This is a genomic window from Blastomonas sp. 34TW, from assembly GCF_059803595.1.
The window spans coordinates 1-56,507 of the sequence record NZ_JAPFGW010000001.1 but is presented as its reverse complement, the minus strand read 5'-3'; the positions used below and the strand labels follow the sequence as shown (position 1 = coordinate 56,507).

At 65.0% G+C, this 56,507-nt stretch carries 55 protein-coding genes (1 of these 55 running past the window's edge); 26 read left to right on the top strand and 29 right to left on the bottom strand.

Annotated elements, in window-relative coordinates; genetic code table 11:
- The 4 genes in view from OPU69_RS00275 to OPU69_RS00260 are tightly spaced (at most 18 nt apart) and all read left to right on the top strand, a layout consistent with a single transcriptional unit that may run on beyond the window.
- Nucleotides 1-9: the final stretch of a DUF1843 domain-containing protein gene (locus OPU69_RS00275; protein ID WP_498508862.1), read on the top strand. The gene continues 189 nt to the left of window position 1, outside the view; only the last 9 of its 198 coding nucleotides appear in the window; the start codon falls outside the window, past its left edge; its stop codon occupies nt 7-9.
- 2 nt (nt 10-11) lie between these two features.
- Nucleotides 12-1,226, top strand: a complete 1,215-nt coding sequence (locus OPU69_RS00270; RefSeq protein WP_498508861.1) for a radical SAM protein — start codon at nt 12-14, stop codon at nt 1,224-1,226.
- Nucleotides 1,223-1,483, top strand: coding sequence for a hypothetical protein (locus OPU69_RS00265; RefSeq protein WP_498508860.1), 261 nt, complete (start codon nt 1,223-1,225; stop codon nt 1,481-1,483). Before OPU69_RS00270 ends, OPU69_RS00265 begins: the two co-directional genes overlap by 4 nt.
- An 18-nt stretch (nt 1,484-1,501) precedes the next feature.
- Entirely contained in the window at nt 1,502-2,851 is a 1,350-nt protein-coding gene (locus OPU69_RS00260; protein WP_196490395.1) for an LLM class flavin-dependent oxidoreductase, read from the top strand.
- A 37-nt stretch (nt 2,852-2,888) separates the two neighbouring features.
- Here OPU69_RS00260 and OPU69_RS00255 read toward each other — a convergent pair whose 3' ends face one another.
- From OPU69_RS00255 to OPU69_RS00220, 8 genes are all read right to left on the bottom strand, one after another.
- Nucleotides 2,889-3,692, bottom strand: a complete 804-nt coding sequence (locus OPU69_RS00255) for a class I SAM-dependent methyltransferase (RefSeq protein ID WP_060979388.1) — start codon at nt 3,690-3,692, stop codon at nt 2,889-2,891.
- Entirely contained in the window at nt 3,685-4,860 is a 1,176-nt protein-coding gene (locus OPU69_RS00250; RefSeq protein ID WP_498508858.1) for a hypothetical protein, read from the bottom strand. The genes OPU69_RS00255 and OPU69_RS00250 overlap by 8 nt, the downstream gene beginning before the upstream one ends.
- A complete protein-coding gene (gene aepX / locus OPU69_RS00245; RefSeq protein ID WP_067512271.1) occupies nt 4,857-5,765 on the bottom strand; it encodes a phosphoenolpyruvate mutase in 909 nt (302 codons plus the stop codon). The genes OPU69_RS00250 and aepX overlap by 4 nt, the downstream gene beginning before the upstream one ends.
- Nucleotides 5,766-5,770: 5 nt before the next feature.
- Complete coding sequence (locus OPU69_RS00240; protein ID WP_269454098.1) at nt 5,771-6,283, bottom strand: LeuD/DmdB family oxidoreductase small subunit; 513 nt, start codon at nt 6,281-6,283, stop codon at nt 5,771-5,773.
- Nucleotides 6,283-7,569: a 3-isopropylmalate dehydratase large subunit gene (locus OPU69_RS00235; RefSeq protein ID WP_498508857.1), complete on the bottom strand. Its 1,287-nt coding sequence runs from the start codon at nt 7,567-7,569 to the stop codon at nt 6,283-6,285. The genes OPU69_RS00240 and OPU69_RS00235 overlap by 1 nt, the downstream gene beginning before the upstream one ends.
- Nucleotides 7,566-8,702: a hydroxymethylglutaryl-CoA lyase-like TIM-barrel protein gene (locus tag OPU69_RS00230; protein ID WP_067512263.1), complete on the bottom strand. Its 1,137-nt coding sequence runs from the start codon at nt 8,700-8,702 to the stop codon at nt 7,566-7,568. Before OPU69_RS00230 ends, OPU69_RS00235 begins: the two co-directional genes overlap by 4 nt.
- A gap of 327 nt (nt 8,703-9,029) precedes the next feature.
- Complete coding sequence (locus OPU69_RS00225) at nt 9,030-10,373, bottom strand: methyl-accepting chemotaxis protein (protein ID WP_197428164.1); 1,344 nt, start codon at nt 10,371-10,373, stop codon at nt 9,030-9,032.
- Between the two features lie 271 nt (nt 10,374-10,644).
- Nucleotides 10,645-11,607 carry a YeeE/YedE thiosulfate transporter family protein gene (locus OPU69_RS00220; protein WP_060979393.1) on the bottom strand — a complete coding sequence of 321 codons (963 nt, stop codon included), beginning with the start codon at nt 11,605-11,607 and terminating at the stop codon, nt 10,645-10,647.
- Nucleotides 11,608-11,828: 221 nt separating this feature from the next.
- Here OPU69_RS00220 and OPU69_RS00215 point away from each other — a divergent pair, with 221 nt between their 5' ends.
- Entirely contained in the window at nt 11,829-12,491 is a 663-nt protein-coding gene (locus tag OPU69_RS00215) for a nitroreductase (protein ID WP_498508856.1), read from the top strand.
- A gap of 31 nt (nt 12,492-12,522) precedes the next feature.
- Here OPU69_RS00215 and OPU69_RS00210 read toward each other — a convergent pair whose 3' ends face one another.
- The 6 genes from OPU69_RS00210 to OPU69_RS00185 all read right to left on the bottom strand — a co-directional run bounded on the left by OPU69_RS00210 (nt 12,523) and on the right by OPU69_RS00185 (nt 19,858).
- Nucleotides 12,523-13,773: an ABC transporter permease gene (locus tag OPU69_RS00210; RefSeq protein WP_060979395.1), complete on the bottom strand. Its 1,251-nt coding sequence runs from the start codon at nt 13,771-13,773 to the stop codon at nt 12,523-12,525.
- Entirely contained in the window at nt 13,770-14,483 is a 714-nt protein-coding gene (locus tag OPU69_RS00205) for an ABC transporter ATP-binding protein (protein ID WP_498508855.1), read from the bottom strand. Before OPU69_RS00205 ends, OPU69_RS00210 begins: the two co-directional genes overlap by 4 nt.
- The gene (locus OPU69_RS00200; protein ID WP_498508854.1) at nt 14,464-15,738 is read right to left on the bottom strand and encodes an efflux RND transporter periplasmic adaptor subunit; all 1,275 of its coding nucleotides are present in this window, start codon (nt 15,736-15,738) and stop codon (nt 14,464-14,466) included. Before OPU69_RS00200 ends, OPU69_RS00205 begins: the two co-directional genes overlap by 20 nt.
- 131 nt (nt 15,739-15,869) lie before the next feature.
- Entirely contained in the window at nt 15,870-16,568 is a 699-nt protein-coding gene (locus OPU69_RS00195) for a TetR/AcrR family transcriptional regulator (RefSeq protein ID WP_498508852.1), read from the bottom strand.
- A 196-nt stretch (nt 16,569-16,764) separates the two neighbouring features.
- Entirely contained in the window at nt 16,765-18,435 is a 1,671-nt protein-coding gene (locus OPU69_RS00190; protein ID WP_498508851.1) for an MFS transporter, read from the bottom strand.
- A 25-nt stretch (nt 18,436-18,460) separates the two neighbouring features.
- Nucleotides 18,461-19,858, bottom strand: coding sequence for a DcaP family trimeric outer membrane transporter (locus tag OPU69_RS00185; RefSeq protein ID WP_498508850.1), 1,398 nt, complete (start codon nt 19,856-19,858; stop codon nt 18,461-18,463).
- A gap of 187 nt (nt 19,859-20,045) precedes the next feature.
- Between OPU69_RS00185 and acs the strand changes: the two genes are divergently transcribed.
- Nucleotides 20,046-22,001 carry an acetate--CoA ligase gene (acs, locus tag OPU69_RS00180; protein WP_498508849.1) on the top strand — a complete coding sequence of 652 codons (1,956 nt, stop codon included), beginning with the start codon at nt 20,046-20,048 and terminating at the stop codon, nt 21,999-22,001.
- Entirely contained in the window at nt 21,998-22,621 is a 624-nt protein-coding gene (locus OPU69_RS00175) for a LuxR C-terminal-related transcriptional regulator (RefSeq protein WP_498509307.1), read from the top strand. Before acs ends, OPU69_RS00175 begins: the two co-directional genes overlap by 4 nt.
- On the opposite strand, the gene OPU69_RS00170 is transcribed toward OPU69_RS00175, so the two are convergent.
- From OPU69_RS00170 to OPU69_RS00160, 3 genes are all read right to left on the bottom strand, one after another.
- Complete coding sequence (locus OPU69_RS00170; protein WP_498508848.1) at nt 22,618-25,965, bottom strand: ATP-binding protein; 3,348 nt, start codon at nt 25,963-25,965, stop codon at nt 22,618-22,620. The genes OPU69_RS00175 and OPU69_RS00170 overlap by 4 nt on opposite strands.
- A gap of 86 nt (nt 25,966-26,051) precedes the next feature.
- Nucleotides 26,052-27,062, bottom strand: coding sequence for a hypothetical protein (locus OPU69_RS00165; RefSeq protein ID WP_498508847.1), 1,011 nt, complete (start codon nt 27,060-27,062; stop codon nt 26,052-26,054).
- Nucleotides 27,063-27,158: 96 nt separating this feature from the next.
- On the bottom strand, nt 27,159-29,504 hold the full coding sequence (locus tag OPU69_RS00160) for a thiamine pyrophosphate-binding protein (RefSeq protein ID WP_498508846.1): 2,346 nt from the start codon (nt 29,502-29,504) through the stop codon (nt 27,159-27,161).
- Between the two features lie 204 nt (nt 29,505-29,708).
- Here OPU69_RS00160 and purB point away from each other — a divergent pair, with 204 nt between their 5' ends.
- The 10 genes from purB (at nt 29,709) to OPU69_RS00110 (ending at nt 38,396) form a co-directional block, all read left to right on the top strand.
- The gene (purB, locus tag OPU69_RS00155) at nt 29,709-31,019 is read left to right on the top strand and encodes an adenylosuccinate lyase (protein ID WP_498508845.1); all 1,311 of its coding nucleotides are present in this window, start codon (nt 29,709-29,711) and stop codon (nt 31,017-31,019) included.
- Nucleotides 31,020-31,100: 81 nt separating this feature from the next.
- A complete protein-coding gene (locus OPU69_RS00150) occupies nt 31,101-31,664 on the top strand; it encodes a chlorite dismutase family protein (protein WP_066119137.1) in 564 nt (187 codons plus the stop codon).
- Nucleotides 31,665-31,788: 124 nt separating this feature from the next.
- The gene (locus OPU69_RS00145) at nt 31,789-32,127 is read left to right on the top strand and encodes a lipopolysaccharide assembly protein LapA domain-containing protein (protein WP_060979404.1); all 339 of its coding nucleotides are present in this window, start codon (nt 31,789-31,791) and stop codon (nt 32,125-32,127) included.
- Nucleotides 32,128-32,156: 29 nt separating this feature from the next.
- Complete coding sequence (pyrF, locus tag OPU69_RS00140; protein ID WP_060979405.1) at nt 32,157-32,831, top strand: orotidine-5'-phosphate decarboxylase; 675 nt, start codon at nt 32,157-32,159, stop codon at nt 32,829-32,831.
- 136 nt (nt 32,832-32,967) lie between these two features.
- Nucleotides 32,968-33,621: a phosphoribosylanthranilate isomerase gene (locus tag OPU69_RS00135; RefSeq protein ID WP_498508844.1), complete on the top strand. Its 654-nt coding sequence runs from the start codon at nt 32,968-32,970 to the stop codon at nt 33,619-33,621.
- Nucleotides 33,596-34,837 carry a tryptophan synthase subunit beta gene (trpB, locus tag OPU69_RS00130; protein WP_498508843.1) on the top strand — a complete coding sequence of 414 codons (1,242 nt, stop codon included), beginning with the start codon at nt 33,596-33,598 and terminating at the stop codon, nt 34,835-34,837. Before OPU69_RS00135 ends, trpB begins: the two co-directional genes overlap by 26 nt.
- A gap of 49 nt (nt 34,838-34,886) precedes the next feature.
- Entirely contained in the window at nt 34,887-35,267 is a 381-nt protein-coding gene (locus tag OPU69_RS00125) for an endonuclease domain-containing protein (RefSeq protein WP_498508842.1), read from the top strand.
- Complete coding sequence (gene trpA, locus OPU69_RS00120; RefSeq protein ID WP_060979216.1) at nt 35,264-36,070, top strand: tryptophan synthase subunit alpha; 807 nt, start codon at nt 35,264-35,266, stop codon at nt 36,068-36,070. Before OPU69_RS00125 ends, trpA begins: the two co-directional genes overlap by 4 nt.
- A 14-nt stretch (nt 36,071-36,084) precedes the next feature.
- A complete protein-coding gene (accD, locus tag OPU69_RS00115; RefSeq protein WP_060979217.1) occupies nt 36,085-36,942 on the top strand; it encodes an acetyl-CoA carboxylase, carboxyltransferase subunit beta in 858 nt (285 codons plus the stop codon).
- A 125-nt stretch (nt 36,943-37,067) separates the two neighbouring features.
- Complete coding sequence (locus tag OPU69_RS00110) at nt 37,068-38,396, top strand: bifunctional folylpolyglutamate synthase/dihydrofolate synthase (protein WP_498508841.1); 1,329 nt, start codon at nt 37,068-37,070, stop codon at nt 38,394-38,396.
- Nucleotides 38,397-38,496: 100 nt separating this feature from the next.
- Here the strand turns inward: OPU69_RS00110 and OPU69_RS00105 are convergent, their stop codons facing one another.
- The 3 genes from OPU69_RS00105 to OPU69_RS00095 all read right to left on the bottom strand — a co-directional run bounded on the left by OPU69_RS00105 (nt 38,497) and on the right by OPU69_RS00095 (nt 41,198).
- Entirely contained in the window at nt 38,497-39,837 is a 1,341-nt protein-coding gene (locus OPU69_RS00105; RefSeq protein ID WP_498508840.1) for an AmpG family muropeptide MFS transporter, read from the bottom strand.
- Between the two features lie 83 nt (nt 39,838-39,920).
- Nucleotides 39,921-40,703 (bottom strand): DUF1223 domain-containing protein, encoded by a 783-nt coding sequence (locus OPU69_RS00100; protein WP_498508839.1) that lies wholly within the window; start codon nt 40,701-40,703, stop codon nt 39,921-39,923.
- Between the two features lie 66 nt (nt 40,704-40,769).
- On the bottom strand, nt 40,770-41,198 hold the full coding sequence (locus OPU69_RS00095; protein ID WP_060978517.1) for a response regulator: 429 nt from the start codon (nt 41,196-41,198) through the stop codon (nt 40,770-40,772).
- Between the two features lie 97 nt (nt 41,199-41,295).
- Between OPU69_RS00095 and OPU69_RS00090 the strand changes: the two genes are divergently transcribed.
- The 4 genes from OPU69_RS00090 to OPU69_RS00075 all read left to right on the top strand — a co-directional run bounded on the left by OPU69_RS00090 (nt 41,296) and on the right by OPU69_RS00075 (nt 43,323).
- Nucleotides 41,296-42,111 (top strand): pseudouridine synthase, encoded by an 816-nt coding sequence (locus OPU69_RS00090; RefSeq protein ID WP_060978516.1) that lies wholly within the window; start codon nt 41,296-41,298, stop codon nt 42,109-42,111.
- A gap of 205 nt (nt 42,112-42,316) precedes the next feature.
- Nucleotides 42,317-42,874: a 16S rRNA (guanine(966)-N(2))-methyltransferase RsmD gene (gene rsmD / locus OPU69_RS00085; RefSeq protein WP_498509306.1), complete on the top strand. Its 558-nt coding sequence runs from the start codon at nt 42,317-42,319 to the stop codon at nt 42,872-42,874.
- 4 nt (nt 42,875-42,878) lie between these two features.
- The gene (relB, locus tag OPU69_RS00080) at nt 42,879-43,073 is read left to right on the top strand and encodes a type II toxin-antitoxin system RelB family antitoxin (protein WP_498508837.1); all 195 of its coding nucleotides are present in this window, start codon (nt 42,879-42,881) and stop codon (nt 43,071-43,073) included.
- The gene (locus tag OPU69_RS00075) at nt 43,051-43,323 is read left to right on the top strand and encodes a type II toxin-antitoxin system RelE/ParE family toxin (RefSeq protein ID WP_498508836.1); all 273 of its coding nucleotides are present in this window, start codon (nt 43,051-43,053) and stop codon (nt 43,321-43,323) included. The genes relB and OPU69_RS00075 overlap by 23 nt, the downstream gene beginning before the upstream one ends.
- Here the strand turns inward: OPU69_RS00075 and OPU69_RS00070 are convergent.
- The 3 genes from OPU69_RS00070 to OPU69_RS00060 all read right to left on the bottom strand — a co-directional run bounded on the left by OPU69_RS00070 (nt 43,286) and on the right by OPU69_RS00060 (nt 46,619).
- On the bottom strand, nt 43,286-44,593 hold the full coding sequence (locus OPU69_RS00070) for an MFS transporter (protein WP_498508835.1): 1,308 nt from the start codon (nt 44,591-44,593) through the stop codon (nt 43,286-43,288). The genes OPU69_RS00075 and OPU69_RS00070 overlap by 38 nt on opposite strands.
- 155 nt (nt 44,594-44,748) lie before the next feature.
- Nucleotides 44,749-45,450, bottom strand: coding sequence for a response regulator transcription factor CtrA (gene ctrA, locus OPU69_RS00065; RefSeq protein WP_023839689.1), 702 nt, complete (start codon nt 45,448-45,450; stop codon nt 44,749-44,751).
- Between the two features lie 272 nt (nt 45,451-45,722).
- Complete coding sequence (locus OPU69_RS00060) at nt 45,723-46,619, bottom strand: LysR family transcriptional regulator (protein WP_498508834.1); 897 nt, start codon at nt 46,617-46,619, stop codon at nt 45,723-45,725.
- A gap of 113 nt (nt 46,620-46,732) precedes the next feature.
- Between OPU69_RS00060 and OPU69_RS00055 the strand changes: the two genes are divergently transcribed.
- The 3 genes from OPU69_RS00055 to OPU69_RS00045 all read left to right on the top strand — a co-directional run bounded on the left by OPU69_RS00055 (nt 46,733) and on the right by OPU69_RS00045 (nt 49,750).
- Complete coding sequence (locus OPU69_RS00055; protein ID WP_060978513.1) at nt 46,733-47,443, top strand: pirin family protein; 711 nt, start codon at nt 46,733-46,735, stop codon at nt 47,441-47,443.
- Between the two features lie 80 nt (nt 47,444-47,523).
- Nucleotides 47,524-48,123: an NAD(P)H:quinone oxidoreductase gene (wrbA, locus tag OPU69_RS00050; RefSeq protein ID WP_060977568.1), complete on the top strand. Its 600-nt coding sequence runs from the start codon at nt 47,524-47,526 to the stop codon at nt 48,121-48,123.
- Nucleotides 48,124-48,229: 106 nt separating this feature from the next.
- On the top strand, nt 48,230-49,750 hold the full coding sequence (locus OPU69_RS00045; protein WP_060979809.1) for a tetratricopeptide repeat protein: 1,521 nt from the start codon (nt 48,230-48,232) through the stop codon (nt 49,748-49,750).
- A 4-nt stretch (nt 49,751-49,754) separates the two neighbouring features.
- On the opposite strand, the gene OPU69_RS00040 is transcribed toward OPU69_RS00045, so the two are convergent.
- The 3 genes from OPU69_RS00040 to OPU69_RS00030 are packed head-to-tail and all read right to left on the bottom strand — an operon-like array spanning nt 49,755 to nt 51,395.
- On the bottom strand, nt 49,755-50,525 hold the full coding sequence (locus OPU69_RS00040; RefSeq protein WP_498508833.1) for a sulfite exporter TauE/SafE family protein: 771 nt from the start codon (nt 50,523-50,525) through the stop codon (nt 49,755-49,757).
- A gap of 4 nt (nt 50,526-50,529) precedes the next feature.
- Entirely contained in the window at nt 50,530-51,057 is a 528-nt protein-coding gene (locus tag OPU69_RS00035; protein WP_498508831.1) for a rhodanese family protein, read from the bottom strand.
- Nucleotides 51,058-51,068: 11 nt separating this feature from the next.
- Nucleotides 51,069-51,395: an ArsR/SmtB family transcription factor gene (locus OPU69_RS00030; RefSeq protein WP_230962380.1), complete on the bottom strand. Its 327-nt coding sequence runs from the start codon at nt 51,393-51,395 to the stop codon at nt 51,069-51,071.
- Between the two features lie 69 nt (nt 51,396-51,464).
- Between OPU69_RS00030 and OPU69_RS00025 the strand changes: the two genes are divergently transcribed.
- Nucleotides 51,465-52,358, top strand: coding sequence for an MBL fold metallo-hydrolase (locus OPU69_RS00025; protein WP_060979805.1), 894 nt, complete (start codon nt 51,465-51,467; stop codon nt 52,356-52,358).
- 61 nt (nt 52,359-52,419) lie between these two features.
- Nucleotides 52,420-52,989: a DsrE family protein gene (locus OPU69_RS00020; protein WP_067512510.1), complete on the top strand. Its 570-nt coding sequence runs from the start codon at nt 52,420-52,422 to the stop codon at nt 52,987-52,989.
- A 9-nt stretch (nt 52,990-52,998) separates the two neighbouring features.
- Here OPU69_RS00020 and OPU69_RS00015 read toward each other — a convergent pair whose 3' ends face one another.
- From OPU69_RS00015 to OPU69_RS00005, 3 genes are all read right to left on the bottom strand, one after another.
- Nucleotides 52,999-54,168: a PepSY-associated TM helix domain-containing protein gene (locus OPU69_RS00015; protein WP_498508829.1), complete on the bottom strand. Its 1,170-nt coding sequence runs from the start codon at nt 54,166-54,168 to the stop codon at nt 52,999-53,001.
- Between the two features lie 26 nt (nt 54,169-54,194).
- Entirely contained in the window at nt 54,195-56,303 is a 2,109-nt protein-coding gene (locus OPU69_RS00010; protein ID WP_498508828.1) for a TonB-dependent siderophore receptor, read from the bottom strand.
- A 10-nt stretch (nt 56,304-56,313) separates the two neighbouring features.
- On the bottom strand, nt 56,314-56,507 hold a 194-nt coding region (locus OPU69_RS00005; protein ID WP_498508827.1), incomplete at its 5' end, for a hypothetical protein.

Genomic DNA, 56,507 nt, shown 5'->3' with positions numbered 1-56,507 from the left:
AAAGGCTGACAATGGTCCCGCAGGCGGAGCTGCCGCATGCGCGCTTCTTCGGTTCGGCGGATCAGCGCAGGCGCGTACCCGTCAGCGTCGTCTGGGAACTGACCCGAGCCTGCGACCTGTCCTGCTGTCATTGCGGCTCGCGGGCCGGACGGCGCGCGCGTGAGGAACTGTCCAGCGTCGAATGCCTCGATCTTGTCGATCAGCTTGCCGAACTCGGAGCGCGGGACATCGGCCTGATCGGCGGCGAAGTCTATCTGCGGCGCGACTGGCTGGAGATTGTTCGGCGCATTCGCCAAGCGGGCATGGATTGCTCGGTCCAGACCGGCGGGCGGTTCTTCACTCCGGCCACGCTCGATGCTGCCATCGCGGCCGGCGTCATGAGCATCGGGGTGTCGCTCGACGGCGTCGGCCAGACCCACGACCTGCAGCGCGGGGTGCCGGGCAGCTTCGAAGCGGCGCTGGCGCTGCTGCACCTTGTGGCGAACCGGCCCATCATGGCGAGCGTGAACACGCAGATCAACCGTCACACGATGCAGCAGCTTCCCGAGCTGCTCGATGTCCTGATCGCAGCGAAGGTCTCGAACTGGCAGCTGGCGCTGACCGTCGCGATGGGCAACGCCGCCGACAATGACGACCTGCTGCTGCAGCCTTATGACCTGCTCGCATTGTTTCCCCTGCTTGCCAGCCTTCATGACCGTGCTGCCGAAAACGGCATCGTGCTGCAGCCATCGAACAATATCGGCTATTTCGGCCCCTATGAGGAAAAGCTGCGCCTGATCGGCGATATCGCGGCGCACTGGACCGGCTGCAGCGCTGGCGACAATGTCCTGGGCATCGAGGCGGACGGCAATATAAAGGGCTGTCCGGGGCTGTCGCGCGACTATGTCGGCGGGAATGTGCGCGACGAACCGTTGCGGGTGATCTGGGACCGCGCCGAGCGACTGGCCTTCACCCATCGCGCGACGAAGAGCGACCTGTGGGGCTATTGCGCGCAATGCTATTATGCCGAAATCTGCATGGCCGGATGCACATGGACAGCGCATTCGCTGATGGGGCGGCCGGGCAACAATCCGATGTGCCATTACCGCGCGCTCGAGTTCGCGCGCCGCGGCAAGCGCGAAAGGCTGGTCAAGGTGGCCGATGCGCCCGGCCATGCCTTTGACTATGGGCGCCATGCGCTGGTGGTGGAGGATAGGCCGCTATCCGGCCGGGCGGTGCTGTCGTGACCGCCGGAAGGGTCGCCGCCACGCTGCTATTGTGCCGGTCGTGCCGGCAGTTCGTATGGCCCGAAGAGAAGGTCTGCAGCCACTGCCAGAGCGATCTGGCCAAGGCCGAACGCGATTATCTGTCGGCGCTCGATATGGCCCGCGCCGCGGCAGAGCGGCTCGAGGCTGCCCTCAACGCCGACCATCGGCTCCAACCCGACCGGCAAACCGGAGCCGCTGCAGCCATGGGCCACAGCGCATCCGGCTCGTTTTCATGAACCCAGAAAGGGCGTGCCGTGTCCGTTCATCAACCACGCGAGATGATCCTCGGAGCCTATATTTCCTATGGGACGGGGCATCACCCGGCCGCCTGGCGCATGGACAGCAGCCGCGCCGATGGGGCGCAGAACATCGAACATTATACAAGTCTGGTGCAACACGCCGAAGACAATCTCTTCGACTTCATCTTCCTGAGCGACACCCCCTCGGTGTTTGCGGACGACCATCTGGGTTATGGCAGCAGGGTTGTTGTCTTCGAGCCGCTGACATTTCTCGCCGCCATGGCAGTCCAAACCCGCCATATCGGGCTGATCGCGACCTCGTCGACGTCCTACAAGGAACCGTTCAACCTCGCGCGCGAATATGCTTCTCTCGACTGGATTTCGGGGGGGCGCGCGGGCTGGAACCTGGTGACCTCGTCCAAGGCGGGTGCGGCACTCAATTTCGGCCACGCCCCGCATGCCGAGCACGAGGCCCGATACGATCGTGCCGAGGAGTTTTTCGATCTGACCTGCCGCTTCTGGGACAGCTGGGAAGATGACGCCTTCCCACGGGACAAGGCGAGCGGCCTTTTCTACGATCCGGCCAAGCGCCACCCCGTTCATTTCGATGGGCAGCATTTCCGCATTGCAGGTGGCTTGCTCAACATCGCGCGTCCGGTGCAGGGGCGGCCTGTCATCGTCCAGGCGGGAGCATCCGCGACGGGGCGCGACTTTGCCGCACGGCATGCCGAGCTCGTGTTCACCGCTTCGGGCAGCATCGAGGATGCCCGCGAATTCTATCGCGATGTCAAGGCACGGGCCGCGCGCCATGGCCGCGATCCGGATCAGCTGAAGATCCTGCCCGGATGCAGCCCCTATTGTGGCCCGACCGCAGACCATGGCCGACGCAAGCTGCAGGACCTGCAGGACAAGGTGGCGCCGGGCCTCGCCCTGTCGATGCTGTCCGACCTGCTGGGAGGATTCGACCTCTCGCCCCATGACATCGACGGCCCGTTGCCCCCACTGCCCCCGTCGAATGGGAACCAGAGCCGCCGGGCGATGATCGAAAAGCTCGCCGCACAGCGAGGCGCCACCATTCGCAGCCTGTACGAACGGCTGGTCGTCGCGCGGGGCCATTTCATGGCGATCGGGTCGTACCAGGACATCGCGGACGAACTGGTCGAATGGGTGGCGACGGGCGCCGCCGACGGATTCAACATCATGCCGCCACAGATGCCCGATTTCCTCCATGATTTCTCGCAAGGGGTGATACCCCTGCTGCAACGCGCTGGCTGGTTCAAGCAGGCGTACCGCGCCGGCACGCTGCGCGACAAGCTGGGCCTGGACCGCCCCCGGCATCCCCGGGCACGCGCTTCAGTGGAGTAGCGACCGGCCGGTTTCGCTTCGATCGAACCGGGCCGTGTCAGCCCGCATGCGCTCTGGTTGCGGGGACTTCGCCCAGAAACAGTTCGGTGACATACGGGATCTCGATCGTGCCGTCGCGGCCGAACGTGGCGAGCAGATCCCAGATCGCCTGATCGACCAGCGCACGTCCCCTGGCCCTGACCGCCGCGGCGACCTTGCTCGACGAATGCGCCATCCCGAGAAAGGCTTCGCCCGTCATCTCCCGGATCCACTCGGCATGGTGGACGCGGATGCGCGTGAAACCCTGGTCCTCAAGCTCCTGGCGATAATCGAACGCGCGATAGTTGCGGCTATAGCCAGGGCTGCTGCCTTCCAGCAGCGCTTCATAGGCGCTGAGGAATTCCGATGTCTGCCAGTTGCGGTTGTTCTGGATCAGGGCGATCGCCCCACGAGGCTGAAGCACGCGCCTTGCCTCGGCATAGAATGCCGGTCGGTCAAACCACTGCGCCGCCTGTGCCGCCATAATGAGGGCCGCCGCGCCATCATTGACTGGCAGGTGCTCGGCTTGGCCACGGACGAATGCGATGCGCGGATCGTCCAGGGCCTGCGCCTGTTCGAGCATGCCGGATCCCGGCTCCACCCCCAGAATGCGCCAGCGCTGATCGAGGACATGCGCCAGCTGCTGCGTGGCGATGCCGGTACCAGCGCCAACATCCAGCGCCAGCAGAGGGCCATCGCCCTCAGGTTCGATCGGCGAGACATAGCGCGCCAGTTCATCGAACAGGGACGCAGGGTAGCTCGGCCGAAACTGCCGATAGCCGCCGGCAATCTCGTCAAAGGCCTCAAGTCTTTCCTTATCCATTTTGTCGGTCCGGCATGAGGGCGAGCGCCTTGCCAAGCAGGCGCGTCGCATCGTCCAGTTGATTTACCGGCACGGCCAGCGAGATCACCTTCCCGCCGGCGGCGCTCAACCTGTCGAGGAGATGGCCGAGCTCGGGAGCATTTCGAGGGGTCGGAAGGCCGTGCCAGGACAGGAACGACGGTTCATGATCGTCGAATGCCGATGCGCGCAGGCAGCTCAGAGCCTGTTCCCGGTCTGCGCCGTCAAGGTCCAGTTCGCGAAAGACAGTCCGCTCGATATCGGGTGAAACCTGGCACAACACGATAGCCCCCAGCTGCCCTGCGTTGCGATACGGGCGTCCATAGACCTCTCGCAGCCAGCGCATGGGGTAGGTTCGCTTTCCGGCCTTGTCGAACCGATCGCTGAGCTCAATCCCCCAGCGCCGCGTACGATAGGTACAATCCTCCGCTTCATAGCGGCGCGCGGCGGTCGCCAGCGACGCATCGCCCAGCAGGTGGCCCTCGCAGAAGCTCGCATAGGAAGGCCAGGAAAGCGTTTCCAGCGATGCATCCGGCAGGACGAGGAAGCGATCATTGGCAAAGGGATGGCAGCCCGTGTTCGCCAGCATTCGCGTCATCAGCGTCGTCTTGCCCGCCATCGAAGGGCCGACAAAGGCGATCAGCCGATCGCCGCAAGCCACCGCGCTACCATGCAGCATGTTGCCGGGCGGGCGATGATAGAGCGCCAGGCTGCGAATGGCGTGGAATATGCCCTCGGCGGCAAATCGCGCATTCACATCCTGTCGCACGCCGATGCGCCAGCTGCGGGGGCCCATCCGTTCGATCGAGAGGCCTCGGGTCGGCCAGACATGCATCACGCGCGCCGCATCGGTCAGCCCGCCGAAATTCCAATAAGGATGTCTGGTGCGGTGCACGGCGACCTTCTCGGTTGGTGATGCCGGAAGCGTCGCAACCCGGCGGACATGAAAGGCAAGGCCCTCGCCCGCAACCATCGCCGCTGCCTCGCCAGGCGCATAGGCCCCCATGAAGGCGTGCGTGATGCTGGCAAATTCCGGTTCCTCCACATCAAGGCGGATCGGGATATCGAGGATCGCAAAATGCACGCTGTCGCCTCGGCCCGGGTCCGCTGCGCTGCCGTGGGCAAGCAGGGCCATTTCGTCGCGGATCATGCCCCGGCTGCCCGGTCGGGACAGTAGCGCCGCTCCGCCGCCGTCACCTCTGCATAGTCGAACAGGTCGAACACCTCTTCCATCGCCACGATCTTGTTGGAGATGCCCTGCACAGACCGTTGCGAAGAGACCTGGTTGCACACTTCGGACATGGCAGCGACGCTGGCCCTGATCATGTGATTGGCCCAGATGACAAGGCCGAAGCCGGACGCTTCGAAGAGCTCGCAGGGCGTTTCGCTATAGGTCGTCGGGACAGCGATGAGCGGGGTGCGCCCAGCCCAGTGCAGCGCAAATTCAAGCACCTGATCGGCCGTCTTCTCTTTCGAATGGATCAGGATCGCATCGGCCCCGGCGAGCCGGTAGCGTTCCGCCCGCTCCAGCGCCTCGTGCATGCCGGCACCGACGACAAGCGCTTCGGTCCGCGCGACAATGCAGAATTCGTTCGCCAGCTGGCTGTCCTTTGCAGCCCGGATCTTGCCGCAGAATTCCTCGGCATCGATCAGGACCTGCCGACCGTTCACGAAGGAGTTCAGCTTCGGAAAGGTCTTGTCCTCGATACATGCGCCGCCGACGCCCATCGCACTCAGCCGGCGGACAAGCAGGCGAAAATTGTTGAAATCGCCAAATCCCGTATCGGCATCGACCAGGATCGGCGTGTCGGTGACCTCGCGCATTCCCTGGAGCACATCGATGAGCTGCGTCGAGGAGACTTCGTTGCGATCGCGCTTGCCCAGCGCCGTCGATATCGAGAAGCCCGAGGCCCAGACGACATCGAACCCGGCATTGCCGACAATTCTGGCCGCCAGCGGATTATGGGCTTCCATTGCAAATGCCAGCCGATCCCGGGCAAGTAGCCGCTTCAACGCCGCGCCAGCATCCGGAACAGCGTTACCATTGCAGAGCATGCCATTCACGATCCTTCTCCCTGACTTGGAAGGCTTTGGCGAGAGAGCTTTTTCGCCGCGACATGGCGCAGCAGGCCTCCGGCCCGGTAGACGTCGAGAAGCAAGGGCGGAGGAGGCGCAAACGCGACGGTTGCGCCCTTGCAGACGATCTGTCCTGCGGCGAGGTCGATCTGGACAGGATCGCCCTCGCGACAATCGCCCAGGTCGGCCTCGATCGCCGGAAGCGCCAGGTTCCAGCAGTTGCGATAGAATATCCGCCCGAATGCCGGGCCGATCAGGGCACCGACACCTGCGGCCATCAGCGCGCTGACCGCCTGTTCGCGCGAACTTCCGATGCCGAAGACAGAATCGGCAATGATGCAGTCGCCAGGGGCGAAGGGCGCAAAACCCGGTGGCAGGAAATATTCGAAGACGTGTTTTGCGAGTTCATCCGGATTGGTGGAGGCGTGCTTGTAGCGCGCCGGAAGAATATCGTCCGTCGACACGGCGCCCGAAATCCGTCTTGCCCGCAATTGCATCATGAGGCGTGCTCCGGTTGGTCGGCACGGTCATGATCCAGTGAGACATCGTCTGTCAGTGTCAGACCTTCGAGTTCGGCGAGCGAGGGGATATGCCCCAGCAGCGCCGTTGCCGCAGCAACCAAGGGAGACACCAGCACGATCCGGGCATGCGGATTGCCCATGCGACCCAGGAAGTTCCGATTCATCGTCGAGACCACCAGATCCCCATCCGCAGGCACATGCCCCTGCGTTCCGACGCAGGGCCCGCAGCCCGCAGGGGTTACCAGCGCACCGGCGGCTATCAGCGTTTCGACATAGCCGTGTTGCAGCGCCTGAAGATGGATGTTGCGCGTGCCCGGCGTCACCACCAGCCGCAAGCCCGGTGCTATGCTGCGACCGCGCAGCAGGCGAGCGACTGTGCCTATGTCTTCCAGCCTGGAATTGGCGCAGCTGCCAACGAAGACACAGTCGACAGGCTCGCGGTCGGCCTCGTCTATCGATCGTCCGGTCGAGATTGCATGCCCGTCTGCAAACTGGGGCTCGAGCCCGTCGAGCTGGATGACCATCTTCCGGGCGCCGTCCTCGGCATCGGGGTCGATCCGCATCATTCCGGCCGGGCAGCCCAGCCAGGCCGAGACGAAACAGCATTTCGCACCCAGTTCGACGGACATGTTGGCCACCGTGGCCGCGCCTTCGGCGTCGAGCGACTCGATCCATTCGCCGCACCATTCGATCGAGCGATACAGGAATGCCTCGGGCGTGTTCGTCGCCAGCATATGCAGCATGACGTCCTTTGGCGTTGCATGGCGCGAAGGGAGACCGCGCAATTCGATCCGAACGGTTTCGGGCACCCGCAGCCAGGTCCTGCCTTCGGCCATCGCGCACGCGATATCGGTCGCGCCCATCCCCAGCGCCAGGGACTGGAAGGCTCCGCCGGTACAGGTATGCGAGTCTGCGCCCAGAACCAGCCGCCCCGGCCTGAACCATTGCTGCTCAGCGGCAAGCAGATGGCTGATTCCCGAGCCGACCGGCACCATCTCGATGCCCTGTTGCGCGGCGAAGCGCTCGGCATCCTTGACTCTGGAGGCCATGAGACGGTCGGGCGCGAGTACCGAATGGTCGCAGACGAACCGGATCCGCGATGCATCGCCGACATTCAGGCCGTGCAGTTCGAACAGGCGGGCGATGGTGGGCACATTGCCGTCCTGCGCATAGATCCAGTCGACCTCGACCTCGACGATGCTGCCGACTTCGGCCCTTGGCAGCTGGGCGTGATGCGCAATGATCTGCTGCACCAGCGTCATGCCACCGCGGCCTCGCTCGCAATCCTGCGATGAATGGCGACCAACTCTCCAGCTGACAGCGCCCGCTCCTTCTCCATCGCGAATTCACGAACCGCGCCGAGGCACTGGCGGAGTTCGCCCGCATCGGCCTCGATCCCCTGCTCGCCCAGCACATATCGAATCGCTTCGGTCCCCGAATGCTTGCCGATGACGATCTTTCTGGTGCCGCCGACCTCGGCCGGGTCGAATGGCTCGAAGGTATTCGCGTTGCGGACCACGCCCTTGACGTGAATTCCGGATTCATGAGCGAACACGTTGTCCCCGACAACCGGATGCCATGGCGGCGGCGCATGGCCAGTCGCCTGCGCCAGCAAGTCGCTCAGAGCCTTGAGCTGGGTGAGGTCCAGCCCCAGATCCACGTCGTGAAAGTCGCGCAGGCACAGGGCGACCTGGGCAATGTCGGCCATTCCGGCACGTTCGCCGATCGCATTGACCGTGGCATGGAAATAGCGAGCCCCCGCCTCGAGACCGGCCAGCGTGTTGGCTGTGGCTAGACCGTAATCGTTATGGGCGTGGCATTGCAGGTCGATCGGCACCGCCTTGGCGATGCTCGCCACCACCGCCGCGTACCGGCTTGGCGAAAGGATGCCGATCGTGTCGGAAAGCCGAAGCCGGTCCGCACCCGCTTCCTTCACCGCGCCGGCATAGTCGATCAGAAACGACGGGTCGGCCCGCCCGACATCCTCTGCGCTGATCGACACAAAGGCCCCGCGGTCCTTCGCGACGCCGATCAGTGTCCTGGCCTGCTCGACCAGCCAGCCGCGGTCACGCCCGACGCTGTGCTTCAAATGCATGTCCGAGGCCGGCAGGCCGATGTGAATCGCGCGAAAACCCAGGTCCAGCGACTGCACCACATCGTCCAGCTTTCCCCGGTTCCAGCCGATCAGCATCAGGTCGGAGCCGCGTTCGAGCAATTCCCGGATGACGGCAAGCTCGCTGCCCCCCATGGCGGGAATGCCGACTTCCATCCAGCGCACGCCCAGCGCACGCAGAGCCGTGAAGATGGCGATCTTGGTATCACGACCGAATGCAATGCCAGGGGATTGCTCTCCGTCCCGAAGCGTCGTGTCCTCATATACAATATCGTTGTTCACCAGCCATTGCTCCCGCCAGGACGGTCAGCCACGTTGCCTACTATGGATCGAATGTTTTTGAGAAATATACTGTTGATTCGAGTAACTCTACAAGTTTCCTTCAAATCCTACAATTTGTCAAACGAATGACATGAAGCAAATGCTGGGTTTAATACAGTTTAATGATTGAACGTACTTGACAACGCTCGAAATATGCCAAGTTAAGGTGGAAACGGTTCTGAAATGATGTGAAGCCTTTTGCGCGATGGCTGGCCATGCGATTTGTCGGCACAGGGCTGGTTTGCTCGGCCCTGCTGCGGAGAGACAGCGCGTCGCCGCGATACAGGTTCAGGTGGCGCGGATCTGCTCGACGAAATGGCCGCTTTCGGCGGCCAGCTGGCGGGCCCCGTCGAACACGCGCTTGGCAATGCCGAGCATAGCTTCCGCCCTTTCCGCGGCGCTCTGGGCAATGCCGTTGATCGCATCGGCATCCACGCCTGTCGCCCGGCTAGCGTCATGGGTTTGCGCGGCATTGAAGGCGATCAGCTGCGTCGCCGATCGTTGCAGGGCAACCGCGCCCTGAATTTCGGCCGAGTTCAAGGCGATACGCGCAATCGCGGTTTCGACGCGAGCATGGCCGCAAGACACTTCGTCGACCGCATTCCCGATTTCATCGATATAGGCACGGATGCGATTGGCGGCGATAGCGGTCTGATGCGACAGTTGCTTGATTTCACCGGCGACTACGGCAAAGCCACGCCCAGCGTCACCTGCGCGTGCAGCTTCGATCGTCGCGTTGAGTGCCAGCAGGTTCACCTGACGCGAGATTTCGCCAATCAGGTCGATCACCGATTCGATCGATGCTGCAGAGACGCGCAGATCGGCAGTACGGGCGCTGCCTGCCGTCACGAGCGTGACCGCATCAATTCCGGCCTCGCGCGCCTCGTCCGTCCGGGCGGCAATGGAGTCAAGCGCAGCTGCGAGTTCGCGGCCCCTGCCAGCAATTTCCTCCATATGCGTACTGGTCTGCACGGCCGCAGTGGCAACGGCGGCAGCGCGGGTGCTGACCTGGGTCGACCTCTCCGCCACCTGGGCAGCGTCGTTTTCCAGCATGCTCGACAGCTTGTCCATCATCTGGCCCAGAGCCGCAACTTCGCGCTCGAAACGCTCTGCGGCAGCCTCGATCTGGTCGGCGCGGGCAACCCTGTGGCGGGCTCTATGACCCTCCCATTCACCCGCGAGCAGCGCCAGTCGGCGGTTGGTCAGCACGCCGAACAATCGGTGATCCTGCAGGATCATCATGCCTTCGGTTCCTCGTCCGACCCGATATTGCTCCAGGGCCGCACCGATCGACTGCGCGACATCGGCCCTCGGGCAATCGCGAATGTGCGACCTCAGGTCGCCCCCATAAGCCGGATTGCGCAGCAGGGCGTGGCCATAGGGGTTAAGCAGCAGCCGACGCATATCACGCTCGAAAATTGCACCGCACGGTCGACCCTCTGCGTCGAGCACCGGCAGCAATCGCAAGTCTGGATTGGCCTGAAAGCGGTCGATCACGCTGACCAGCGTGTCGCCGTGCAGGATATGGGGCGGCTCGCGATCTGCCGCCGACAGCCAGTCGCCGATCCTATCCGATCGCGCATCTGCCCCGGATGACCCGGCGGAGAAAGAAAAGGCGGATGGCGACTGCATCATACCCGAACAAATTATCGGAATCGTAGTAAACAAGCGCTTAAATATTTGTTACACTTTGAAGACATGACAAAAATGTTCGTCCACCATGTTCGAAGTCAAGCCGAACCGCCAACCGGAACTTTGCCCATAGATGGATCCGGCAACATCCTGCCCGCCGAGACGCTGATCGTCGTGGGGTCAGGCATCCAGCGCTCGCAACCCTGCATGCCTGGCTCTTCCCCTGGCGCGCGGCATGCCCGATGGAACCATGGGGTCGAGGATCGCTGCTTCAGGCGGCCAGTTTCATGTGCGCGCGAGCGCCGAGCCACGCTGCGGATTGCAGCGCCACCAGAACCGTTAGCGACATCACCAGATAGGCGACCAGTCCGCTCAGCGTGCCGGATGGAATCGCCGCGAGCAGCAGCGTGTCATTGCCCCCGGGGATGAGCGAAGCGCCGAGCGCCATCACCGCACCGCCGGCCAGTGACCGGGCGAGATCCGCCGGGCGGGGCGGCGTGTACACGAACGAGCGCGCAAGGAGGCCCGAGACCAGCGCGCCGCCCAGCAGCGCGATGGCTGGTGCAAAGGCACGGGCATCGCTGTGCATCTCCATCTGCCCGCGCCGCACGATGGCGCGCACCGCATCCGAATAGGCCCAGTTCGGCTCCAGCGCGAAGAGCAGCGCCCCGCACAGACCCATGGCGAGCATCATCGCGCGCGGCCAAGCAGGCCTTGCCCGCCCGGGTTCGATGGATCGGCCACGTTCGCGCCAGCCCCAGGCAGCCAGCAGCGCAAAGCCGATGACAAGCGCGATACCGGGCCACATTGGCGTCGCATGGACATTGCCCAGCGCCGGACCAGCGGTCAGCAATGGTTGCCGATCGGCCAGGGCAAAGCCCAGCGCCAGACCGAAGGGCAAGGCCAGGAAGCGGACCTCGCCCTGGCCAATCCGCGCCAGCGTGCCCAGCAGGCAGGCATCGTTGATCACCGCGCCCAGCCCTATCAGCACGGCGCCGGACACCAGTGTACCCGAAATCGGCACTTCGGACGAGAGACGGGCTGTGGGACCAAGCAGCCAGTGCAGCGGCAGCGTCATTGTGCCCGCGACGCCCATCGCGATGACGAAACCGAGCAGCATGGTGCCGCGCCGCTGCAGCAGGATCTCGCGCGAGGCCGTCACCGCGCAAGTGCTGCTGCCGCTGATCGCCATGCCGACAAGGAAGGCGCATGGCAGGACGAGGATCAGCAGCATGCTGGCTTGCTCGCCGCGACATCGTCACCACTGGACGGTCCATCCACACTGGCACCGCCAGATCGCATCGCATCAGCCTCCTTCTACGGCACTGAGCGGGTTCGCCGGAAAGGCGCGTGCGGTTTCAGTCACGCGCGATTGCAGCCGCTCTCCTGCTCTGGCAAGGCAGGCGCGCGGCCGGTAAACGTCCGGCTGCTGTTGCCAAACAGGAGGGATGTTTGATGAATGTAGCCGAAGCAGTCGCCACGCGCCGGTCGATCCGGGCTTTCAAGGACACGCCGGTTCCGTTCGAGACGGTGCGGCGAGTGCTCGAACAGGCGCGGATGACGCCTTCGGGTTGCAACTATCAGCCCTGGGAGGCAACGGTGCTGACCGGTGCGCCGCTCGCCGCGCTGCAGCAGCGACTGCTCGCCAGCCAGCCGGATGATCCCCAGGAATATGACTTCGCTGCCCCGGGCCAGGTGCCCAAATATCAGGAGCGGCTCTCGAACCTGGGCAAGGCGATGTACGGGGCGATGGCCGTGGCGCGCGACAATTCGGAACAGCGTGCCGATTTCGTCAAGATGAACATGGTCTCGTTCGGCGCGCCGGTGCTGCTGCTGTGCCATTTCCCCAAGCTGATGAAGGAACCGCAATGGTCCGATTGCGGCATGTGGCTGCAGACGATCATGCTGCTGCTGCGCGGCGAGGGCCTCGATAGCTGCCCGCAGGAATATATGGGCGTCTATGGTCGCACGATCAAAGACCATCTCGGTCTGGGCGACGACATCCTGCTGTTCTGCGGCATCGCGATCGGCTGGCGCGACGAGCAGGCGCCGGTCAACAATTTCGAGCGCGAGCGGGTGCCACTCGACGAGCAGGTCACCTTCCTCGGTTTCGACTGATCGGGATGGGGCGGATCGACGGCGCTGCCGGCTATTCGCTGCGCAGCGCCTCGATCGGCGAAAGGCGCGACGCGCGGATGGCGGGATAGCCGCCGAACACCAGCCCTATCACGCCCGAAAAGGCAATGGCAAGCAGAGCCGTATCCAAGCCGATCGGCGCTGGAAAATCGGCGACCTGCTGGAAGATCGCCGCTGCGACCATCGCCAGCAGGAGGCCGATGCCGCCGCCGATGATGCACAGCACCGCCGCCTCGACCAGGAACTGGTTGCGGATATCGCTGCGCTTGGCCCCCAGCGCCATGCGCAGCCCGATCTCGCGGGTGCGTTCGGTGACGCTGACCAGCATGATGTTCATGATGCCGATACCGCCGACCAGCAGCGAGATCGAGGCGATCGCCACCAGCACCGCCTGGAAGATTTGCGTCACCTGACCCGAGGTCTCCGCGATTTCCTTGGTGGTGCGCACCGTGAACGGCGTGATCTTGCCCTTGGAGACGCGATAGCGCGCGCGCAACAGGCTCTTGATCTCGCGGTCGCCGGCGACCAGCGTGTCCTCGTCCTCGAAGCCGACGAACAGCAAGGTGACATCGTCAGGCCCCTGCGCGGTGGCGGTGGAAAGGCGCTGGCGCAACGTGGTGATCGGCACGACGATCTGGTCGTCATTGTCGTTGCCGAGGTTGCTGCCCTTGCTTTCGAGCAGGCCGATCACGGTGAACGGCACGCGGTTGATCCGCACCTTCTCCCCGATCGGATTGACATCGACGAACAGCTTGTCGGCCACGGTCTGGCCAATCACCACCACCCGCGCCGCCGATCCGACATCGCTCTTGGTGATGAAGCGGCCGTCCGACGTGCCTAGGTTGGAAATGCTGCCAAAGGCCTCGGTCGAACCGACCGCCTGGGTCGAGGCGCTGCGCCCGCCGGTGACCAGCTGCACGCTGGTGCGGATCTGCGGGGCCACCGCCACCACGCCCGGAACCTGGCGCGCGATCGCCTCCCCGTCGCGCTCGGTCAGACGGCCGCGGTCGCCGGGACGCGGCGGACCATTGGCGCGCTCGGGCTCGGGCACCACGATCGCCATGTTCGAGCCCAATGTCGCGATCTGCTCGGTCACCGAAACTTGCGCGCCATTGCCGACGGCGACCGCCAGGATCACCGAGAACACGCCGATCATCACGCCCAAAGTGGTGAGAATCGAGCGCATGAGGTTGGTGCGCAGCGCCGTGAAGGCGATCGCGACATTGACGCCCCAACCCGCCAGCGTGCCCAGCAACCCGCTCATGCCGGCTCGGCCCGGCGGCGCGATGTTACAGCAGCGTCCTCGATGACCTTGCCGTCGCGGAACACGATCCGCCGCGCGGCATATTCGGCGATATCGGGCTCGTGCGTCACCACGACCAGGGTGATGCCCTCGTCATTGAGCTTCTGGAAGATGCCCATGATGTCGAGCGAGGTCTGCGTGTCGAGCGCGCCGGTCGGTTCGTCGGCGAGCAGGATCAGCGGGTTGGTGACCAGCGCGCGCGCGATCGCCACGCGCTGCTGCTGCCCGCCCGAAAGCTTGGCGGGGGTGTTGAGCAGCCGGTTGCCCAGCCCCATCGCTTCGAGCCGCGCCTGCGCGCGCTGGCGGCGTTCGGCAGGCCCGACCCCGGCATAGATCAGCGGCACCGCGACATTGTCCAGTGCGCTGGTCCGCGCGAGAAGGTTGAACTGCTGGAAGACGAAGCCGATCTTGCGGTTGCGGATCTCGGCGAGCTCATCGCTGTTCAGCGTACGCGTATCGATGCCGTCGAGCATGAGCACGCCCGATGTCGGCACGTCGAGACAGCCGATCATGTTCATGAAGGTCGACTTGCCCGATCCGCTCGCGCCCATGATTGCGACGAATTCGCCCTGGTCGATGCGCAGCGACACGCCGTTGACGGCGTGCACCATCTCGCCACCGATCACATAGTTCTTGATGAGATCCTGGGTCTCAAGAAGCGGCGCTGTCATCTTCGTCCGCATCTTCGCTCGGGGTCCTGGGCTTCAGCGACTTGGTACGCACCAGCACCTTGTCGCCCGTCTTGGTGCCCGACAGGATTTCCGTATAGTCGTCGCCCTCGAGCCCGATCTTCACCTGCTTGCGGACCGGACGATAGGGGTCCGTTCCCGCCAGATAGACGAAATGCCGCGGTGCCTGCTTGCGATCCGGATCGCCCGGCTGCGGCTCCTCCTGCGCCTGACGGTCGGCCGCCTTGGGTCGGAAGCGCAGCGCGCTGGTCGGCACCCGCACGACATTGGCCCTCGCGCCGGTGATGATCTCGACATTCGCGGTCATGCCGGGCAGCAGCTTGCCATCGAGATTGTCGACATCGATGATGACGAGATAGCTCACCACATTCTGCGTTTCGACCGGAGCCTTGCGGATCTGGCGGACGCGAGCGCGGAAAATGTCATCGGGATAGCTGTCGACCGTGAAGGTCACGTCCTGGCCTTCGCGGATCTGGCCGATATCGGCCTCGTCGACCGAAGCCTCGACTTGCATCTTGGTGATGTCGGCGGCAATCTCGAACAGGTTCGGCGTCTGGAAACTCGCCGCCACGGTCGTCCCCGGCTCGACCAGCTTGTTGATGATGACGCCGCTTGCAGGCGCGATGATGACGGTGCGGTTGAGGTCGAGCCGCGCCGAGGAAAGCTCGGCATTGGCCTGACGGATCTGCGCATCGCCGCTCTCGGTCTGCGCGGTGGCAACCTCGAGCGCATTGCGCGCGCTGTTGAGCCGGGTCTGCGCGGCGTCGAGATTGGCCTTGGACACGAAGCCGCGCTCGGCCAGCGATTTCTGCCGCGCGTAATCACGTTCCTGGATCTGCAACTCGGCCCTGGCGCGCGCCACATTGGCGGCGGTCTGCTGCAATCCGGCGCGGGCCAGCGCCACCTGCGCCTCGATCTGCTGCACCCGCGCGCGCACCCGGGTGGGATCGATCTCCGCCAGCACCTGGCCCTTGGTCACCGGCGAGTTGAAATCGACATAGACCTTGGTGATCTGGCCCGATACTTCGGTGCCGACCTTGATCGTATTGAGCGCGCGCACCTTGCCGCTGGCCGAGACCACTCGCTCGACCGATCCGCGCGCCACGGTCTCGCCGAGATATTCGTAATCATGCTGGACCGGGCGCAGGGCCAGATAAGCAAGATAGAGGAGGACAAGCGCGATCAGGGCGGACCAGATCTTGTGGCGCCCTATCCAGGAACGCAATTTGCTCAGCATCTATATTGGCCCCATCCTGCCCTGTACCTGCGAACATAGATGCTCGTCACGGGCATGGCCAGCGATGATGCGTTGAGATTGGACGAAGATTAGAAACGGTCGCGACGGCCAGCAATGAGTTGAACATGCGATCAGTCGCACGGATCGATCACCATGGGTGCGATACGGGGCCGGTTTCCCAGGTTGAGGAAATACATCGCGGTCATCCACGAGACTTCCTCGACAATCCTGTCCTCGTCGAGCAGCGGGTCCTCAAGCAGCATTTCGATCGCCGTGTATGTCATCTGTTCGGACAGCCGCACGGCAGCCTTCAACGTTTCGATCGGCACTTCGGGATAGATGGTCGCGACATGGCCGACATGCAGGTCGAGCACCTTGTCGCGCGAGTCGTTACGGACTTCCTGCAGCACCGGCACCGAGCGGATCGCGCGCAGAATCCACAGCCCGCCCGGCTGCGCGCGGGTGACCCGGATCAGTTCCTTGCGCAGCGCGATGTTCCACGCCACGACCTCGTCGAGCGAACGCGAGCCATAGGCCTCGTTGCGCATGAACCTGTCGACAACGGCATCCTGCGCGGCCATCAGCCGCTTGGCGAGCTCGGTCAGCAGCGCATATTTGTTGGGGAAGTACCGGTAGAGCGCGGGCGGCGTCATCCCGGCGCGTTCGCACACCAGATTGGTGGTCAGCTTTTCGAACCCGACTTCGGACAGGAGCTCGCCCGCCGTTGCCAGGATCATCTCGAACGTGTCCTTGCCCCGCTGGCGCTGGGGCGTCTTGGTGTCGAGATCGGGCCGCGCGGCCAGCCTTGTCGAAGATCCTTGGGTGACCATCCAGCGTCCATTTGGTTCAACGATGTCAATGTCATAACACCGTGCGATCGGCTCGCAAGCCAAAGCTGGATGGGCCGCCCCCTGGGTCGGCCGGATGCCAGCCCCATCGCTATGCGGCTCTCCTGCCAAGGCAAGACCAGCGTGCCAGGCGGACCTGACACGCTGGTTTGCCGGGGTGCGACCCTTCAGGGCTATATCAATCGTCGATATTGCGGCGGAAGGTTTCGGGCAGGAAGATCAGGCCGATCACCACCGTCGCCGCTGCCACCACCACCGGATACCACAGGCCGTAATAGATGTTGCCGGTGGCCGCGACCATCGCGAAGGCCGTGGTGGGCAGGAAGCCGCCGAACCAGCCGTTGCCGATATGATAGGGCAGCGACATAGAGGTGTAGCGGATGCGGCTGGGGAACAGCTCGACCAGCATCGCGGCGATGGGTCCATAGACCATGGTCACCAGCATCGCCAGCGCCCAGAGGATCGCGACCACGGCGAGCTTGTTGATCTTCGCCGTATCCGCCTTTTCGGGATAGCCCGCCGCGATCAGGCCAGCCTTGAGCTCGTCCTGGAAGCTCTTGATCGCCGCCTTCTTGTCCTCGCCCGACAGCTTGCCGGCATCGGGCGCAGTGAAGGTCTTGTCGCCGATCCTCACCATCGCCACCGTTCCGGCTGCTGCCTCGGCATTGGCATAGCTGATGCCCGCCTTGGCGAGATAGGTCTTGGCGATGTCGCAGCTCGTCGTGTCGAAGCTGTTCTTGCCGACCGGATCGAACTGGAACGAGCACTCGTCCTGATGGGCACTGATCGTGACCGGGGACGACGCCTGGGCCGCGGCGAGCGCGGGGTTGGCGGCCTGGGTCAGCGCGCCGAACAGCGGGAAGTAGAGCATCGCCGCCAGCGCGCAGCCGCCCAGGATGATCGGCTTGCGGCCGATCTTGTCCGACAGCCAGCCGAAGAAGACGAAGAACGGCGTGGCAAGCGCAAGGGCGATCGCAATCAGGATATTGGCGGTGGCGCCATCGACCCGCAGCGTCTTTTCGAGGAAGAACAGCGCGTAGAACTGGCCAGCATACCAGACCACCGCCTGGCCTGCGACCGCACCCAGCAGCGCGACCAGCACCCAGCGCAGGTTGCCCCATTGGCCGAATGCCTCGGTCAGCGGTGCTTTCGAGGTCGTGCCCTCTTCCTTCATCTTCTGGAAGACCGGGCTTTCGTTGAGCTGCAGCCGGATCCACATCGACACCGCGAGCAGCACGATCGAGATCAGGAACGGCAGACGCCAGCCCCAGGCGGCGAACGCCTCTTCACCCAGCGCGAAGCGGAAGCCGATGACCACCAGCAGCGCCGCGAACAGCCCGAAGGTCGCGGTGGTCTGAATCCAGCTGGTATAGAGCCCGCGCTTTCCTCCGGGCGCGTGTTCGGCGACATAGGTGGCAGCGCCGCCATATTCGCCGCCCAGCGCAAGGCCCTGGGCAAGCCGCATGAGGATGAGGATGATCGGGGCGGCCACCCCGATCGAGGCGTAGCTGGGCAGCAGCCCGACCGCAAAGGTCGAAAGCCCCATGATGCCCATGGTGACGAGGAACGTGTTCTTGCGCCCGACCAGATCGCCGATCCGCCCGAAGACGAGCGCCCCGAAGGGCCGCACCGCAAAACCGGCGGCAAAGGCGGCGAGCGCGAAGATGAAGCCGGTCGTCTCGTTCACGCCCGAGAAGAACTGGGCGGAAATGTACGTCGCCAGCAGCCCGTACAGGTAGAAATCATACCATTCGAACACCGTGCCCAGCGAGGAAGCGGCGATGACCATCTTCTCCCCCTGGGTCGCTTGGTGATGCTTGGGCAAAGCATCCTCGTACACCGTAGCCATTGTACCCACTCCTCTGCTTGTGTCGTTAGAAGGTGTATTTCGCCGCCATCTCGACGCGGTCCATCTGCCCCTTCAATCCGTTGGCCACTTCCCGCTCGGCGTGACGCACTTCCACGCCGATGTCGAGATTCTTGACCGGGGACCAGAACAGGTTGACCGCCGCGCTGTACGCGGAGACATTGGCGAGCCCCGGCACGATCACGCCGCCGGGATAGTCGGCATGTTGATAGCCTGCCGCGATCGTCGAGCGCAGATTGCTGGTCCAGCCGAGCTTCAGCGATGCGAAAGCCGCGAAATTCTCGACCTTGAGCAGCCGGTTGCCCAGCGCGATCCGGTCGTACAGCGCATCGGGCGCATAGCCGAGGCCGAGATAGCGGCCGATGCCGTCGCCATAGGTCGCGCTGAAGCGGATATCGTGGCGCTTGTCCGGCCCGAAGGCGAACTTCCCGCCCGCCGAGATGCCCCAGCCCATCGCATCATCGTCATTGCCGCCATCGTGCACCGACAGCTGACGCACCAGCCCTGCGACGTGCAGGTCGAGGTTCGGCTGCTTGTAGACCAGCTTGGCGACCAGATCGGGCACGCGGTCCTGATCGTTATCGGCCAGCGCGGCATTGGTGGTGTTGACCGTTTCGGTCTGCGGATTTTCCAGCGCCAGATGCAGTTCGAGCCCTTTGGCCAGCGGCTGGCGGTACTGGACGATCATCTGGCGGACGAACACCGTGCCTTCGAGCGGCCCGACGAAATCGGTGCTTTCAGGGAGCAGCGCGGGGTTCTGGAAAGTGGTCCATTCCTGGCCGATCAGGAACTTGTCGAAGGTCAGAAAAGCGCGGCGCAGCGTCGGCGTATAGGCGTTGGTTGCGCGCTGCGCCCCCGGCGGCGCGGTCGCCAGCGCGAAATCGAACTCGATATGCGCCTTCAACTCCTTGCCCGCGACCGGGGTGGAGCTGGTGAAGAACAATCGCGTCTGGCGCGCATTGGCCATGAAGTCGCGGGTCGATGTGCCGCCGACCGGAATCTGCTGCGGCAGGTAGAATTCCTTGCCCAGCGATCCACCGGCGAGCATGCCATCGTCATAGCGCGTCGCGCTCGCCACGGCCTTGACGAAGCCGCCCAGCTTGAAGGTGGTGCTGCCGACGCGGAAGCCCTCGGCAGGCGCGGTCGGCCTGGCTTCGAGCGCTGCGACGCGGGTCACCGCCTGCTCGCTGGCGCTGGCGGCCTGGGTGGCAGCCGCTGCGGTTTCCGCCTGCGCCGTGCGCGCAGCGACCAGGTCGGCGCGCAGCGTCTGCATTTCGGCCTCGAGCCGTGCCAGCCGCTCCTCCAGCGCCGCCTCGCGCGCGGTCTGGGCCATGGCCAGCTCCGGCGCCATCAGCGCGCTTGCGGCCAGTAACGCCGCCCCCATCGATCGATAACCGCTCGGCATCGCTCTCTCCTCAACCTGCGCCGGGTGCTCCCGGTCGCAGCCTCAGTCTTTGCCGATTGGCCCTCGCCTTCCAGAGCGACCATGGTCGGATATCTACGACCTTTGTCTAATGGCCCCATCGGGCACCGGCGGCTTATCATCGCGCCAGCCCTGCGCCCTCAGACGCAGCTCAATGAGGAGAGTGACCATGGCCGAGACCGTCTATCCCGTGCCCGCCGACTGGGCCGAAAACGCGCTGATCACCGCGCCGGTGTACGAAGAGCGCTACCGCATGTCGATCGAGCAGCCCGACGCCTTCTGGCGCGAGGAAGCGGCGCGGATCGACTGGATCAAACCGTTCACCAGGGTCAGCGAGTCGAGCTTTCACGAAGCCGATTTCGGTATCAGCTGGTTCGCCGACGGCACGCTCAACTTGGCCGCCAACTGCCTCGACCGGCACCTGGCCGAACGCGGCGACAGCATCGCGATCCTCTGGGAACCCGACAGCCCCGACGCGGCTTCGCGCGCGATCACCTATCGCGAACTGCATGAGCAGGTCTGCCGCTTCGCCAACCTGCTCAAGGCGCAAGGCGTGCGCAAGGGCGAGCGCGTGACGCTCTACCTGCCGATGGTGCCCGAAGCTGCGGTCGCGATGCTCGCCTGCGCGCGGATCGGCGCGATCCATTCGGTGGTGTTCGCAGGGTTCTCGCCCGAGGCGTTGGCCGGGCGCATCCAGGATTGCGACAGCCGCGTCGTCGTCACCGCCGATGAAGGGCTGCGCGGTGGCAAGAAGGTGCCCCTGAAGGCCAATGTCGATGCGGCGCTCGGCCATCATTGCGAGGCGGTGGATACCGTCATCGTGCTTAAGCACACCGGCGCGGACGTGCCGATGACTGAGGGCCGCGATATCGACTGGGCGCTGGGCGTCGCGGGCCAGTCCGCCGATTGCCCGGCAGAGGAAATGGGCGCGGAAGATCCGCTGTTCATTCTCTATACCTCGGGCTCGACCGGCAAGCCCAAGGGCGTGCTGCACACCACCGGTGGCTATGCCGTCTGGGCGGCGATGACCTTCCAGTACGTTTTCGATTATCGCCCCGGCCAGATCTACTGGTGCGCGGCGGATGTCGGCTGGGTCACCGGGCACAGCTATGTCGTCTATGCCCCGCTGATGACCGGCGCGACGACGGTGATGTTCGAGGGCGTGCCGACCTGGCCCGATCCTTCCCGCTTCTGGCAGATCGTCGACAAGTTCGGCGTCGAGATTTTCTACGGCGCGCCCACCGCCTTGCGCGCGCTGATGCGCGAGGGCGACGAGTGGGTGACGAAGACCAGCCGCAAGTCCTTGCGCCTGCTCGGATCGGTGGGCGAGCCGATCAATCCCGAGGCGTGGGAATGGTATCACCGCGTCGTCGGCGAGGGCCGCTGTCCGATCGTCGACACCTGGTGGCAGACCGAGACCGGCGCGTGCATGATGACTCCGCTGCCCGGCGCGCATGCGCTCAAGCCCGGCTCCGCCGCCAAGCCGATGTTCGGGGTCAAACCGCTGCTGCTCGACAACGAGGGCAAGGTGATCGTGGGCGCGGGCGAAGGCTGTCTGGTCATCGACCGCAGCTGGCCCGGCCAGATGCGCACCGTCTGGGGCGATCACGAGCGCTTCTTCCAGACCTATTTCACCACCTTCAAGGGCCTGTATTTCACCGGCGACGGCTGCAAGCGCGACGAGGACGGCTATTACTGGATCACCGGCCGCATTGACGATGTCATCAACGTCTCGGGCCATCGCATGGGCACGGCGGAGGTCGAAAGCGCGCTGGTTGCGCATCCCAAGGTTGCCGAGGCCGCCGTCGTCGGCATGCCGCACGCGGTCAAGGGCCAGGGCATCTATGCGTTCGTGACGACCAATGTCGAGGTCGAGCCCGATGAACAGCTGCGCCGCGACCTGGTACAATGGGTCCGCCGCGAGATCGGGCCGATCGCGACGCCCGACATCATCCAGTTCACCCCCGCCCTGCCCAAGACCCGCTCGGGCAAGATCATGCGCCGCATATTGCGCAAGATCGGCGAGAACGACCTGTCGAACCTCGGCGATATCTCGACGCTTGCCGATCCGCAGGTTGTCGAGCATCTTGTCGCGGGCAGACCGCAACTGGCAGATGCGACATAGAAACGATCCTGATCGCGGATGACCACCCGCTGTTCCGCCAGGCTCTGATCCTGGCGGTCAGCCGGGTCGCTCCGCAGGCGCAGATTCTGGAAACCGGGACGCTGGCCGCAGCCGCTGCCGCCGCCGCCAGCACGGCTGAGGGGCTGCGCCTGATCCTGCTCGACCTCAAGATGCCGGGCGCGCTTGGCTATTCGGGCATCGCCATGCTCCACGCCGAGCGGCCCGAAGTGCCGATCCTGGTCGTCTCGAGCGCGGAAGGCGCTGCCGTGGCCGAAGAAGCGCGGCAGCTGGGCGCGGTCGGGTTCCTCCCCAAGGACAGCGACCTTGGCACGATCGAGGCGGCGATCGCGCGGGCCCTGGGCGGTCGTGCGCCCGCTGCCGGTGCGACGAGCCCGCCCGAACCCCTGCCGCAGGATGTCGCGGGCCTCACCCCCACCCAGCTGCGCGTGCTGCGCGAGGTGATCGACGGCAAGCTCAACAAGCAGATCGCGCACGATCTCGCGATGAGCGAGGCGACGGTCAAGGCGCACATGACTACGATCATGCGCAAGCTGGGCGTGCAGAACCGCACCCAGGCCGCTCTGGTCGCCCGCTCGCTGGGGCTCGACCTCAAGCATTAGGCAGGTTCGCGCGCGCGTGCGACCGAAGCCAGGAACCCGCCGATCAGATCCGCCCCCGCAGGTTTGGCGATCAGCACGACGCCCATACGCGCCGCGCGCCGTGCGAGGTCAGGCGAGCCCTGCGCGGTGACCAGCGCAGCGGGCAAGCCGGGATGCTTGTCGCGCAACGCCGCGATCAGCGCGAGCCCGTCGATCGACGCTCCGAGCTGATAATCGACCAGAGCGGCATCGAACGGCCCCGGCTCGGCCAGCGCCGCTGCCGGGCCATCGGCGCCGTGCGGATCGTGGCCGAGCAGCCCGAGCAGGCTCGTCGTGCCCTCGACGATCAGTGGATCGTTGTCGATCACCAGCACCTTGAGCGCCCTATCGGGCCAGATGGCGCGCGCTGACGCGGAGTATGGCATGGGCATGTCGATCGCATCGGAAGCGGGCAGCGACAGGCTGAAACGACTGCCCCTGCCCGGCACCGAATTGACCTCGATCACCCCGCCCAGCAGCCGCGCAATCCGCTCGGACAGCGCAAGACCCAGCCCCAGCCCTTCGGCCTCGACCGTGCCCAGGCGGGTGAATTCCGCGAAGATCGCCTCGATCTGGTCCTCGGCAATGCCCACCCCGGTATCGATGATGTCGATGCGGATGCGCGCGCCCCGCCGCCGGGTACCGATCAGTACCACGCCTTCGGGCGTATAGCGCAGCGCGTTGGACAGGAAATTCTGCAGGATCGAGCGCAGCAGGCCGGGATCGGTATGGACATGCCCACCCATCGGCCCGATGCGCAAAGCCAGCCCCTTGTCCTCGGCCATCGGCACAAAGCTTTCGGCCAGATCGGTGAGGAACGGCCCGAGCGCCACCGGCTCGGGGCTCGGCTCGACCCCGCCGGCATCGAGCCGACTGATATCGAGCAGCGCGCGGATCAGCCCGTCCGCCGCGCCGATCGCGCTGTCGATGCGCTGGGCGAGCTGTTGCGTTCCCGGCTCGGCATCGCGGGTCAGCGCGGCGGTGAACAGCCGTGCCGCGTGCAGCGGCTGCAACAGGTCGTGGCTCGCGGCGGCAAGGAAGCGCGTCTTGTCGCGCGTGGCTTCAGCGAGCTGACGGTTCGCGCTGCTGAGCTCCTGCGTGCGGTCGGCGACGCGCTGCTCCAGCTCAGCGAGCGTGCGTTCGAGCTCGTCGCGCATCCGCGCCTCGGCGGTGATGTCGGTAAAGCTGGTGACATAGCCACCGCCCGGCATCGGCCCACCCACGGTCTTGATGACGCGCCCGTCCTTGCGCTGCCGCTCGAAGCTGTGCGGCTGGCCGCGGCGCATGTGCATCAGCCGCTTGGCGACATGATGCTCGATATCCTCCGATCCGAAATCGCCGAGTCGCGCATTGTAGCGGATGAGGTCCGCGATGGGCGTTCCCACGCGCACCAGGCCGGGCGGATAGCCGAAGATATCGAGATACTGGCTGTTCCACGCGACCAGGTTCATCTCGGCATCGACGACGCTGATCCCGGCATCGACATTCTCGAACGTCGCGGCGAGCAGTTCGCGCGAGAAGCGCAGCGACTGGCCGCGCTCACCCAATAGCCGGGCCACATCGGCAAGGCTCATCTGGCTGCCCGCCAGCGCCGAGGCGACCAGCGCACGTGCCGACGAAGCCCCGACGACCCGCGCAATCAGGTCGCGCGCGCGTTGCGCGGCGGCACGGGTGATCGGCACGCCGGGCGCGGCATCGGGAAATTCTCGCTGCGCCCGCTCGGTGCCGACAAAGCTGGCGGTGAGGCGCACGAGATCGTCGAGATCGCTGATCTTCTGCGCGCCGCGCAACTGCCAGAGCAAGGGCCGCGCCTGCACCTTGCGCGCCGCGACCAGGCTGTAGGCGATCAGGTTCGCCCCCAGGCTCCACGACACGCCGTGCACCAGCGGCGAGGCGTTGCCGATGCCGAACAGCCGCATCGGATCGGCCAGCGTGCCGGTGACTGCCGCCATCCATGCATCGGGGAGGATCGGCGGCAACGCCAGCGTGTAGAGCCACAGCGCAAAGCCGGTCGACAGGCTCACCCGCGCCGCCAATGCATCGCGTCCGCCGCCCTGGGTCGCGAGGATCAGATGCGGGGTGAACTGCGCCATCGCGGCAAAGCCGACCAGCCCGATCGAGGCGAGCGTGTTCTCCGCCGGGATCAGCAGCGCCCAGGCGAGCGAGGCGGCGACGATGCCCAGGATCGACGCGCGCCGCACGCGCAGCATCCGCCGCCCGAATGCACCTTCCGCCGCATCCGATCGGTCGCGCTGCAGCAGCGCCGGGAAGATCAGGTCGTTCGAGACCATCGTCGCAAGCGCGGTCGCATCGACGATCACCATCGATGCCGCCGCGCTGATCCCGCCGATCAGCGCCAGCACGAGCACCCCGCCGCTGCCCGCCAGCGCCGGGATTTGCAGCACATAGAGATCGGCTCCGGTATCCGCCTGCACCAGGCTCGCACCGGCCAGCGCAATCGGTAGCGCCATGATCGCCATCACCGCCAGATAGGTAGCCAGGCCGAAGCGCGCGCGATGCAGCGCGCCTGCATCCTGCGCCTCGACCAGCCCCATATAGAATTGGCGGGGCAGCGCGATGATCGCCATCAGCGAAATGAGGAAGATCACCGCGAACTCGACCGACAGTCGTTCGGGCCGGAAATTCTCGGCAATCAGCGCGGTGCCGCGATCGACCGCGCCCGCATCGGCACCGACCAGCAGCACCACCGCCACCGCCGCGACCGCCGTCAGCGCCACGATCTTGATCACCGATTCCAGGCCGATCGCATAGACCAGGCCCTCGCTGCGTCCCGCGAGCTCATAGCGGCGCGCGCCGAACAGGATCGCGAACAGCGCGAGCAGCACCGCCGCGCCGATCATTGCGGCATCGGCCATGGGCTTGCCCGAAGCGAGCGACAGCGCGCCGCCGATCGAGCGGAACTGCAGCGCGACATAGGGAATGGTGCCAACGAGCGCGATCAGTGTCACCAGCCGCGCGACGCCATTGTCATGCCCGAAGCGCGCGGCGATGAAATCGGACACGGTGGTCGCCTGCTCCTCCGCCACCGCCTGCGCCAGCCGCTTCAGGAAGCGCGGCGCGAACAGCAACAGGCAGATCGGCGCGAGATAGATCGGCAGATAGTACCAGCCGTCGCGCACGATCGACCCGACTGCGCCATAGAAGGTCCAACTCGAGCAATAGACGCCCAATGCCAGCGTATAGGCAAGCTGCCTGAGCCACGGCCGTCGCTCAGCCTCGCCCGCGCGCCGCTCGACCAGCGCCGCCACCGCAAACAGCAGCAGAATGACCGCAAGCCCGATCAATGCCGCCGACGGCAGGCTCATAAGCTCCAGCGCTCCTCCCCCCGGCCCGACCGGGCTCGTGGGGGGAGTTTATGTCATCAACCACGTCAGGAGCAAGCGCGCTGCGCTCAGCCGCGATTGTCGAGCAAGCGACGCAAACTGCGGTGATGGCGCTCCATAGCCACGAAAAGGTAGAGAAACATCAAACCAAGAAAGCCGAGGAACAGCTTGATGCTCATTTCGATGTTCTGACGTCCCTCTGCCTTCCGACTGAAATTTGCTGCTGTCGCCTCTTCGGCAAGGTTCTGAGCGTTTTCCAGCCGCGCCTCCGCAATGACGGCATATTGCTCGACGGCATGCGCCAGTTGCGCCGCTGGCTCCTCTATATCGTCCGGATACTGCATCTTGCAGACCTTCTCGACATAGGGTTCCGACACGGTCCGGCGCGAGGAACACCCCATGGGCGATTCATACCAATAGGCGCAATCCGTGGAATAGCTGTCCCAGGTCGCGATCGTCCGCGTGCGCGTTCGCACTTCGTCGCTGCAGACATTGACCTTTTTCGCGTCACGAAATGCCGAGAGTTTCTTGCGGAACGGCTCTTCGTTCGCAGCCTCACTGATGATCGCCAGCGCGTTCAGCATGACCGCGTCTTTGCCGACAAGAACCTTGCCTTGAGCATCCGTCACGTTGCCGGCCAAAGCCTCGAACATTTTTATGCGATCTTCGGTCCATACAAAATCGGCAATCTGGTATTCACCGATCTTCGCATCGGATCTTTGAAACTTGCGAAACTTGTTGCGGAAAAGCCGGACGGTCTCCTTCTCGACCGCCTTGCTTGCCTCCAGCTTGACCTGCTTGGCCGCCAGCGGGTCCGGCGCAGCTTCTTTCTCTGCAACTGGGCTTACTTCATCCGCCTTGAGCGCGACGGGCTCCGGCGTTACTTCGGTCGAACCGATCTGCTGGGCCGCTCCGTAACAAAGCAAGAGAACCGTTGTAACCAGCGCCAGAGCGGCGAGAATCAAAACTGAATACCGCAGCAACGCCAGAAAGCTGGTTTCAGTTCGAGCGGCCCGGTCTTTTAATTTCTGTCGCCATGCCACCCGCTGCTGATCATCGGCCGTTATATCTTCCATCATGCCCCCCTTTTGATCCCCGATCATGCTTAGGGCGAGAGAGGCAATAACATCAAGAACAACGCCAGAAAAATAACATTCATTTCGGTTGCAATACTGTCAACCGACGAACAGCTCCGCCATCGCATCGATGATCGCATCACGGTCGAGCCGGTAGGTGCGGTAGAGATCGGGCAGGTCGCCGGTCTGGCCAAAACGGTCGGTGCCGAGCGGACTGACACGGTGGCCGCGCACGCCGCCGAGCCATGAGAGCGCGGCGGGCGAGCCGTCGAGCACGGTGACCAGGCCTGCGTTCGGCGACAATTGGCCGAGCAGCCGCGCGACATGGCTCTGCCCGCCGGGCGTGCCGGTCCAGCGCGCGGACCTTTGCGCCGACCAGTCGCGGTGCAGCCGGTCGGGCGACGTCACCGCGAGCAGGCCGAGGCCGGGAATGTCGTCCTTCAGCGCCTCCCAGGCAGCCAGCGCTTCGGGCGCGACCGCGCCGCAATAGGCGATCGCGGCTTCCGCTCCCGGCGCAGGCTCGCGCAGCCAATAGGCTCCCGCGAGCGCATCCGCTTCCCAGGCGTCGTCCGCGCGCGCGACCTGTTCGATGACGCGCGTGGTGAGCCTCAGATAGACCGAAGCGCCATCCTTCGCCTGCATATGTGCAAAGGCCCAGCCCATCATCAGCGCGACCTCATCGGCAAAGGCCGGTTCGAAGCTTTCCAGCCCCGGCTGGCCCATGCCGATCAGCGGGGTGTTGATCGACTGATGCGCGCCGCCCTCGCCCGCCAGCGTGATGCCCGAAGGCGTGCCGACCAGCAGGAAGCGCGAATCCTGGTAGCAGCCGTAATTGAGCGCATCGAGCCCGCGCGCGATGAACGGATCATAGACCGTGCCCACCGGCATCAGCCGCGTGCCGAAATGCGGTGCGGAAAGGCCCAGTGCGGCGAGCGCGAGGAAGAAATTGTTTTCCGCAATGCCGAGCTCGATATGCTGGCCCGCCTGATGCGCCGCCCATTTCTGCGCCGAAGGGATTTTGACGCGCTGGAACACGTCCGCCAGTTCCTGCCGTCGGAACAGCCCACGCTGGTTGACGAACGCGCCGAGATTGGTGGTTTGCGTGACATCGGGGGCGGTGGTCACCAGCCGGTCAGCGAGCGGCGCATCCGATTTTGCGAGATCGTGCAATATCTTGCCGAACGCGGCCTGGGTCGATTGCTCCGCTCCTTCGGGCACGGGCAACCTCTCGGGCAAGGGAATCGCAGGCGCAGCATGTTCGGCCTGTTTGCGCGCGATCGGGCTGTCAGCGACAAAGGCCTGAAGCGCGCTCGCCAGATTGTCGCCAAGGCCTGACCATTTGCCCCATTCCTCGCCAGCAGCGATGCCGAGCGCATCGCGGAAGCCCTCGATCTGCGGCCCGTTCATCATGCCCGAATGGTTGTCCTTGTGCCCTGCCAGCGGCAGGCCATAGCCCTTGACCGTATAGGCGATCAGCAGCGTCGGGCGCTCGTCGTTCATGCTGTCGAACGCGTCGAGCAGAGTCTCGATGCAATGCCCACCAAGGTTGGTCATCAATTGCGCCAGCCCCGCATCGTCGAACGCGCCGAGCAGCTCCGCCACGCCACGCTTCCTGCCGATATCGTGTATCAACCGCTCGCGCCACGCCGCGCCGCCCAGATAGGTGAGCGCCGCGAAATCGGCATTGGGGCAGGTCTCTATCCAGTCCTCCAGCGCCTTGCCGCCGGGGCGCTGAAACGCCGCGCGCTGCAGCTTGCCATGCTTCAAGGTCACGACGCGCCAGCCGCATGTCTCGAAAATGTCGTCGAAGCGGCGGAACATGCGGTCCGCCGTGGTCGCATCGAGCGACTGGCGGTTATAGTCGACGATCCACCAACAATTGCGCAGGTCGTGCTTGTAGCCCTCGATCAGGCATTCGTAGATATTGCCCTCGTCGAGTTCGGCATCGCCCATCAGCGCGATCATCCGGCCCGCCTGCTCCTCGCGCAGCTGGCCGTGCGCGATGAGATAATCCTGCACCAGCGAGCTGAACGCGGTGATCGCAACGCCGAGGCCCACCGATCCGGTGGAGAAATCGACCGGAATGCTGTCCTTGGTGCGCGAAGGATAGCTCTGCACCCCGCCGAGCCCGCGAAAGCGCTCCATCTTCTCGCGCGTCTGCTCATCCAGCAGATAGTGGATCGCGTGCAGCACCGGTCCTGCATGCGGCTTCACCGCCACCTTGTCCTGCGGGCGCAGCGCGTGGAAATAGAGCGCCGCCATGATCGCGGTCATCGATGCGCAGCTGGCCTGGTGTCCGCCAACCTTCAGCCCATCGCGCTTTTCGCGGATGTTGTTGGCATTGTGGATCATCCACGAGGACAGCCAGCGCAGCCGCTGCTCCAGCTCGGTGAGCAGCCGGACGGTCTCGGCGCGGCTTTCGGTGGTTACGGTATCGATGACCATGGGGGCCTCTGCGTCAAATCGGGGGAATCGCGGCCCCTCCCATGCCCGAAAAGCGGAAGTCTCATCCAGCATTTTCGTGCTGCAACCTCCCCGTGATCGCCCTGCGCCGGTTGAACCCCTGCCCGCTTGCTGCTAGCTGCGCGGCGGACTCGCCGGGGTCGCCTGCGCGCGGCCCGATCTCGCCTCTTGCCGCAAGGACAGTACATGGTCCCCCGTTATGCCCGCCCGCAAATGACCGCCATCTGGGAGCCGGAAGCCAAGTTCCGCATCTGGTTCGAGATCGAGGCGCACGCCACCGATGCGCTGGCCGAGATCGGCGTGGTGCCCAAGTCCGCCGCCAAGGCACTCTGGGCCTGGTGGGCGACCAACCCTGTGATCGACGTCGCCGCGATCGACGCGATCGAGGCGGTGACCAAGCACGATGTCATCGCGTTCCTCACCTGGGTGGCCGAGCAAGTCGGCGACGAGGCGCGCTTCATGCACCAGGGCATGACCAGCTCAGACGTGCTCGACACCTGCCTCGCAGTGCAGCTCGCGCGTGCCACCGACATCTTGCTCGCAGACATGGACGCGCTGCTCGAAGCGATCGAACGCCGCGCGATGGAGCACAAGTACACGCCGACCATCGGCCGCAGCCATGGCATTCATGGCGAGCCGACCACCTTCGGGCTCAAGCTCGCCCAGGCCTATGCCGAGTTCGACCGCTGCCGTGCGCGCCTCAAGGCCGCACGCGCGGAAATCGCCACCTGCGCGATTTCGGGCGCAATCGGCACCTTCGCCAATATCGACCCGCGCGTCGAGGCGCATGTCGCCAAGAAGCTGGGCCTGGCGCTCGAGCCCGTGTCCACCCAGGTCATCCCGCGCGACCGGCATGCGATGTATTTCGCCACGCTGGGCGTCATCGCCTCGTCGATCGAGCGGCTGGCGACCGAAATCCGCCATCTGCAGCGCACCGAGGTGCTCGAGGCCGAGGAATATTTCTCGCCCGGCCAGAAGGGCTCGTCTGCCATGCCGCACAAGCGCAACCCGGTGCTGACCGAAAACCTCACCGGCCTCGCCCGCATGGTGCGCAGCGCGACGATCCCGGCGATGGAAAATGTCGCCCTGTGGCACGAGCGCGACATCTCGCACAGCTCGGTCGAACGCTATATCGGCCCCGATGCGACGATCACGCTCGATTTTGCGCTCGCGCGGCTCACCGGCGTCGTCGACAAGCTGCTCGTCTATCCCGAACGGATGCAGAAGAATCTCGACAAGATGGGCGGGCTTGTCCACTCGCAGCGCGTGCTGCTGGCGCTCACCCAGGCCGGCGTGAGCCGCGAGGACGCCTATCGCCTGGTCCAGCGCAACGCGATGAAGGTGTGGGAATCGGATGGCGCGCTATCGCTGCTCGACCTGCTCAAGAGCGATGCAGAGGTGACGGCGGCGCTGTCGCCGGAAGAGATCGAGGAGAAGTTCAACCTCGATTATCATTTCAAGCATGTCGACACGATCTTCGCCCGCGTCTTCGGTTGAACACCTGAGCGAGTAACGCCTTCACAGGACCGGACGAACCGCGATGGCCGGGCCGCGCGCCCGGCGTCAGGAGGTTCGTCGATGGTCCGTGCAGTGTCTTATGGTGTGAGCGCGCCACTGACAGTGGCCTTTCATGCCGGTTCGCAGGGCGAATGGCAGGTCGTGCGGCAAACGACCCGGACGGGCGAGGACCTGCCCGTTGCCGCGCGCATCGGCACCGGCAATCCCGTGGACACGCCGCTCTGGACGCTGACCGGCTTCACCTCGAACCTGCGCTATACCACGGCCTCCGAACGCCAGCGTCTCGATGCGCGCTCGGCGCCGCTGGGGCGCAGCGAAGCGCGGATGGCCGCGCTGATCCCGATCCGCAAGTCGGCCGCCTGGTGGGCGATGGCGCAGGACGAGCGCCGCGCGGTCTATGAACGCTCCGGCCACACGCCGATCGGCCTCGGCTATCTCCCCGGCATCGCGCGCCGCCTGCATCACTGCCGCGACCTTGGCGAACCGTTCGATTTCCTCACCTGGTTCGAGTTCGAACCCGAGCTGGAAGGCGAATTCGACGATCTGCTGGCGCGGCTGCGCATTACCGAGGAATGGCGCTATATCGATCGCGAGATCGATATCCGGCTGATCCGCACCGACTGACCCGGGCTATTGTCCGCTAGGACAGCGGACTGGCCAAGCCGCAATTATCCTCCTATGCTGGCCACCGACCGCCGGGACGCGGGCTGGCTTGAGGGAGAATGCGCTTGAGGGAGACTGGGCGGTCATGCAGTTTCTGAAGACACTTGTGCTCATCATGATCGCGGTGGTGTTCGTCGTGTTCGCCTATAACAACTGGCAGGCGGTGACGGTGGACCTGTGGGGCGGGCTTGAGCTGGTGACCAAGCTGCCGGTGCTGCTGCTGCTCACGTTCCTGGCAGGGGTGCTGCCCGCATGGGCCTATCATCGCACCGCGATGTGGCGGCTGAGGCGGAGGCTGGCAACGCTGGAGGCGAACCAGGCGCGCACGGCAGCGACGCCTTTGGCTGCACCGGCATCGGCACCGCCGCAAGCCACCGAATTTGCAGACCATGCCGAGCCCGAACCGGTATTGCGGTCGGTCTGAAGGATCATAACAGGGGCCCGTTTTCCATCATGTCCAATCCTATCTATCTCGCGGTCGATCTTCCCGATCTGGCCCGCGCCACCGCTCTGGTGCAGCAGGTGCGCAGACATATCGGCGGGGTGAAGCTGGGGCTGGAATTCTTCTGCGCGCATGGCCATCACGGCGTGCACGAGATCGCGAAGATCGGCCTGCCGATCTTTCTCGACCTCAAGCTGCATGACATCCCCAACACCGTCGCCGCCGCGATGCAGGCCATCCATGTGCTCGAACCCGCTATCGTCACCATCCATGCCGCCGGTGGCCGCGCGATGATGGAGGATGCCAAGGCGGCCGCCGGTGCGAACACCAAGGTCGTCGCGGTCACCATGCTCACCAGCCTCGACGATACCGACATCGCGCGGATCGGCTTTGCGGGAAGCACGCACGACAACGTGCTGCGACTGGCAGAGCTGTCGCATCAGGCCGGTCTCGACGGCATCGTCTGTTCGGGGCACGAGGTCGGCGCGGTGCGTCAACAATGGCGCGACGGCTTTTTCGTCGTCCCCGGCGTACGCCCGGCCAGCGCCGCAATGGGCGATCAGAAGCGCGCCGTCACCCCGCGCCAGGCGCGCGACGCAGGCGCCTCGGTGCTCGTCATCGGCCGCCCGATCGCGCGCGCAGAGGATCCCGACCAGGCCGCGCGCGACATCATGGCGACGTTGTAGGGATCGCCCCACAGACCCCTCTCGTCACCCTGAACTTGTTTCAGGGCCCATTTCGCCTAACTCTCCAACCTAGCCCAGACGCACAATGGGTGCTGAAACAAGTTCAGCATGACGGAAAGACGACGGCTCAGAGCACATGACCACCCTCATCAAGATCTGCGGACTTTCCACCGAGGCGGCGATCGATGCCGCCGCGCGCGAGGGCGCCACGCATATCGGCCTGGTGCATTTCGAGAAGAGCCCGCGCCATGTCACGTTGGAACAGGCCGCGGATTTGCGCCGTCGCACGCCTTCCCATGTCCAGGTCGTGCTGCTGCTGGTCAACGCCTCACCCGAGCTGACCCAGCGCGCCCAGCGCACCGTGCGGCCCGATGTCATCCAGTTCCACGGATCGGAAAAGCCCGAATGGCTGGCAATCGTGAAGCAGCATATGCCGGTCGAGGCGTGGAAGGCGCTGGGCCTGCGCAGCGCCGACACGCTGACCAACGCCCGGCGGTTCGATGGCAGCGCCGACCGGCTGCTGTTCGATGCCCCGGCCCAGGCGCTGCCCGGCGGCAACGGATCGGTGGTCGACTGGTCATTGCTGGTCGGACACAGCCACGCGCTGCCCTGGGGGCTGGCCGGAGGGCTCAACGCGGACAATGTCGGCGAAGCCCTGGCCGCGACCCATGCCCCGCTGGTCGATGTCTCCTCGGGCGTGGAAAGCGCGCCGGGAGTCAAAGATATGGACAAGATCGCCCGCTTTTGCCAAGCGGTTCGCGACCATGACCAACACCGCAACCCAGCTTAACAGCTATCGCAATCAACCCGACGCACAGGGCCATTTCGGCCAGTTCGGCGGGCGCTATGTTGCCGAAACCCTGATGCCCCTGGTGCTCGATCTGGAGAAGCACTATCGGGCCGCCAAGGCCGATCCCGCCTTCCAGGCACAGTTTGACGACCTGCTCGAACATTATGTCGGCCGCCCCAGCCCGCTCTATTATGCCGAACGGCTGACCGAGGAATTGCGCAAGGACGCCCCTGAAGGCAAGGGCGCACAGGTCTGGTTCAAGCGCGACGAGCTGAACCACACCGGCGCGCACAAGATCAACAACTGCATCGGCCAGATCCTGCTCGCGATGCGCATGGGCAAGACGCGGATCATCGCGGAAACCGGCGCGGGCCAGCACGGCGTCGCCACCGCGACCGTCTGCGCGCGCTTCGGCCTGCCCTGCGTGATCTATATGGGCGCGACCGATGTCGCGCGGCAGCAGCCCAATGTGTTCCGCATGAAGCTGCTGGGCGCGGAGGTCGTGCCGGTGACCTCGGGCGCGGCGACGCTCAAGGACGCGATGAACGAGGGGCTGCGCGACTGGGTCGCCAATGTCCACGATACCTTCTACATCATCGGCACCGCTGCGGGTCCGCATCCGTACCCGGAGCTGGTCCGCGATTTCCAGAGCGTGATCGGCAAGGAAGCGCGGACGCAGATGATGGCGCGCACCGGACGCCTGCCCGACCTGCTGGTCGCGGCGATCGGCGGCGGATCGAATGCGCTGGGGCTGTTCCACCCGTTTCTCGACGATGATGTCAAGATGCTGGGCGTCGAGGCAGCGGGCTATGGCCTGGATGGCGACCAGCATGCCGCGAGCCTGCTCGGCGGCTTCCCCGGCATCCTGCACGGCAACAAGACCTATCTGCTGCAGGACGAGGACGGCCAGATCACCGAGGGCCATTCGATCAGCGCGGGCCTCGACTATCCCGGCATCGGCCCCGAACATGCCTGGCTCAAGGACATGGGCCGCGTCGAATATACCGCGATCACCGACGACGAGGCGCTCGACGCCTTCCAGCTGCTCTGCCGCACCGAGGGCATCATCCCCGCGCTGGAGCCGAGCCATGCCATTGCAGCGGTGGCCAAGGTCGCCGCGACCATGGACCGCGACCAGATCATCCTCGCCAACCTGTGCGGACGCGGCGACAAGGATATCTTCACCGTGGCGGAAAAGCTGGGAGTGGAGATGTAGCTAGAAGCCCTCTCCCCTTCAGGGGGGAGGGTTGGGAGGGGGGAATGCGATGCGGCCCGGGAAACTGACCAAACGTGCAAGGGCCATGCGCATCGAAGCTACCGAACCCGAAATCAGGCTATGGCTTGAGCTTCGAGCCAAAAGATTTGCCGGAGTGAAATTCCGGCGGCAAAAAGTGATTGGGAATTACATCGTCGATTTTGCCTCGCGCAATCCGGTGCTGGTGATCGAGGTTGACGGCGATACCCATGACGGGCGTGAAGCCTATGATGCGGCGAGGACGAAGTATCTGGAAAGCCAAGGCTATCGGGTGCTGCGTTTTACCAACTATGATGTAATGACCGCGATGGAAGGTGTGTTGATGTTGATCGAAGCGGCGGTGCAGGCCCCCCTCCCAACCCTCCCCCCTGAAGGGGAGAGGGCTATATGAGCGCGCGCCTCTCCTCCGCCTTCCCCGCCGATCGCGCGGCGCTCGTCTGCTTCGTCACGGCTGGCGATCCCACGCCCGCATCCACGCCCGCAATCCTCGATGCATTGGTCGAGGGCGGGGCGGACGTGATCGAGCTCGGCATGCCGTTTACCGATCCGATGGCCGATGGCCCCGCGATCCAGAAGGCGAACCTGCGCTCGCTTGCCGCTGGAACGACCACTGCCGATATCCTGAAGATCGCGACCGATTTTCGTGCCCGTCACCCCGATGTGCCGTTGGTGCTGATGGGTTATGCCAACCCGATGACCCGGCGCGGGCCCGAATGGTTTGCCGATGCCGCTGAAGCAGCAGGCGTCGATGGCGTGATCTGCGTCGATATTCCCGCCGAGGAAGACGCGGCGCTCGGCCCCGCGCTCCGCGCCAAGGGCATCGCGCCGATCCGGCTGGCGACCCCGACCACCGATGCCGCGCGTCTGCCCGCCGTGCTCGAAGGCGCGGGCGGTTTCCTCTATTATGTCTCGGTCGCAGGGATTACCGGCAAGCAGCAGGCGGCACAGGCGAGCATCGAGGAAGCGGTGACGCGCCTCAAGGCCTCGACCGAGCTGCCCGTCGCGGTCGGCTTTGGTGTGCGCACGCCGGAGCAGGCCGCCGCCATCGCGCGCGTCGCCGATGGCGTGGTCGTCGGCAGCGCAATCGTCGATATCGTAGCCCAGCATGGCGCGGATGCGGCAGCGCCCGTGCGCGACTATATCCGCAGCCTCAGCACCGCCATCGCCGCCGCCCGCCAAACCACGAACGCCTGACAGGAGCATCCCCCATGAGCTGGTTCAGCCGTGTCCGCAATTCGATTCCGTTGATCGCCAAGCGCGACACCACGCCCGACAACCTGTGGCACAAGTGCAAGGCCTGCGGCGAAATGGTGTTCGCCAAGGAGTTTGAGGACAATCTTTCGGTCTGCCCCAAGTGCAACCATCATGAGCGCATCGGCGCACAGGCGCGCTTTGCGATGCTGTTCGACGACAAGATCTGGGAAGAGCTGCCCGCGCCGGTGGTCAAGGAAGACCCTCTCAAGTTCCGCGACAGCAAGAAATATGTCGATCGCATCAAGGCCGCGCGCGCGGCGGGCACTGCCACCGACGCGCTGACCAACGCGCTGGGCCGCATCCAGGGGCACAAGGCCGTGGTCGGCGTGCAGGATTTCGCCTTCATGGGCGGGTCGATGGGCATGGCCGTGGGTGAGGCGTTCATCCGCGGCACCGAGCGCGCGATTGCCGAAAAATGCCCCTATGTGATCTTCACCGCCGCCGGCGGCGCGCGGATGCAGGAAGGCATCCTCTCGCTGATGCAGATGCCGCGCAGCACCGTGGCGATCAGCCGCCTGCACGCGGCGGGGCTGCCTTATATCGTCGTGCTGACCGACCCGACCACCGGCGGTGTTACCGCGAGCTATGCGATGCTGGGCGACATCCAGATGGCCGAGCCCAATGCGCTGATCGGCTTTGCGGGCCAGCGCGTGATCGAGCAGACGATCCGCGAAAAGCTGCCCGAAGGCTTCCAGCGCTCCGAGTATCTGCTCGAGCACGGGATGCTCGACATGGTGGTCGAGCGCAAGGACCTGCGCGAACGGCTGGGCAGCGTGATCGATTATCTGATGGCGGCCAGGGCGGCGGCGTGACGCGAAAGCCCCTCCCCTTCAGGGGAGGGGTTGGGGTGGGGCCCGAATTGCGCCTTACGCCCTTCCCCACCCCCAGCCCCTCCCCTGCGCCGCAGGCGAGCGCAGCTCAACGGGAGGGGTGAGGCATGCCCGACCACGCCATTTCCTCGCACGCGGGCGTTCAGACCCAGCTCGACCGGCTCGCCGCGCTGTCGCCGGGGCGCGATGTGCTGGGGCTGGAGCGGATCACGGCCTTGCTCGATCGTCTCGGCAATCCGCACCACCGCCTGCCGCCGGTCTTCCATGTCGCGGGCACCAACGGCAAGGGATCGACCTGCGCATTCCTGCGCGCCGCGATCGAGGCGTCGGGCCTCAGTTGCCATGTCTATACCAGCCCGCATCTGGTGCGCTTCAACGAGCGTATCCGCCTCGCCGGTCGGCTGATCGAGGATGACCCGCTGGCCGACTATCTCGCGCGCGTGCTCGACATAGCTGAGGGCATCAACGCCAGCTTTTTCGAGGTGACCACCGCCGCCGCGTTCCTCGCCTTTGCCGAGACGCCTGCCGATGCCTGTGTGATCGAGGTGGGGCTGGGCGGCAGGCTCGATGCGACCAATATTCTGCCCGCGCCTGCGGTGTGCGGCATCGCGGCGCTGGGTATCGATCACGAGGCGTTCCTGCTCGCGCCGGAGGAGGGCACGCCCGAAATCCCGCTCGAACGGATCGCGTTCGAGAAAGCAGGGATTGCCAAGCAGGGCGTGCCGCTGGTCATCCAGAAATATGCCATCGGCATGATGGGCGCGATCGCGGGTCAGGCGATGCGCGCAGGCGCCTATGTCAAGGCACGGGGCGAGGATTGGGACGCAGCGCTCTATCAGGGGCGGCTGCACTATCGCGATATCGACGGCAAGCTCAGCCTGCCCGTGCCACGCCTGCCCGGCGCGCACCAGGCGGACAATGCCGCGCTCGCCGTCGCGATGATCCGCCACCAGAGCGCGCTCAGTATCCCCGACAGCGCATTGAGCGCCGCGATGGGCTGGGCCGAATGGCCCGCGCGAATGCAGCGGTTGAACCAGGGTCCGCTGGTCGCGCTGCTCCGCACCGACGAGCCGGTCTGGCTCGATGGCGGGCACAATCCAGACGCCGGGGCGGCGCTGGCGCGGCATGTCGCGGCCATGGGCGGCAAGGTGCACCTGGTCATCGGCATGCTGTCGAACAAGCAGCCCAGCGCACTGCTCGGCCCGCTCGAACCGCATCTTGCCAGCGTTACCGCGCTGCCGGTGCCGGGGCATGAATGGCACGATGCCGATGCGTTTCAGCGATGCCTCTCCTCGGGGATCGAGGTGACAGCGGCAGCGGATGTGCGGGCGGCGATGGCGCTGCTGGCCGAGCGCGAGGCCGCCCCGGTGCTGATCGCGGGCTCGCTCTATCTGGCGGGCGAGGTACTCAGGGCCAACGGCCAGGAGCCGGATTGAACCGTCATTCCCGCGCACGCGGGAATCCCGCTTGAGCGCAACGGTGACAAGAAAGCGGGCCCCCCGCGTGCGCGGGGGTGACGAAAAACCGGGGCTTGGGTTACTCCCCGCTTTCCTCGGTTCCCGCGGTGCCAAGCGAGCGATCGACCAGCCCGCTCGCCATCATCCACCAGAACAGCAGCACGCCCGGCAGCGCGGCCACGGTCGTCACCAGATAGAAATTGGTGAAGCCCAGCGACTCGATCATCCCCCCTGCCAGCGTTCCGGTGAGGAACCGCCCGGTAATGCTCGCCGCCGCCGAGAGCAGCGCGAACTGGGTCGCGGTGAATTCCAGATTGCACAGCGCCGAGAGATACGCGACCACGCACACCCCGCCGATCCCGCTCGCGAAATTCTCGAAGCCCATCGCGCCCGCCATCGCCCAGGTGCTGTGGCCGACCGTGGCAAGGCCCGCAAAGGCAAGATTCGATACCGCCATCAGGATGAGGCTGATCAGCACCGAGCGCTTCATGCCCAGCCGCGCATAAAGCACCCCGCCGACGAAAATCCCCGCGAGCAGCGCCCAGAAGCCGAGGCCGACATCATAGATCGCCAGCTCGTCATTGGTGAAACCCAGATCCTCGAACAGCAGCCGCAGCGTCAGGTTGGCGAGCGTGTCGCCGATCTTGTGCACCAGCACGAATAGCAGCACGACCAGCGCGCCCTGACGCTTGAAGAACTCGGCGAGCGGGCTGACATAGGCGATCGCCGCGGCGACCGGTCCCTTCAAGGGCTTGGGCTCTTGTCGGCGCGCCGGCTCACCCATCACCAGCCCGGTGATGACCGCGAACAGCCCGAAGAACGAGACCGCGATATAGGCCGTGGTCCAGTCGCTGCGCGCCGCGACGATCAGCGCCACCGATCCGGCGAGCGCCGCGCCGATGCGCCAGCCATACTGGCTCATCCCCGATCCCACGCCCAGTTGGTGCGGTTCGAGCAGTTCGATGCGATAGGCATCGATCACGATGTCGAAGGTCGCGCCCGCCACCCCGACCAGGATCGCGGCGACCGCGACGCTGGCAATATCGGCTTCAGGGTCGGCGAGCCCCAGATTCATGATCGCGACCATGACCAGCACCGCGCACAGGATCAACCACGAGACGCGCTGGCCCAGCCGCCCCAGCAGCGGCAGCTTCACCGCATCGATGATCGGCGCCCAGAGCCATTTGAAATTGTACGCGAGGAAGGTGAGCGCGAACGCGGTGACGGTGGATTTCTCGATGCCCGATTGCGCGAGGCGCGTCGAAAGCGTCGCTGCGATCATCGCAAAGGGAAAGCCCGAGGAAATGCCCAGGAACAGCGCGGCGAGCGGTGCCGCCTCGGTATAGGGGCGCAAGCCCACCGGCAGCGACGCGCGCCAGCCCGTTGCCTCGGGGGCGATCCCGGCGGTGTTTTCGGTCATTCAGCTTCCCTTCCCGTGTCCCGGGGCAGGAAACTAGCGGCACCAGCGATTTACGCCAGAGGCTTTTGCGCGCGCTGGCCCGGTCAGATCACCGCCGAGCCGATCACCGGCCCGCCTGGCCCCTGACGCACGAGCAACGCGTGGCGATCCGCACCGGTGACGCGGAGCATGTCGGGCGTGATCGTGACGGTCTGCGCGCCGCCGCTCCAGCGCCCGAGAGCGCGTTCGGCCAGCACGACATTGGTGTAGTGCACCTTGCGCCCACCATTCTCGCCAGCGCCGATGCTGACCGTGCGCCCGGAAGCGAGCGCGACCAGCACCAACTCGGCCTCCTGCCCCTTGGGGCCGTCAAGCAGCGCCTGCCTGTCGTTCCCGTCAGCGGCGATTCGGACGCTCAGGCCCGCTTTCCGCCGCGCGATCGCAGCGGTTGCCAGCAGACCACGCACCTTCGCCTCTTGCGACCCCACCGTCTGCGCGCGGCCATCGACCACGACCTGCGGGGTATAGATGTTCGCGCCCCCAAAGGCCCTGTCGCCATATTGCCGCTGCAGCCTGGTATTCTCCTCGCGGCCCAGACTGTCCTTCCAGCCGAGCCGGTCCCAATAGGTGACCGGACGGCTGATCACCAGCACGCCGGGGTCGCGCGCCAGCCTGGCCGCTACCGCATCGGCGGGCGGACAGGACGAGCAGCCCTGGCTGGTGAACAGTTCGGCGACTACTGGCCCCGCCGCGCTCTGCGTGAGCGCGGCGGGTGGCGCAGCGTGTTGGGGATCGGTTGCCGCCTGCGAAGGATCGGCTCTTCCCTCTATCAGCACAAACGCGGTCAGTGCGGCCAGCGCCGCCATCGGAATCCAGATTTTCAGCATGTCGATATCCTCGCGCGCAGCCTGTGCGCTCCATGAGCGCGAGGTTCGCCCGAGACCGGCGCGCGGTTACGCTGCCGAATAGAGGTTGAGCGGCTTTGGCATGGCCTTGGGCGTCTTGCCGCGGATCAGCAGATCGACCGCGTGGATCGCCTTGACCAGTTCGGCGGCACTGTAAGGCTTGATCAGACAGCCGATCGCATATTGTTTCGCATGGCCGGGGCACGTGCCGGTCGCGAACAGCACGGGTATGTCGCGCTCGCTCGCGACGCGGGCGACCTCGACCCCGCTGCCGCCGCGCGACAGGTTGACGTCCGCCAGCACCAGATGGATCGGCTCGCGCTCCAGCACCGCGATCGCCTCGGCCTCGGTATCGACCGTCGCGACCACGCGATAACCCGCATCGACCACGCGCAGCTCGTTGTCGAAAGCGACCAGCGGCTCGTCTTCGACGATCAGGATGGTTTCGATCGACCGGGTAAACCGCGAAAACAGCATGGGGAACTTTCTGAACGGGCGGGCGGCGGGAAAAGCAAATACGCCGGGTGCAATTCTTGCGTTCCCGCGCGCCCGCTTCGACGTTATAGCAGCGCGCATGCCCCCCCGGAAACCGAAATTCGATCCGCTCGACGACAGCCCGTCGCCGCGCGCTGCACAACCCAAGGCCCGCACCTCCACGCTCGGCGAAGGCCAGCGCATCGCCAAGCTGCTGGCGCGCGCCGGCATCGCCTCGCGCCGCGAGATCGAGCGGATGATCGAGGGCGGACGCGTCGCGCGCGATGGTGTCGCCATCACCACGCCCGCCACGGTGCTGACCAGCCTCAATGGCATCACCGTCGACGGCAAGCCGGTCAAGGAGCCCGCACCCGCCAAGCTATGGTGCTTTCACAAGCCCGCCGGACTGCTGACGGCCGAGCGCGACTTTACCGGGCGACCGACGATCTATGAACATCTCGCCAAGGTCGCACCCGATGCGCCGCGGATGATGCCGGTCGGCCGGCTCGACCTCAATACCGAGGGCCTGCTGCTGATGACCAATGACGGCGAATTGAAGCGCCAGATGGAGCTGCCCGCCACCGGGGTCGAGCGCACCTATCGCGCGCGCGCGTTCGGCGAGGTCAGCCAGGCGCAGCTCGAGGACCTGATCCATGGCATCACCATCGAGGGCGTTCGCTACGGCAAGATCGACGCCAATCTGGAACGCCGCACCGGGCGCAACGGCTGGATCGAGATGACGCTGACCGAGGGCAAGAATCGCGAGGTCCGCCGCGTGCTCGAACATCTCGGCCTCAAGGTCTCGCGCCTCATTCGCACCCGCTACGGCCCGTTCGTGCTCGATGGGCTTGATGTCGGCGCGATCGAGGAAGTGCGCCGACACGACGTGGTGGCATTCAGGAAGACGCTGAAATGAGGGGCGTGCGATATAACCCCTCTCCCTTGACGGGAGAGGGTTGCGCAGTCTTGGCGACGAAGGAGCCTAGACGAAGCTGGGTGAGGGTGATTCGGGCGAGAAACCGCGCAAGCGTTGCTGCCCCTCATCCAACTCCGCCTAGCCGCGCTGGCGCTTGGCAAGGCTGCGTATCCTTCTCCCCCACCGGGGAGAAGGTTTAGTCATGTTGCGCATCATTTCAGGCGAATGGCGGGGGCGCAAGCTCAAGGCCCCGCCGGGCGACACCACCCGCCCCACCGCCGACCGGACCCGCGAAACCCTGTTCTCGATGCTCACCAGCCGCTTGGGCTCGTTCGAGGAACTGAGCGTGCTCGACCTGTTCGCAGGATCGGGCGCGCTGGGGCTCGAAGCCCTGTCGCGCGGCGCGGCCAGCTGCACCTTTGTCGAGCAGGACCGGCCTGCCATCGATGTGCTCAAGGGCAATATCCGCCTGCTCGGCGCCGATGCGCGCTGCGAGGTGCGGCCGAGTTCCGCACTCTCGCTGGGTCCGGCGATCAAGCCATTCGACCTGATCCTGCTCGACCCGCCTTATGGCACCGGCGCGGGCGCGGTCGCGCTCGACAAGCTGGGCCGCCTGGGCTGGTTCGCACCCTCGAGCTGGATCAGCGTCGAAACGTCAGCCAAGGAGAAGCTGGAGGTCGCCGGGTTCGAGATCGACACCGAGCGCGTGGTCGGCAAGGCCAAGCTCACGCTGTTGCGGCCTGCGGCGTCTGTGATAGACTGAACCGATGGTCAAATATTCGCCGATCGAGTCCGAATTCGCCTCGTCCGAGGAGGAAGAGGCCTATGACGCATGGTTCCGCGCCAAGGTCGAACGCGCGCTGCAATCGACCGCACCACGGGTTCCGCATGACCAGGTAATGGCGCGCGCAGATGAAATCATTGCCAAGGCCAGGCAGCGTGCAGCTGATCTGGACGGCTGAGGCATCTGCAGATCACGACGACATTATCGGCTATATTGCCGATCGGAACCCGGATGCCGCTGAAAGGCTCAAAGGTCTTTTTGCGCGCTATGCCGAACAATTGCTCGACTTTCCAATGATGCATCGGTCCGGTCGCGTCCCAGGAACACGCGAGGCGGTTGTGCACCCTAACTATTTGCTGGTCTACAAGATCGAACTTGATGCCATTGTCATCACCGCCGTTCTGCACGCACGCCAGCAATACCCTTAGCGCCGGGTTCAGCGCTCCGCCCCCGCTGCGCCCATAAACCGGCAAGGCTGACCAGCCCCGCCGCCGCCAGATACAGCCCGACCGCGTCCGCGCCGCCTGTGTCCGACAAGGCCTGGGCGGCAATCGGGGCGACTGCGCCGCCGATGATGCCGCCGCCGTTGAACGCCACCGACGCGCCGGTGTAGCGCACGCGCGCTGGGAATTGCTGCGGCAGCCACGCGCCGAGCGGGCCATAGACGAAGCCCATGACCAGCAGCGCCACAGACAGCGCGATCCAGGCGAGCCAGAGCGAGCCTGACCCGAGCAGCGGTCCGAACATCAAGCCGACGCCGACGGTCGCCGCGCAGCCGATCATCAGCACCCGCCCGCTGCTGGTCGCGTCTGACCGATAGCCCGACACGACGATGCCCAGCGCCAGGAACAGGATCGCGCCCAGCTGCACGATCAGGAAGCTCGTGCGGTCATGCCCCAGCGCGGTGGTGGCATAGCCGAGCGCAAAGGCGGTCGAGAGATAGAAGATCGCAAAGCACGCGACGACTGCGAACGTACCTGCCAGCGTCGCGCGCAGATGGTGGCGCAGCAGCTCCGCCACCGGCACCGGCGCGGGCCGCTCGGCCTCGAGTACATGTGCGAAATCGGGGGTCTCGCTGATCTTGAGCCGCACCCAAAGCCCGAGCCCCACCAGAATGCCGCTCGCGAGGAACGGCACGCGCCAGCCCCAGGCGATGAACTGCTGTTCGGTAAGGTTCAGGCCCAGCAGAAGGAACAGCCCGTTGGCGGCGATGAAGCCCACTGGAGCCCCCAGCTGTGGGGCCATGCCAAAGCGCGCCGCCCAGCCCGGAGGCGCGTTTTCCACCGCCAGCAAGGCAGCGCCACCCCATTCGCCGCCCAGCCCGAAGCCTTGACCGAAGCGCAATATGCACAGCAGCAGCGGCGCGACCCAGCCGACCATCTGCCAGGTCGGCAGGAACGCGATCAGCAGCGTCGATCCGCCCATCAGCAGCAATGAGGCGACCAGGGTCGACTTGCGCCCGATCCGGTCGCCGAAATGCCCGAAGGCGATCGCGCCGACGGGCCGCGCGAAAAAGGCGAGCCCGAAGCTCATATAGCTCAGCATCAGCTGGGCCGAGGCGCTTTCGGACGGGAAGAACAGCGGCCCGAACACCAGGGCGGCGGCGGTCGCATAGATATAGAAATCGTAGAATTCGACCGCCGTGCCGACCAGCGATGCGGTCAGCACCCGTTTATGGGTGCGATATGGATGCGTCATTCGGCCCTCCCCGGCACGCGACCGTTAACGCGAGGGTGCGGCTTGGCAAGCAAAAGCGAGCATCTGCGTCGCCTGGCGAACAGTCAAAAGGGGCCGCGGTTGCCCGCGACCCCTTTATGGAAGAGAAGGAAGTGTGAAGGGTAGTTCAGGAGTAATCAGGCGGCGATCACCTCGCCATCGGCCTCCGGATCGCGCAGCACATAGCCGCGGCCCCAGACGGTCTCGATATAATTCTCGCCCCCGCAGGCCAGCGCCAGCTTCTTGCGCAGCTTGCAGATGAAGACGTCGATGATCTTGAGTTCGGGTTCGTCCATGCCGCCATAGAGGTGGTTCAGGAACATTTCCTTGGTCAGCGTGGTGCCCTTGCGCAGCGAGAGCAGCTCGAGCATCGCATATTCCTTGCCGGTCAGGTGGACGCGGGCACCATCGACCTCGACGGTCTTGGCATCAAGGTTGACCGCCAGCTTGCCGGTGCGGATGACGCTTTGCGAATGGCCCTTGGAGCGGCGGACCACGGCGTGGATGCGGGCGATCAGCTCTTCGCGGTGGAACGGCTTGGTGACATAATCGTCGGCGCCGAAACCGAACGAGCGCACCTTGCTGTCCATTTCCGAAATGCCGGACAGGATGAGCACCGGCGTCTGCACCTTGGCGACACGCAGCTTCTTCAGCACGTCATAGCCGTGCATGTCGGGCAGGTTCAGGTCCAGCAGGATGATGTCGTAATCATAGAGCTTGCCGAGGTCGAGGCCTTCCTCACCCAGGTCGGTGGTATAGACATTGAAACCCTCGGTCGTGAGCATCAGCTCGATTGCCTTGGCCGTGGTCGGCTCATCTTCGATCAAAAGCACCCGCATGTGCAGCCCCTTTTCGCCCGTGCCATCGGCACCGTTCAGTCATCTGGACCCAAGAACGGATCGACGAGGAAAACATTAACCATATTTTTTTGGGGGCAAAAGGTTAATTTTGAATTAACCGGCCTGACTCCACGAGTCGCGTCGGCCTGCGCAGGCACGAGGGGGCTCAAAAGACTCCCATTTCCGGCACTTAGGCGGTCCTTTTCGGTTCGTCGCTTTTGATCGAGTAGCGCCAATTGGTTTCCAATTGGTAACGGAGATGAAACGCGAATTTACTCCCCTTGCAAACCTTTACGCAGCCAGGCGATCAGGGCCTCGACCCGCGCTGGCCTGTGCGGCGAGGGCGGCGTGACGATGCTGAGCGTCAGCGGTTCGAACCGCCATTCGGGAAGCAGATGCACCAGCCGCCCGTCGGAAAGACCCTCCATGCAGAAGAAATCGGGCAAGGCGGCGATGCACTGACCGTCGAAAACCGCGGGCATCGCGGCATCGGCATTGTTGACGATCAGCGCAGGCTGCGAGCGGGCGAGCACGCGCGTCCCGTCGGGTCCCGTCAGCGGCCAGAGTCCCGGCTGCGGGCTGTTGGCATAATGAACCGCCTTGTGCGCCTCCAGCTCTGCGGGATGGCTCGGGGTGCCGTGGCGCGCGCAATAGCCGGGCGAGGCGATCAGGTAGAGACTGACGGTGCGCAGCCGGATCGCGCGCAGGCTGCTGTCGGGCAGCACCGCGATGCGCAGCGCCATGTCGAAACCCTGATCGACCAGGTCGACCCGCGCGTCGGACAGGTGCATGTCGATCAATATGCCGGGGTGCAGCGCCATGAACTGCGCGATCAGCGGCGCGACCGCGCTGAGGCCGAAGCTCATCGGCACCGCGATGCGCACGGTTCCGCTCAGGAGCACCGCCTCGTCGCGCGCCGCCTCGACCGCCGCCTCGCCGTCCATGCGGATTCGCCGCGCATGATCGACCAGCGAGCGACCCGCTGCCGATAGCGACAGACGCCGCGAGGTGCGGTGGAACAGCACGGTGCCGAGTTCCGCCTCGAGCCGCGAGACCGCCTTGGACACCTTGGCCTTGGACAGGCTCAGCGCATCGGCCGCCCCGGTAAAGCTGCCGGTATCGGCCACGGCCGCGAAAACCGCCCAGGCCTCGAAATCGGGAAGTCGCATATCCGGAAACAATCCTTTTCCAAACTGGCTATTTTGGAAACGATAGCTCAGGACTATCTGTTGCTCAAGCCAAGGCGTCGGCGTCGGTCCGGTGCCAGCAAGGAGCAAGTGACATGATCGAGAAACGCGATTTTTCCACCCTGGGCCACGCCAATCACGGTTGGCTCAATGCCCGCCACCATTTCTCGTTCGGCGGCTATCACGATCCGGCCCGCATGGGCTGGGGTAGCCTGCGCGTCTGGAACGACGACGAGATCGCCCCCCGGAGCGGCTTCCCCACCCACCCGCACCGCGACATGGAGATCATCACCTATGTGCGCACCGGCGCGATCACCCACCGCGACAGCCTGGGCAATGAAGGCCGCACCGAGGCGGGCGACGTCCAGGTGATGAGCGCGGGAACCGGTGTGGCGCATAGCGAGTTCAACCTGGAGGACGAGGAAACCCGGCTGTTCCAGATCTGGATCATCCCCGATGAAGCGGGCGGTGCTCCGCGCTGGGATGCCAAGCAGTTCCCCAAGGGTGAGCGTTCGGGCAAGCTGGAGGTTCTCGCCAGCGGCCGCGATGACGACATCCTGGCGGGCGCGCTGATGATCCGGGCCGATGCGCGGCTGTCCGGGGCCACTTTGGTCAAGGGCGACAGCATCACCCACCGGATCGATCCGGCCTATGCCGCCTATCTGGTGGTCTCGGCAGGCAGCGTGAGCGTCAACGGCGTCGAGATCGGCGAACGCGATGCTGCCGCGATCACCCGCGAACCTGAGATCACGATCACGGCGCTGGAAGACGCCGAATTCCTGATCGCGGAAACCCGCACCCACTGATCCCCCCAGCCCCGCCGTCTTCCCCCTCTCGGACGGCGGGGCACCCTTTTCCCTCCCACATTCCACGAAGGAGAATTTCCATGGCAAAGGTTCTGGTGCTCTATTACTCGACTTATGGTCATATCGAGACGATGGCCGAAGCGGTCGCCGAAGGTGCGCGCAGCGAAGGTGCGGAGGTCACGATCAAGCGTGTCCCCGAAACCGTCCCCGAGGAGATTGCCCGCGCGAGCCATTTCAAGCTCGACCAGGCTGCCGAGATCGCGACGCCCGAGGAACTGGCTGATTATGACGCGATCATCGTCGGTACCGGCACGCGTTTCGGCCGCATGTCGAGCCAGATGGCGGCCTTCTGGGACCGCACCGGCGGTCTGTGGGCCAAGGGCGCGCTGGTCGGCAAGGTCGGCGCCTCGTTCACCGCGACCGCCAGCCAGCATGGCGGCCAGGAGACGACGCACTTCTCGATCCTCACCAACCTGCTGCACCACGGCCTGACCGTGGTCGGGCTCGACTATGGGTTCCAGGGCCAGCTGAGCAATGACGAGGTGATCGGCGGATCGCCTTATGGTGCCAGCACGATCGCCGGCGGCGACGGATCGCGCCAGCCGCACCAGGCCGATCTCGATGGCGCGCGCTATCTGGGCGCCAAGGTCGCCCGCACTGCGGCCAAACTGACCGCCTGACCCCCTCCCCCGCCCGCTCGGGAGCAGCCGCCCGCGTCCCCCATGTTTGGGGGATTGCGGGCGGTTTGGCATCTGCCTAGCCTCGCCGCCTGTTCTGGGGAGAGCGATGATGGTGCGGGTTGCGTTGCGGCGGATGGCGTTCATCCTGTCGATAGTCTGGGTCGCCGCTGCACCGGCCAGGGCCGAATGGCGCGAAGCCTCAAGCCCCAATTTTCTGGTCTATGCCGATCAGAGCGAAGGCGACATTCGCGAATTCACCGACATGCTCGAGCGGTACCGTTCGGCGATGCGCTATATCTACAAGCTGCCCGAAGAAGCGACTTCGCCCTCGAATCGGCTGACCGTGTTCGTCGTGCGCGACGCCAATCAGGTGCGCAAGCTGATGGGCACCAACAACCGCTATGTGCTGGGCTTCTACCAGTCGCGCGCCGGCGGGTCGGTGGCGTTCGTCCCTCGGGTCGATGACAATAGCCAGAGCGACCGCGTGTCGCAGGGCGAGCAGATATTGCTGCACGAATATGCGCATCATTTCATGTTCAGCGTGTTCGCCGGTTCCCCGCCGCTCTGGCTGCAGGAAGGCTTTGCCGAATTCTATTCCACCGCGAAGTTCGACAGCGCGGGCGGCGTCGGCCTGGGACTTCCGGCCGATCATCGCGCGGCCGAACTGGCGCTGGCCCAGGAAGTTCCGCTCGACATGCTGCTGAGCACCCGCAAATACCGGGAAAATGCCTCGAAGCGTTATGATACCTTTTATGGACGCAGCTGGCTGCTGTTCCACTACCTCACCTTTTCCGAAGCGCGCGCCGGCCAGATGGCCCATTATCTCCAGCGCATCAACGCCGGCGAAGGCGAAGAGGCCGCAGCGACCCAGGCCTTTGGCGATCTGGCCGCGCTCGACAAGGAACTGGGCGCCTATATGAAACGGCGTCGGCTGACCTATCTCAATCTGGGCGCAAGCAAGATCGCCAGCGCGCCGATCGCGATCCGCATGCTCGGCAAGGGCGAAGCCGCCATTCTCCCGGTCATGATGCGGTCGAAACGCGGTGTGAACGAGGAAACCGCCCCTGAGGTTCTGGCGGACGCGCAGAAGGTCGCGGCGCAATATCCCGACGATGCCTTCGTGCTCAGCGCACTTGCCGAGGCGGAGTACGATGCAGGCAACGACGAGGCTGCCATCGCGGCTGCGGACAAGGCGATCGCCAAGAACCCGCAGGCCGTGGGCGCGATGATCCAGAAAATCTATGCGCTGTTCCGCAAGGCTGGGGACGACGAAGCGCTCTGGCCCAAGGTTCGCGCGGCGATCTCGGCCGCCAATCGGATCGAGAACGACAACCCCATCCCCCTCGCCTATTTCTTTCGCAGCTATGCGGCAGAGGGAAAGAAGCCGCCCGAGATGGCCGTCCAGGGCCTGCGAAAGGCGCTGCAGCTGGCGCCGTATGATACGGGCAACCGGCTGACACTGGCGGATTACTTCATCCGCACCGGCGACAAGCAGGCTGCAGAGACGACCCTTGCCCCGCTGCTGAACCACCCGCACGATACCCAGCTTGCCGATCTGGCGCGCAAGCTGCTGGACCGAGGCAATGCCCAGGCCGAGCCGAGCGCTTCCGACGACAGCAGTTCGTGATCGCTTAGGCCGCGAGCACATTCCACAGGACGAGCAGCGCCACCAGCAGCACCATCGCCGCAAACAGTCGGCGCGCGATGAGCAACCTACGCGCCAGCACCCGCGCCAGAAATATGCCCGGCACCGTGCCCAGCGCACCGCCCGCCACCATGGCCGCAAGGATCGGTCCGTCGATCTGACCCGACATCGCATAGCTGGCGCTGGTCGATGCGCCGAACAGGCTCACCGAAACCAGCGACGAGGCGGCGGCGTTGGAAAGTGTCATTCCCGTTGCCGCCATCAGCCCCGGCGCGATCAGGAAGCCCCCGCCGATGCCGAAAAATCCGGCCGCCAGCCCCACCAGCAAACCGATCGGCGCGAGCTTCATCGTCCGCGCGGCATCCAGTCGCACCGCAGGATCGCCCGTGCTGGCGGGGGCGCGCATCATCGACAATGCGACCAGCGCCATCGCCGCCGCGAAATAGCCGAGCAAAGCCTCGCCATCGACCTGTTTGGCAAAATGCGCGCCGATCATCGCTCCGGTCACACCGGCGAGTGCAAACACGCTGGCGCAGGGCCATTTGACGGCACCCGCCCGCGCCTGACCCAGCAATCCGGCAAGCGCATTGATAGCGACCCCCGCAGCCGAGGTGCCGATCGCGACGTGCACATCGGCCACGCCGACAACATAGATCAGCCAGGGCGTTGCCAGCACCGACCCGCCGCCCCCGAAAGCCGCCAGCAACAGGCCGACGATTGCGCCTCCCAGCGCCGCCAGGGCGAGCGATTCGATCATCGGGTCAGCTCAGCGACCGCCGGTTCCAGGGCATCAGCGCAAGCAGCCGCGCCATGCCGCAAAAGCCGGTGACGCCTGCAAAGCTCAGGCCCAGCCCGACAAAGACGGTGAGCGCGACAAAGGCAGGCGCAACCAGCCAGCCGAGCAAGAGACCCGTCAGAATCAGCACGCCCGCCGCAATCTGCACCTGGCGCATCAGCTCCAGCGGTGCACGCGCATTGTGCACGACCGGTTGCCCGGCCGCCTCCCAGGCCTTCAGCCCACCCTTCAGAACGAGCGTATCGACGGGCCATTGGCGCGCCAGCCGTTCCTGGTGCAGCCCCGTGCGCATGCCGCTGGCGCACATCAGGATCGGCAGGACGCCGTCCTCCAGCACCACCGGTTCCGTTATGGCTGCCGAGGCGGGGCGCAGGATCGCGCCTGGAATGTGAGCGCGCGCAAACTCATCCGGCTCGCGAATGTCGATCAGCCGCGCCAGGCCCTGATTGAGCAATTGCTGCGCCTGACGCGCATCGATGGTCGTGATTGCCATGACAAGATTCCTCAGCTTTCCGGGGGACAGTAGATCGCGGCAAGCACCTGCATGATCTGCAGCACGGCAGGGTCGGCGATCCGGTAGAAGATGCTGGTGCCCTCGCGCCGGGTCTCGACCAGCCCCTGCTCGCGCAGGCGGGCCAGATGCTGCGACAGCGCCGATTGCGACAGCGCGACCTGCTGCTGAATAGCCCCCACCGACAGTTCGCCATCCACGAGCAGGCAGAGCACCTGCAGCCGGTGCGGATTGGCGAGCAGACGCAGCATGTGCGCGGCCTCGTCGGCCTTGGCGGCCATCGCTTCGGGCAGAGGTTTGGTGAAGGAGATATCAGACATGGGGCTCATATATTCCTTGATTATAAATTAGACAAGCCTAAATTAGAGAGAGCTTAAGGAGGAGTCCCCATGCCCATCGCCATTCATCCGCATTTCGATACCGTGACCAACACGGTCAGCTATGTCGTGATCGACCGGGCCAGCGCGCGCGCGGCGATCATCGATCCGGTGCTGGATTTCGAGGCCAAGGCAGCGACGATCGCCACCACCATCGCGGACAGTCTGCTCGCGACGGTCGAACAGCAGGGCGCGACGCTCGACTATGTGCTGGAAACGCATGCGCATGCCGATCACCTGACCGCCGCGCATTACATCCGTGCGCGCACGGGTGCCAGGATCGTCATCGGCGCGCATATCCGCAACGTCCAGTCGATCTTCACCCCGGTCTTTGCGGCCGAGCCGATCGAAACCGGCAAGGTCTTCGACATGCTGGTCGAAGAAGGCGACACGCTGGCCTTGGGGGAGACCGATATCCGCGTGCTGCACACACCGGGGCATACGCCCGCCTGCCTCACCTATCTGATCGACGACGCAGCCTTTGTCGGCGATACACTGTTCATGCCCGATTACGGCACCGCGCGCGCCGACTTTCCAGGCGGCGATGCCGCAACGCTGTTTCGTTCGATCCGCAAGATCCTGGCGTTGCCGCCGGAAACGCGCATCTTTGTCGGGCATGATTATCTGCCCAAGGGCCGCAGCGATTTCCGTTGGGAAACGACCGTCGCAGAACAGCGCGCGGCCAATGTGCATGTGCATGACGGTGTGAGCGAAGCCGAATTCGTCGCGATGCGCGAAGCGCGCGATGCCACGCTTGATGCGCCCACGCTGATCCTGCCCAGTCTGCAGGTCAATATCCAGGGCGGAAAACTGCCCAGTCCGGATGCCCAGGGCCGCGCCTTCCTGCGCCTGCCCATCAACGCGCTGGGCAAGCACAGTCCCCTGCCCGCAGAGCTGTTCGAATAAGGCTGTCAGTGAGGCCGTCGCTCGCTATGAACCTCATCCGATCTCTTCCCGGGAGGCATGGATGCACTCTGCTGTTCTGAACCAAATGCTCGGCCTGATCCTTCTGGCGGGACTGGCCGGCACGATGCCGGTTCAGGCGCAGGAGCCGATGCGGCCAGGCTTTCACGCCGGGACCGTCATCCCCGAATTCGGGCCCGTCGCCAGCGCTGAGGGCCATATGCCGATCCCTGTAGAGGCGACCTTCAGCATCGCGTTCGATGTCAGTGAGCCGGGCAAGCCAGGCAGCCTCAACCGCACGATCGAAAGCGCGGCGCGGTTCATCAACATGCATGTCGAGGCGGGCGTGCCGCGCGAGGCCATCCGCATTGCAGTGGTCGCGCACGGCCAGGCGTCGTTCGACCTCACCAATGCGGCGACCTATGCGGCGAAGCATGACGGTGCCGCCAATGCCAACCTCGCCGCGATCGCAACCCTGCTGCAGCACGATGTGCAGTTCATCCTGTGCGGCCAGAGCGCGGCTGCGCTGGGCATCAAGCGCGAACAGCTGGCCCCCGGCGTCAAGCTGGCGCTCTCCGCGATGACAGCGCACGCGCAGCTGCAGCAACAGGGCTACACGCTCAATCCGTTCTGAGGCTGCCGGTTATTCGGCGGGCGCGACCGATCGCTCTGTATGGGCGGCTGGCCGTCTGACCGCGACATGGCGCGCGGAGCGCTTGCGCCACCAGATCATCAGGCCGGTGACGACGAACGTGCACAGCGCGATGCCGGACAGGAAAATCGCGATCCGCCCCGCCCAGCCGAAGGCTTTGCCGCTGTGCAACGGGAACTGCCAGGCCACAACGACATCCCCCGCGCTTCCCTCGCTGAAATGCCGATCGCCGATCACCGCACCACTGCGGGCATCGACGAAAAGCCAGCGGCCGCCATTGCTGTCGATGTCGCGCGAATCGAAAAGGCGCAACCAGTAGATACCCTTCGCAGGGTTGTACGAAAGGCTATCCACCCTGGCGGCACCCGCCAGCGCCAATGCCTGATCGGCGCTGACCGGAGGACGGTCCAGCGGCTCGGCCAGCACCGCCACCGCCTGGTCGGGTCGCTTGGTCAAGCGCGAGATCCGATCGATCGCCATCAGGACATCGTCAGACCAATTGAAATATACACCCGTCGCCGCGAGCGTCAGTGTTACCGGAAAAAGCCAGAGACCCACGGCCCGATGCAGATCGAACACCCGCTTGTGCCCCGCCGCTCGGCGACGGATGCGGAAGCTTTCCTTCCAGCGCGCGGCATTGGGAAAGGACAGCACAGCAGACGCGATATGGTCGATGATCCAGACAAGGCCGACGAGGCCGAGGATCCAGGTCATCCACGCGCCCAGGTGCAGCGAGTAATGAAAGGTGTAGAGAAAGCTCATCAGCCCGCGCCGCGACAGGTCGATCGCATTGGCGTCGCGCGCGCCCAGCACCTTGGCGGTCGCCGGGTCGATAAAGACCTGCCAGTAGGACGGGCTGACTCCCGATTGGCCTGAACCGGCAATGGGCTCGAGATAGACCGTCACGACATCGCCCGGTTCGTCGGGCAGGTCGATATAGCCGGGCCGGTTGCCCGGATGTACCGCGATGGCGGCCCCGACCAGCTGGCTGACAGGGAGCATCGGCCCCGGACTAGCGGTGAACCAGTCCGCATTGAGACCATGGTCGATCTCCTCATGGAAGACGAGAATCGACCCGGTTGCGCCCAGGAGGAACAGCCACAGCGCCCCCAGCAGGCCGAACCAGCGATGCCACAGCACCAGGGCGGGTCTGAGCCGCATCGACGATCAGACCTGACGCAGAGGCATCAGAACGCCCATGACACTGTGGCTTCGAAGGTCCGCGGCGTGCCATAGGTCACCCGGCCCGGACCAAAGGCATCGAAGGCAAAGCTGTCGGTGAGGTTCCGCGCGTTGAGCGCAAAGCGCCAGCCATCGATCTTGTAGGAAATGACGGCATCGAGCAGCGTATAGCCCGGCAATGTCAGCGTGTTGGCATTGTTCACCGGGCGCTTCTCGACCAACGTCACGCCGCCACCAAATCCCAGCCCCTTGAGCGGCCCGGATTGCACCTCATAGCTCGACCAGATATTCGCGCTGTGCGGCGACGTGCGCTGCACCTGACGCCCGAGAAAGGCAGGCGTATTGGTGCGGGTGATCTCTGCGTCGAGATAGGCATAGCTCGCCTGGATGCTCCAGCCAGGCAGGATCGTTCCTGCCAGCGACAGCTCTACACCCTGGCTGCGCTGTTCGCCATCGAGAACCGAAAAACCGACATTGACCGGGTCGGGCGTCGCCACATTGGTCTGCTCGATGCGATAGACGGCGAGCGAACCGGTCAGTCCTTCAGTCAGGTTGACCTTCGCGCCGAGTTCCAGCTGCTCGCCGCGCGTCGGGGCAAAGGCTTCGCCCGTGACCGTCCTGCCGATCTGCGGCTGGAAGGATTTGCTGTAGCTGGCATAGAGCGACACGGCCTCGCGCGGCTTGAAGACCAGGCCGATGCGCGGGCTGAAGGCACTGCCGGTCTGGCGGGTGCGCGAGCCGGCGCCCGTGTCGGTATCGACCTGCTCGAACGTGTCGTAACGGCCGCCCAGAATGAGACTCCACCGATCGCTGAAGACGACCCGGTCCTGCACGAAAAGCCCGAGCTCGCGCAGGGTGTTTCCCGCATCGAAGGTGAAGTTGAGCGCGCCGCGCCGCGCGCCGTAAACAGGATTGAAAATGTCGATCGGAGCCGATGGGTCATATTCCCGGTAACGGAAATCCGCAGTCGAGCGCGACAGATCGATCCCGGCGATCAGCTCGTGGCGAATCGTTCCAGTCGCGAAACGGCCTCGCAGCGTCGTCTGCATCTGGGTTTCGCCATAGGTGTCGAAGGAATCGAACGGGGTTCGCGACAAGGTTCGCCCATCCGCAGCCAGTGCGCCAGGCAGCTCTGCTCCGACCGCAGCATAATCGGTATCGACAAAGCGCAGGATGCTGCTGACCGACCAGTCATTGCTGAATTCATGGACCAGGCGCGCGCCGATGCGATGCTGCTCCACTTCCACGCTGCCGGTATTGACGTTGCGCCGCCGGGATATCCGGCCATTGGGATTGGGAAGAATTGTGCCAACCGCAGGCAATCCGAAATTCTGCCGGTCGAGATCGAGAAGCTTGTAGGCTCCTTCGACCGTCAGGCTGGTACGATCCCCCAGCATCGCGCGAACCGACGGCATGATGACCGAATTGCGCGTGCTCGCACCCTCGAGAAACGAGCCCTGGTCGCGCACCGACGTGCTCAGCCGATAGCTGATCTTCGCCGCCTGATCCAAGGGCCCGGTGAGATCGGCCTCCGCGCGGAAGAAGTCATAGCTGCCCAGCGTTGCCGTCACGAAATAGCCCGGCTCGGCTTCGGGTTGCTTGGTGATGAAGTTGATCGTCCCACCCGGTGAGCTATTGCCGAACAGCAAGGAGGCAGGGCCGAGCAACACCTCGATCCGTTCGATCCCGGTCAGGTCCGGGCCCAGATTGGCCGCCGGACCGTTGCCGACCTTGGACAGCATTCCATCGAGCGCGGTCGGCGCAAAGAAACCGCGGACCTGTACCCGCAGGCCGTCGAAATTGGCGGGCGCCGAATTGCGGACGCTCGGGACATTGGCGAGCGCGCTGAAGGTGTCCGCGCGTTGATCGCGTAGCAGGTCCTCGGTCAGCACCTGCACCGATTGCGGCGTATCGAGCAAAGCCGCTCCATCGCGCGTACCGACCGCGTCGAGCGCCTGATAGCCCGATGCGCGCCCCGTCACGATGATCTCGCGCCGTGCTTGTTGGTCGGCTTCTGCATCCTGGGGCTCGGCTTGCGCATGGACTGGCGATGCAGCGATCACCAGCGGCAGCGACAACAGAGCCAAACGGAAAAGGTGTCGGGGTGCAGTCACGGCCGCCTCATCAATTGTTAATGCGAGGCGTTCCTAACAATTCCGAAATGCGAGTCAATTGCAATAATTGGCATGGCGTCAGGATGGGTGATTTTGCTGCGCCAAGTCCCCGAATGATCGCTGCATCGTAAGCCTGCGGTGAGTACCGCGGTTCAGGCAGCCTGACGGTGGATTTGAGCGGGTCGCCAGTTCCAGGGGAGCAGG

Coding starts and splice junctions, on each gene's coding strand:
- OPU69_RS00270 (WP_498508861.1), top strand. CDS start 12: ATGGTCCCGCAGGCGGAGCTGCCGCATGCGCGCTTCTTCGGTTCGGCG.
- OPU69_RS00255 (WP_060979388.1), bottom strand. CDS start 3,692: ATGGATAAGGAAAGACTTGAGGCCTTTGACGAGATTGCCGGCGGCTAT.
- OPU69_RS00250 (WP_498508858.1), bottom strand. CDS start 4,860: ATGATCCGCGACGAAATGGCCCTGCTTGCCCACGGCAGCGCAGCGGAC.
- aepX (WP_067512271.1), bottom strand. CDS start 5,765: ATGCTCTGCAATGGTAACGCTGTTCCGGATGCTGGCGCGGCGTTGAAG.
- OPU69_RS00240 (WP_269454098.1), bottom strand. CDS start 6,283: ATGCAATTGCGGGCAAGACGGATTTCGGGCGCCGTGTCGACGGACGAT.
- OPU69_RS00235 (WP_498508857.1), bottom strand. CDS start 7,569: ATGACGCTGGTGCAGCAGATCATTGCGCATCACGCCCAGCTGCCAAGG.
- OPU69_RS00225 (WP_197428164.1), bottom strand. CDS start 10,373: ATGCAGTCGCCATCCGCCTTTTCTTTCTCCGCCGGGTCATCCGGGGCA.
- OPU69_RS00220 (WP_060979393.1), bottom strand. CDS start 11,607: ATGCTGCTGATCCTCGTCCTGCCATGCGCCTTCCTTGTCGGCATGGCG.
- OPU69_RS00215 (WP_498508856.1), top strand. CDS start 11,829: ATGAATGTAGCCGAAGCAGTCGCCACGCGCCGGTCGATCCGGGCTTTC.
- OPU69_RS00210 (WP_060979395.1), bottom strand. CDS start 13,773: ATGAGCGGGTTGCTGGGCACGCTGGCGGGTTGGGGCGTCAATGTCGCG.
- OPU69_RS00205 (WP_498508855.1), bottom strand. CDS start 14,483: ATGACAGCGCCGCTTCTTGAGACCCAGGATCTCATCAAGAACTATGTG.
- OPU69_RS00200 (WP_498508854.1), bottom strand. CDS start 15,738: ATGCTGAGCAAATTGCGTTCCTGGATAGGGCGCCACAAGATCTGGTCC.
- OPU69_RS00195 (WP_498508852.1), bottom strand. CDS start 16,568: ATGGTCACCCAAGGATCTTCGACAAGGCTGGCCGCGCGGCCCGATCTC.
- OPU69_RS00190 (WP_498508851.1), bottom strand. CDS start 18,435: ATGGCTACGGTGTACGAGGATGCTTTGCCCAAGCATCACCAAGCGACC.
- OPU69_RS00185 (WP_498508850.1), bottom strand. CDS start 19,858: ATGCCGAGCGGTTATCGATCGATGGGGGCGGCGTTACTGGCCGCAAGC.
- acs (WP_498508849.1), top strand. CDS start 20,046: ATGGCCGAGACCGTCTATCCCGTGCCCGCCGACTGGGCCGAAAACGCG.
- OPU69_RS00170 (WP_498508848.1), bottom strand. CDS start 25,965: ATGAGCCTGCCGTCGGCGGCATTGATCGGGCTTGCGGTCATTCTGCTG.
- OPU69_RS00165 (WP_498508847.1), bottom strand. CDS start 27,062: ATGATGGAAGATATAACGGCCGATGATCAGCAGCGGGTGGCATGGCGA.
- OPU69_RS00160 (WP_498508846.1), bottom strand. CDS start 29,504: ATGGTCATCGATACCGTAACCACCGAAAGCCGCGCCGAGACCGTCCGG.
- purB (WP_498508845.1), top strand. CDS start 29,709: ATGGTCCCCCGTTATGCCCGCCCGCAAATGACCGCCATCTGGGAGCCG.
- OPU69_RS00150 (WP_066119137.1), top strand. CDS start 31,101: ATGGTCCGTGCAGTGTCTTATGGTGTGAGCGCGCCACTGACAGTGGCC.
- OPU69_RS00145 (WP_060979404.1), top strand. CDS start 31,789: ATGCAGTTTCTGAAGACACTTGTGCTCATCATGATCGCGGTGGTGTTC.
- pyrF (WP_060979405.1), top strand. CDS start 32,157: ATGTCCAATCCTATCTATCTCGCGGTCGATCTTCCCGATCTGGCCCGC.
- OPU69_RS00135 (WP_498508844.1), top strand. CDS start 32,968: ATGACCACCCTCATCAAGATCTGCGGACTTTCCACCGAGGCGGCGATC.
- trpB (WP_498508843.1), top strand. CDS start 33,596: ATGACCAACACCGCAACCCAGCTTAACAGCTATCGCAATCAACCCGAC.
- OPU69_RS00125 (WP_498508842.1), top strand. CDS start 34,887: ATGCGGCCCGGGAAACTGACCAAACGTGCAAGGGCCATGCGCATCGAA.
- trpA (WP_060979216.1), top strand. CDS start 35,264: ATGAGCGCGCGCCTCTCCTCCGCCTTCCCCGCCGATCGCGCGGCGCTC.
- accD (WP_060979217.1), top strand. CDS start 36,085: ATGAGCTGGTTCAGCCGTGTCCGCAATTCGATTCCGTTGATCGCCAAG.
- OPU69_RS00110 (WP_498508841.1), top strand. CDS start 37,068: ATGCCCGACCACGCCATTTCCTCGCACGCGGGCGTTCAGACCCAGCTC.
- OPU69_RS00105 (WP_498508840.1), bottom strand. CDS start 39,837: ATGACCGAAAACACCGCCGGGATCGCCCCCGAGGCAACGGGCTGGCGC.
- OPU69_RS00100 (WP_498508839.1), bottom strand. CDS start 40,703: ATGCTGAAAATCTGGATTCCGATGGCGGCGCTGGCCGCACTGACCGCG.
- OPU69_RS00095 (WP_060978517.1), bottom strand. CDS start 41,198: ATGCTGTTTTCGCGGTTTACCCGGTCGATCGAAACCATCCTGATCGTC.
- OPU69_RS00090 (WP_060978516.1), top strand. CDS start 41,296: ATGCCCCCCCGGAAACCGAAATTCGATCCGCTCGACGACAGCCCGTCG.
- relB (WP_498508837.1), top strand. CDS start 42,879: ATGGTCAAATATTCGCCGATCGAGTCCGAATTCGCCTCGTCCGAGGAG.
- OPU69_RS00070 (WP_498508835.1), bottom strand. CDS start 44,593: ATGACGCATCCATATCGCACCCATAAACGGGTGCTGACCGCATCGCTG.
- ctrA (WP_023839689.1), bottom strand. CDS start 45,450: ATGCGGGTGCTTTTGATCGAAGATGAGCCGACCACGGCCAAGGCAATC.
- OPU69_RS00060 (WP_498508834.1), bottom strand. CDS start 46,619: ATGCGACTTCCCGATTTCGAGGCCTGGGCGGTTTTCGCGGCCGTGGCC.
- OPU69_RS00055 (WP_060978513.1), top strand. CDS start 46,733: ATGATCGAGAAACGCGATTTTTCCACCCTGGGCCACGCCAATCACGGT.
- wrbA (WP_060977568.1), top strand. CDS start 47,524: ATGGCAAAGGTTCTGGTGCTCTATTACTCGACTTATGGTCATATCGAG.
- OPU69_RS00045 (WP_060979809.1), top strand. CDS start 48,230: ATGATGGTGCGGGTTGCGTTGCGGCGGATGGCGTTCATCCTGTCGATA.
- OPU69_RS00040 (WP_498508833.1), bottom strand. CDS start 50,525: ATGATCGAATCGCTCGCCCTGGCGGCGCTGGGAGGCGCAATCGTCGGC.
- OPU69_RS00035 (WP_498508831.1), bottom strand. CDS start 51,057: ATGGCAATCACGACCATCGATGCGCGTCAGGCGCAGCAATTGCTCAAT.
- OPU69_RS00030 (WP_230962380.1), bottom strand. CDS start 51,395: ATGTCTGATATCTCCTTCACCAAACCTCTGCCCGAAGCGATGGCCGCC.
- OPU69_RS00025 (WP_060979805.1), top strand. CDS start 51,465: ATGCCCATCGCCATTCATCCGCATTTCGATACCGTGACCAACACGGTC.
- OPU69_RS00020 (WP_067512510.1), top strand. CDS start 52,420: ATGCACTCTGCTGTTCTGAACCAAATGCTCGGCCTGATCCTTCTGGCG.
- OPU69_RS00015 (WP_498508829.1), bottom strand. CDS start 54,168: ATGCGGCTCAGACCCGCCCTGGTGCTGTGGCATCGCTGGTTCGGCCTG.